Origin of the sequence: Nocardia rhizosphaerihabitans (assembly GCF_014646295.1) — a bacterium.
In the GTDB taxonomy this organism is placed as follows: Bacteria; Actinomycetota; Actinomycetes; order Mycobacteriales; family Mycobacteriaceae; genus Nocardia; species Nocardia rhizosphaerihabitans.
Genome location: NZ_BMNE01000004.1, coordinates 511,681 through 568,707, shown reverse-complemented (window position 1 = coordinate 568,707; position 57,027 = coordinate 511,681). Strand labels below are relative to the sequence as shown.

The 57,027-nt window shown below is 68.3% G+C and carries 56 protein-coding genes and 1 pseudogene (2 of these 57 cut by a window edge); 25 read left to right on the top strand and 32 right to left on the bottom strand.

Going from position 1 to position 57,027, the window contains the following annotated elements; all coding sequences use genetic code 11:
- From IEY60_RS20095 to IEY60_RS20070, 6 genes are all read right to left on the bottom strand, one after another.
- Positions 1-7,528: the beginning of a WXG100-like domain-containing protein gene (locus IEY60_RS20095; protein WP_189030513.1), read on the bottom strand. It extends 13,469 nt beyond the left edge of the window; only the first 7,528 of its 20,997 coding nucleotides appear in the window; its start codon is at positions 7,526-7,528; its stop codon lies beyond the left edge, outside the window.
- 15 nt (positions 7,529-7,543) lie between these two features.
- Positions 7,544-8,026, bottom strand: coding sequence for a YbaB/EbfC family nucleoid-associated protein (locus IEY60_RS20090; protein WP_189030511.1), 483 nt, complete (start codon positions 8,024-8,026; stop codon positions 7,544-7,546).
- 15 nt (positions 8,027-8,041) lie between these two features.
- Complete coding sequence (locus IEY60_RS20085; protein WP_189030509.1) at positions 8,042-8,362, bottom strand: hypothetical protein; 321 nt, start codon at positions 8,360-8,362, stop codon at positions 8,042-8,044.
- Between the two features lie 141 nt (positions 8,363-8,503).
- Positions 8,504-9,043: a hypothetical protein gene (locus IEY60_RS20080; RefSeq protein WP_189030507.1), complete on the bottom strand. Its 540-nt coding sequence runs from the start codon at positions 9,041-9,043 to the stop codon at positions 8,504-8,506.
- The gene (locus tag IEY60_RS20075) at positions 9,040-9,738 is read right to left on the bottom strand and encodes a hypothetical protein (RefSeq protein ID WP_229739978.1); all 699 of its coding nucleotides are present in this window, start codon (positions 9,736-9,738) and stop codon (positions 9,040-9,042) included. Before IEY60_RS20075 ends, IEY60_RS20080 begins: the two co-directional genes overlap by 4 nt.
- A gap of 30 nt (positions 9,739-9,768) precedes the next feature.
- Positions 9,769-10,125: a hypothetical protein gene (locus IEY60_RS20070; RefSeq protein ID WP_189030505.1), complete on the bottom strand. Its 357-nt coding sequence runs from the start codon at positions 10,123-10,125 to the stop codon at positions 9,769-9,771.
- Between the two features lie 127 nt (positions 10,126-10,252).
- On the opposite strand from IEY60_RS20070, the gene IEY60_RS20065 reads away from it, so the two are divergent.
- Genes IEY60_RS20065 through IEY60_RS20055 form a run of 3 tightly spaced genes read left to right on the top strand, consistent with a single transcriptional unit; the run spans position 10,253 to position 15,758 of the window.
- Positions 10,253-10,567: a hypothetical protein gene (locus IEY60_RS20065; protein ID WP_189030503.1), complete on the top strand. Its 315-nt coding sequence runs from the start codon at positions 10,253-10,255 to the stop codon at positions 10,565-10,567.
- Positions 10,568-10,618: 51 nt separating this feature from the next.
- Positions 10,619-11,101: a YbaB/EbfC family nucleoid-associated protein gene (locus IEY60_RS20060; RefSeq protein WP_189030501.1), complete on the top strand. Its 483-nt coding sequence runs from the start codon at positions 10,619-10,621 to the stop codon at positions 11,099-11,101.
- A gap of 31 nt (positions 11,102-11,132) precedes the next feature.
- A complete protein-coding gene (locus IEY60_RS20055; protein ID WP_189030491.1) occupies positions 11,133-15,758 on the top strand; it encodes a WXG100-like domain-containing protein in 4,626 nt (1,541 codons plus the stop codon).
- Here the strand turns inward: IEY60_RS20055 and IEY60_RS20050 are convergent.
- From IEY60_RS20050 to IEY60_RS20040, 3 genes are read right to left on the bottom strand one after another with little or no spacing between them, the layout of a single operon-like run.
- Positions 15,724-16,923 carry a hypothetical protein gene (locus IEY60_RS20050; RefSeq protein WP_189030489.1) on the bottom strand — a complete coding sequence of 400 codons (1,200 nt, stop codon included), beginning with the start codon at positions 16,921-16,923 and terminating at the stop codon, positions 15,724-15,726. The genes IEY60_RS20055 and IEY60_RS20050 overlap by 35 nt on opposite strands.
- A 1-nt stretch (position 16,924) precedes the next feature.
- Positions 16,925-17,716, bottom strand: a complete 792-nt coding sequence (locus IEY60_RS20045) for an ESX secretion-associated protein EspG (RefSeq protein WP_189030487.1) — start codon at positions 17,714-17,716, stop codon at positions 16,925-16,927.
- Positions 17,713-19,611, bottom strand: a complete 1,899-nt coding sequence (locus IEY60_RS20040; protein ID WP_189030485.1) for a hypothetical protein — start codon at positions 19,609-19,611, stop codon at positions 17,713-17,715. The genes IEY60_RS20045 and IEY60_RS20040 overlap by 4 nt, the downstream gene beginning before the upstream one ends.
- A 256-nt stretch (positions 19,612-19,867) precedes the next feature.
- Between IEY60_RS20040 and IEY60_RS20035 the strand changes: the two genes are divergently transcribed.
- Complete coding sequence (locus IEY60_RS20035; RefSeq protein WP_229739977.1) at positions 19,868-21,367, top strand: hypothetical protein; 1,500 nt, start codon at positions 19,868-19,870, stop codon at positions 21,365-21,367.
- A gap of 32 nt (positions 21,368-21,399) precedes the next feature.
- Positions 21,400-21,843 carry a D-aminoacyl-tRNA deacylase gene (dtd, locus tag IEY60_RS20030; protein WP_189030481.1) on the top strand — a complete coding sequence of 148 codons (444 nt, stop codon included), beginning with the start codon at positions 21,400-21,402 and terminating at the stop codon, positions 21,841-21,843.
- Positions 21,844-21,875: 32 nt separating this feature from the next.
- Here the strand turns inward: dtd and map are convergent, their stop codons facing one another.
- The 10 genes from map to IEY60_RS19980 all read right to left on the bottom strand — a co-directional run bounded on the left by map (position 21,876) and on the right by IEY60_RS19980 (position 28,259).
- A complete protein-coding gene (map, locus tag IEY60_RS20025) occupies positions 21,876-22,673 on the bottom strand; it encodes a type I methionyl aminopeptidase (protein ID WP_189030479.1) in 798 nt (265 codons plus the stop codon).
- On the bottom strand, positions 22,673-23,218 hold the full coding sequence (locus tag IEY60_RS20020) for an adenylate kinase (RefSeq protein ID WP_189030477.1): 546 nt from the start codon (positions 23,216-23,218) through the stop codon (positions 22,673-22,675). The genes map and IEY60_RS20020 overlap by 1 nt, the downstream gene beginning before the upstream one ends.
- Positions 23,215-24,537 (bottom strand): preprotein translocase subunit SecY, encoded by a 1,323-nt coding sequence (gene secY / locus IEY60_RS20015; protein ID WP_189030475.1) that lies wholly within the window; start codon positions 24,535-24,537, stop codon positions 23,215-23,217. Before secY ends, IEY60_RS20020 begins: the two co-directional genes overlap by 4 nt.
- A 164-nt stretch (positions 24,538-24,701) precedes the next feature.
- Positions 24,702-25,145, bottom strand: a complete 444-nt coding sequence (gene rplO, locus IEY60_RS20010) for a 50S ribosomal protein L15 (protein ID WP_019045071.1) — start codon at positions 25,143-25,145, stop codon at positions 24,702-24,704.
- A 1-nt stretch (position 25,146) separates the two neighbouring features.
- Positions 25,147-25,326: a 50S ribosomal protein L30 gene (gene rpmD, locus IEY60_RS20005; RefSeq protein ID WP_188829836.1), complete on the bottom strand. Its 180-nt coding sequence runs from the start codon at positions 25,324-25,326 to the stop codon at positions 25,147-25,149.
- A gap of 1 nt (position 25,327) precedes the next feature.
- Positions 25,328-25,975: a 30S ribosomal protein S5 gene (gene rpsE, locus IEY60_RS20000; protein ID WP_189030471.1), complete on the bottom strand. Its 648-nt coding sequence runs from the start codon at positions 25,973-25,975 to the stop codon at positions 25,328-25,330.
- 31 nt (positions 25,976-26,006) lie between these two features.
- Positions 26,007-26,414: a 50S ribosomal protein L18 gene (rplR, locus tag IEY60_RS19995; RefSeq protein ID WP_189030469.1), complete on the bottom strand. Its 408-nt coding sequence runs from the start codon at positions 26,412-26,414 to the stop codon at positions 26,007-26,009.
- 2 nt (positions 26,415-26,416) lie between these two features.
- The gene (gene rplF / locus IEY60_RS19990) at positions 26,417-26,956 is read right to left on the bottom strand and encodes a 50S ribosomal protein L6 (protein WP_019045067.1); all 540 of its coding nucleotides are present in this window, start codon (positions 26,954-26,956) and stop codon (positions 26,417-26,419) included.
- A gap of 15 nt (positions 26,957-26,971) precedes the next feature.
- Positions 26,972-27,370, bottom strand: coding sequence for a 30S ribosomal protein S8 (gene rpsH / locus IEY60_RS19985; protein WP_014981717.1), 399 nt, complete (start codon positions 27,368-27,370; stop codon positions 26,972-26,974).
- 220 nt (positions 27,371-27,590) lie between these two features.
- A complete protein-coding gene (locus IEY60_RS19980; RefSeq protein ID WP_189031300.1) occupies positions 27,591-28,259 on the bottom strand; it encodes a YoaK family protein in 669 nt (222 codons plus the stop codon).
- Positions 28,260-28,656: 397 nt separating this feature from the next.
- Between IEY60_RS19980 and IEY60_RS19975 the strand changes: the two genes are divergently transcribed.
- Complete coding sequence (locus IEY60_RS19975; protein WP_229739976.1) at positions 28,657-30,222, top strand: alpha/beta hydrolase; 1,566 nt, start codon at positions 28,657-28,659, stop codon at positions 30,220-30,222.
- Between the two features lie 18 nt (positions 30,223-30,240).
- Here the strand turns inward: IEY60_RS19975 and IEY60_RS19970 are convergent, their stop codons facing one another.
- Both IEY60_RS19970 and IEY60_RS19965 read right to left on the bottom strand, forming a co-directional pair.
- Entirely contained in the window at positions 30,241-30,453 is a 213-nt protein-coding gene (locus IEY60_RS19970) for a hypothetical protein (RefSeq protein ID WP_189030467.1), read from the bottom strand.
- A 109-nt stretch (positions 30,454-30,562) separates the two neighbouring features.
- A complete protein-coding gene (locus IEY60_RS19965; RefSeq protein WP_189030465.1) occupies positions 30,563-30,871 on the bottom strand; it encodes a hypothetical protein in 309 nt (102 codons plus the stop codon).
- 207 nt (positions 30,872-31,078) lie between these two features.
- Here IEY60_RS19965 and IEY60_RS19960 point away from each other — a divergent pair, with 207 nt between their 5' ends.
- Together IEY60_RS19960 and IEY60_RS19955 are read left to right on the top strand one after the other, a co-directional pair.
- Positions 31,079-32,911: a sensor histidine kinase gene (locus tag IEY60_RS19960; protein WP_189030463.1), complete on the top strand. Its 1,833-nt coding sequence runs from the start codon at positions 31,079-31,081 to the stop codon at positions 32,909-32,911.
- 53 nt (positions 32,912-32,964) lie between these two features.
- Positions 32,965-34,536, top strand: a complete 1,572-nt coding sequence (locus IEY60_RS19955) for a protein kinase domain-containing protein (protein WP_189030461.1) — start codon at positions 32,965-32,967, stop codon at positions 34,534-34,536.
- A 1-nt stretch (position 34,537) separates the two neighbouring features.
- Here IEY60_RS19955 and IEY60_RS19950 read toward each other — a convergent pair whose 3' ends face one another.
- The 5 genes from IEY60_RS19950 to rplN all read right to left on the bottom strand — a co-directional run bounded on the left by IEY60_RS19950 (position 34,538) and on the right by rplN (position 36,387).
- Positions 34,538-34,816 (bottom strand): hypothetical protein, encoded by a 279-nt coding sequence (locus IEY60_RS19950; RefSeq protein ID WP_189030459.1) that lies wholly within the window; start codon positions 34,814-34,816, stop codon positions 34,538-34,540.
- Positions 34,817-34,943: 127 nt separating this feature from the next.
- Positions 34,944-35,129, bottom strand: a complete 186-nt coding sequence (locus tag IEY60_RS19945; RefSeq protein WP_014981705.1) for a type Z 30S ribosomal protein S14 — start codon at positions 35,127-35,129, stop codon at positions 34,944-34,946.
- A 4-nt stretch (positions 35,130-35,133) separates the two neighbouring features.
- Positions 35,134-35,697 carry a 50S ribosomal protein L5 gene (gene rplE / locus IEY60_RS19940; RefSeq protein WP_189030457.1) on the bottom strand — a complete coding sequence of 188 codons (564 nt, stop codon included), beginning with the start codon at positions 35,695-35,697 and terminating at the stop codon, positions 35,134-35,136.
- Position 35,698: 1 nt separating this feature from the next.
- Positions 35,699-36,016: a 50S ribosomal protein L24 gene (gene rplX, locus IEY60_RS19935; protein WP_019045061.1), complete on the bottom strand. Its 318-nt coding sequence runs from the start codon at positions 36,014-36,016 to the stop codon at positions 35,699-35,701.
- 2 nt (positions 36,017-36,018) lie between these two features.
- Positions 36,019-36,387, bottom strand: a complete 369-nt coding sequence (gene rplN, locus IEY60_RS19930; protein ID WP_043647623.1) for a 50S ribosomal protein L14 — start codon at positions 36,385-36,387, stop codon at positions 36,019-36,021.
- Positions 36,388-36,656: 269 nt separating this feature from the next.
- On the opposite strand from rplN, the gene IEY60_RS19925 reads away from it, so the two are divergent.
- The 7 genes from IEY60_RS19925 to IEY60_RS19895 all read left to right on the top strand — a co-directional run bounded on the left by IEY60_RS19925 (position 36,657) and on the right by IEY60_RS19895 (position 45,336).
- A complete protein-coding gene (locus IEY60_RS19925) occupies positions 36,657-37,103 on the top strand; it encodes a hypothetical protein (protein ID WP_189030455.1) in 447 nt (148 codons plus the stop codon).
- A gap of 108 nt (positions 37,104-37,211) precedes the next feature.
- Positions 37,212-39,251 carry a M13 family metallopeptidase gene (locus tag IEY60_RS19920; RefSeq protein WP_444543802.1) on the top strand — a complete coding sequence of 680 codons (2,040 nt, stop codon included), beginning with the start codon at positions 37,212-37,214 and terminating at the stop codon, positions 39,249-39,251.
- 76 nt (positions 39,252-39,327) lie between these two features.
- A complete protein-coding gene (locus tag IEY60_RS19915; RefSeq protein WP_189030453.1) occupies positions 39,328-40,305 on the top strand; it encodes an ABC transporter substrate-binding protein in 978 nt (325 codons plus the stop codon).
- Between the two features lie 41 nt (positions 40,306-40,346).
- Positions 40,347-41,696 carry a SagB family peptide dehydrogenase gene (locus tag IEY60_RS19910; protein WP_189030451.1) on the top strand — a complete coding sequence of 450 codons (1,350 nt, stop codon included), beginning with the start codon at positions 40,347-40,349 and terminating at the stop codon, positions 41,694-41,696.
- A 194-nt stretch (positions 41,697-41,890) separates the two neighbouring features.
- Positions 41,891-42,391 (top strand): YbaB/EbfC family nucleoid-associated protein, encoded by a 501-nt coding sequence (locus IEY60_RS19905; protein WP_189030441.1) that lies wholly within the window; start codon positions 41,891-41,893, stop codon positions 42,389-42,391.
- Positions 42,388-42,708 (top strand): hypothetical protein, encoded by a 321-nt coding sequence (locus tag IEY60_RS19900; RefSeq protein ID WP_189030439.1) that lies wholly within the window; start codon positions 42,388-42,390, stop codon positions 42,706-42,708. Before IEY60_RS19905 ends, IEY60_RS19900 begins: the two co-directional genes overlap by 4 nt.
- Positions 42,709-45,336, top strand: coding sequence for a WXG100-like domain-containing protein (locus IEY60_RS19895; protein WP_189030436.1), 2,628 nt, complete (start codon positions 42,709-42,711; stop codon positions 45,334-45,336).
- A 137-nt stretch (positions 45,337-45,473) separates the two neighbouring features.
- Here the strand turns inward: IEY60_RS19895 and IEY60_RS35880 are convergent, their stop codons facing one another.
- Positions 45,474-45,764: a hypothetical protein gene (locus IEY60_RS35880; protein WP_229739975.1), complete on the bottom strand. Its 291-nt coding sequence runs from the start codon at positions 45,762-45,764 to the stop codon at positions 45,474-45,476.
- Between IEY60_RS35880 and IEY60_RS36565 the strand changes: the two are divergent.
- The 5 genes and pseudogenes from IEY60_RS36565 to IEY60_RS19880 all read left to right on the top strand — a co-directional run.
- Positions 45,654-46,202, top strand: a pseudogene (locus IEY60_RS36565) (toxin glutamine deamidase domain-containing protein); the annotation flags it as partial. The gene IEY60_RS35880 and the pseudogene IEY60_RS36565 sit on opposite strands and share 111 nt — an antisense overlap.
- Before the next feature lie 97 nt (positions 46,203-46,299).
- Positions 46,300-46,830, top strand: a complete 531-nt coding sequence (locus tag IEY60_RS35875; RefSeq protein WP_229739974.1) for a hypothetical protein — start codon at positions 46,300-46,302, stop codon at positions 46,828-46,830.
- Positions 46,831-47,198: 368 nt separating this feature from the next.
- Positions 47,199-48,560, top strand: coding sequence for an IQM protein middle domain-containing protein (locus IEY60_RS35870; protein ID WP_229739973.1), 1,362 nt, complete (start codon positions 47,199-47,201; stop codon positions 48,558-48,560).
- A gap of 14 nt (positions 48,561-48,574) precedes the next feature.
- Entirely contained in the window at positions 48,575-49,666 is a 1,092-nt protein-coding gene (locus tag IEY60_RS19885; protein WP_189030432.1) for an IQM protein middle domain-containing protein, read from the top strand.
- Between the two features lie 58 nt (positions 49,667-49,724).
- Positions 49,725-50,348 carry a hypothetical protein gene (locus tag IEY60_RS19880; protein ID WP_189030430.1) on the top strand — a complete coding sequence of 208 codons (624 nt, stop codon included), beginning with the start codon at positions 49,725-49,727 and terminating at the stop codon, positions 50,346-50,348.
- Here IEY60_RS19880 and IEY60_RS36560 read toward each other — a convergent pair.
- Positions 50,337-50,552, bottom strand: a complete 216-nt coding sequence (locus IEY60_RS36560) for a nucleotidyltransferase family protein (RefSeq protein WP_189031294.1) — start codon at positions 50,550-50,552, stop codon at positions 50,337-50,339. The two genes, IEY60_RS19880 and IEY60_RS36560, sit on opposite strands and share 12 nt — an antisense overlap.
- 161 nt (positions 50,553-50,713) lie before the next feature.
- Here IEY60_RS36560 and IEY60_RS19870 point away from each other — a divergent pair, with 161 nt between their 5' ends.
- From IEY60_RS19870 to IEY60_RS19850, 5 genes are read left to right on the top strand one after another with little or no spacing between them, the layout of a single operon-like run.
- Positions 50,714-51,271 carry a DUF3558 domain-containing protein gene (locus IEY60_RS19870; protein WP_189030428.1) on the top strand — a complete coding sequence of 186 codons (558 nt, stop codon included), beginning with the start codon at positions 50,714-50,716 and terminating at the stop codon, positions 51,269-51,271.
- Between the two features lie 16 nt (positions 51,272-51,287).
- Positions 51,288-51,662, top strand: coding sequence for a hypothetical protein (locus tag IEY60_RS19865; protein ID WP_189030426.1), 375 nt, complete (start codon positions 51,288-51,290; stop codon positions 51,660-51,662).
- Positions 51,662-53,026 (top strand): hypothetical protein, encoded by a 1,365-nt coding sequence (locus IEY60_RS19860; RefSeq protein ID WP_189030424.1) that lies wholly within the window; start codon positions 51,662-51,664, stop codon positions 53,024-53,026. Before IEY60_RS19865 ends, IEY60_RS19860 begins: the two co-directional genes overlap by 1 nt.
- Positions 53,027-53,058: 32 nt before the next feature.
- Positions 53,059-53,838, top strand: a complete 780-nt coding sequence (locus IEY60_RS19855) for an ESX secretion-associated protein EspG (RefSeq protein WP_229739972.1) — start codon at positions 53,059-53,061, stop codon at positions 53,836-53,838.
- Positions 53,835-53,993, top strand: a complete 159-nt coding sequence (locus IEY60_RS19850) for a hypothetical protein (RefSeq protein ID WP_189030422.1) — start codon at positions 53,835-53,837, stop codon at positions 53,991-53,993. The genes IEY60_RS19855 and IEY60_RS19850 overlap by 4 nt, the downstream gene beginning before the upstream one ends.
- 17 nt (positions 53,994-54,010) lie before the next feature.
- On the opposite strand, the gene IEY60_RS19845 is transcribed toward IEY60_RS19850, so the two are convergent.
- From IEY60_RS19845 to IEY60_RS19830, 4 genes are all read right to left on the bottom strand, one after another.
- Positions 54,011-54,295 carry a DNA-binding protein gene (locus IEY60_RS19845; protein WP_229739971.1) on the bottom strand — a complete coding sequence of 95 codons (285 nt, stop codon included), beginning with the start codon at positions 54,293-54,295 and terminating at the stop codon, positions 54,011-54,013.
- 119 nt (positions 54,296-54,414) lie between these two features.
- On the bottom strand, positions 54,415-54,684 hold the full coding sequence (locus IEY60_RS19840) for a ribbon-helix-helix domain-containing protein (RefSeq protein ID WP_189030410.1): 270 nt from the start codon (positions 54,682-54,684) through the stop codon (positions 54,415-54,417).
- Positions 54,685-54,738: 54 nt separating this feature from the next.
- Positions 54,739-55,065, bottom strand: coding sequence for a VOC family protein (locus IEY60_RS19835; RefSeq protein ID WP_189030408.1), 327 nt, complete (start codon positions 55,063-55,065; stop codon positions 54,739-54,741).
- 128 nt (positions 55,066-55,193) lie between these two features.
- Positions 55,194-57,027 carry the 3' portion of a non-ribosomal peptide synthetase gene (locus IEY60_RS19830; RefSeq protein WP_189030406.1) on the bottom strand. It continues 2,693 nt past the right edge of the window, so only the last 1,834 of its 4,527 coding nucleotides appear in the window; its start codon lies off the right edge, out of view; its stop codon occupies positions 55,194-55,196.

Here is a 57,027-nt window from a genome sequence, read left to right as displayed (position 1 = left end):
AGCCGAGGCGCTCGGCGAGATCGTCGCGCATGGCGCGGCGCGGCTTGATCCGCAGCAATTCGTCGGCCCGCTGACGCGCCAGGCGGTCCAGTTCGGCCCGGTCTTCCGCGCTGGTCGGCCTGCCGTCGATGGCGCCGCTGGCCTCGAGTTCGGCGATCCGGCGGTCGAGCGCGGCGAGCTGTTCGCGCATCTCGATGACCCGGCGGGCCGCCTCGTCCAGTTTGGCCGCGGTCTCGCGGCGGTGCGCCGCGTCCGCTTCCGAACGCCGCTGGTTGACCCGGGTGCCAGGTTCCTCGCCGATCGGCGCGACCCGGGTGGACTGCGAATCGGCCTCGGCGGCCAGGCGGCGCATCGTGTTCGCGAGATTGTCGCGGGACCCGACGGCGAGCTCCACGTCGGTGATCCCCGTCAACCGGGTCACCCGATCGTCGCGCTTGGCGCGCCAGAACTCCATCTCGCGCGCCAGCCGGTTGCGCTCCTCCATCAACCGGTCGTATTCGGCCTTGGCCCAGTCGTCGGCCGCGGCCAGCTCGGGCGTCGGCCCGCGATTGCCCGAATCCGGCTGCCCAGCCGGATTTTCGGGATCCATCATGTAGGCCCGACGGGGATCCGTCGGCGTCGTATCGGACCGGTCCATCATGTACGCGAGGCGCGGATCCGGCGCGGGCTGCCCGTCCGGCCGATCCATCATGTACGCGAGGCGCGGATCCGGCCGGGCTCCGTTCCGCGGCGGCGCCGGCTCGTTTGTCCGCGAGCCGGACGACGAATCCGTCTGCGAGGACGGGGGATCCATCCGGTACGCGAGGCGCGGGTCCGGCGGGGGTGCGTCCGGCCTGCCACCGGCGGAGGTCCACAGCAGGTCGGCGTCGGCCCGGAGCTGGCGGGCGTTCCAGTCGGCCTGCCAGGCGCGGCCGCGCACGGACTCGGGCGACTCGCCCTCCCTGGTCCGCGGATCGGAGTCGCGCATCGAATCGGCCAGGTCGTGCAGGAATTCGGCCCGGTTGGCCGCGACGTCCGCGCGCAGGTCGGCCAGCTGGGCGCGCAGGCGAGCGGCGGCTTGCGCGGGAGTCTCCTCGTCGCCGCGGGCGGTGCGGTCGTCGGGCGGCGGGGTCCGTCCCGCATCGCTGTCGTCGTCCGGGCTGCCCATCCGGTCGAAGCCGTCGCGTGGCGGCCAGGCCTGCGGCTGGTCGGGCGCCGCGTTCCGGTGCGGGGTAGCGGGGTCGACGGATGCCGAGGGCAGCTGACGCAGCACCTCGGCGTGGAAGTCGGCGAAGTCGCCGCCGTTGGAGCGCACGATATCCAGCGCCCGGCGGATCGCGACCGAACGCACGTCGCCGAAGCTCTCCCCCGACTGGTGCTCGCCGAGGCCGACACCCTCGAGTACCTGGTTGGTCATCGCGGGCGCGTCCCAGAGGAAGACATCACCCGCCCGGTCGCGGTAGTCGCGCAGCCAGGACGACACCTGCTGGGCGGCAGCGAGATCACGGGTGTAGATCACGATCGCGTCGGACCGTTGCGCCTCCGGCCCGGTGACCTTCATCGTCTTGACGCCGGGGAAGTCGTCCGGCCGGAGCAGGATGTCCCGCACCAGATTTCGCATCATTTCCGGCGCGGCATCGATCCGCGGGTTCACATACACCCGGTACCCGACCGGGAAATCGGCGCCCGGCCGGTTGAAGTGCAGGAAGTGGAAGTCCGTCCCCAGGTCGCCGACGGTTTCCGGCAGCACCATCCCGGGGCCGTGGATCCCCTGCCGCATCACGAACCGGAGGTCGGGGTTGCCCACCAGGATGTCGGCGAGGGCACGCACGTAGCCATCGGGATCGGACACGCTGTTGGGCTCGTGCGCCAGCGAATACAGGTCGTAGATGTCCCTGCTGGTCCGGATCGCGTCACCGGCGGCCCAGACGCGGTCGAGGAAGCTGTCGAGGCTCTCCCGCGACAGCGGCGGCGGCTCCATACCGGCGTCCCGGTACGCCGCTTCCCGCAGCCCGAGCAGATCGTCGAAGGACAGATCCGGATGCGCCCGCCGCAGATCGTCCAGGGTGCGCGGCGGCGCCGCGTCGGCGGGCCGGGGCCCGTCCTCGTCGACGGCGGGGCCGAACGGCGCGTCCCGTTCGAGATCGGGATCGCGGCCCGCCTCGTAGGCCTCCTCCGGGCTGTAGAACCGGACCGGTTCCGCGGTGTCGCGCGCCGGTTGCGAATCCGTCCGCGACACCTCGGGTTCCAAGCGGAAGCCAAGACGTGGATCGACCCGCTCCCGATCGGCAGTCGCCGCAGGGGCGTCCGGAGTCCGGCCCGCCCGTGGATCGGCAGTCGCCGAATCGTCCGGGCTCGCCATCCAGCCCAGCCGCGGATCCGGCACCGCCGCAGGACTTTCCGGCCTGCCACCCGCTGCCTGCCACAGCTGATCGGCAGCGGACCGCTGCTGACGGGCGTCCCAGTCGGCCTGCCAGGCGCGACCACGAACCGCGTCGACCGAATCGCCGTCGCGGGTGAGCGGTCCGCCGTCGGCCACCGAATCGGCCAGTCCGTGCAGGAAATTCGCCCGGTTCGCGGCAGCGTCGGCCTGCGCGTCGGCCTGTTCGGCGCGGCGGCGGGCGGCCCGTTCGGGCGTCTCGTCGCGGCCGCGATCCGACGGCGTGCTCCGGCGGGGGTCGCCGTCGGCGGCGGGGCCGACCGGCTCGTCCGCGCCCATCCGGTCGAAGCCGCTGCGGTCCGGCCAGGCCCGTGGCGCGTCGGGATCGTGGCGCAGATGCGGGCTGTCCGGGTCGACGCCTGCGCCGGGCAGGACGCGCTGCACCTCGGCCAGGAAGTCCGCGAAGGTACCGCGGTTCGCCATGACCGTATCCAGCGCCTGCTGGATCGCGACCGCCCGGACATGGCCGAAACTCTGCCCCTTCGGGTGCGCGCCGATACCCACACCGTCGAGCACCTGCTGCGTCATCGGTGGCGCGTCGAACAGGAAGACGTCACCGTTGCGGTCGCGGTAGTCGCGCAGCCACTGGGTCACCTGCTCGACATCAGCCATGTCACGCACGTAGACCACGATCGCGTCGGACCGCTCCGCGGTCGGCGAGGTGATCTTCGCGGTGCGCACACCGGGAAACGCGTCGGGCCGATCGATGATGTCGCGCACCAGGTCCCGCATCAGCGCGGGCGCGGCATCGATGCGGGGATTCACGTACACCCGGTAGTCCACGGGAATCCGGCCGAGCTCGCCGGTCCGCTGGAAATGCACGAAATGCCACGGCATCAGCGAGAGCACGTCGGTCTCGCCCGGCTGCATCGGCAGGTTCATCCCGGCCTGGAGCATCGCCCGGCGGACATCGGATCCGTTGTCGACGATATCGGCGATCGCGCGGGTGTAGGCCTGCGCGTCGGTGACCGTATTGGGTTCCGGCGCATTCGAATACAGGTCGTAGACGTCCATCGGGTCGCGGATGGAGTCCCGGTTCGCCCAGACCTGATCGAGCAGGTTGTCCAGGCTCTCGCGCGACAGCGGCGGCGGCTCCATCCCGGCGTCCCGATAGGAAGCGTCGCGCAGGTCGCGCAGCTCGTCGAACGACAGGTCGGGGTGCGCCCGCCGCAGATCGTCGAGGGTGCGCGGCGAGCCCGCGTTCGCCGGTCGCAGCGCGTCCCCGTCGACGGCGGGACCGAACGGCGCGTCCCGCTCGAGATCGGGATTGCGGCCGGCCTCGTAGGCCTCGTCCGGACTGTAGAACCGGACCGGCGGATCGGCGATGTCGCCGCTGTCGTTGCGCGACAACGGCTCCCACGGGCTGTGGTCGCGCACGCTGTCCTCGAGCGCGTCGCGGACGGTCTCGGGCGAGTTCCGGGAGAGCAGCTGGTCCATCGCGTCGGCGATGACCGCACGGCGGGTGGCAGGGTCGGCCGCCGCGAGCCGGTCGCCCAGTTCGCCGTCGAGCCGGGTCACCAGCGCGTCCAGCTGGTCACGCAGATTCCGCAGGTCACCGCCGGGATCGAGCGCGCCGGGTTCGCTCAGGGTGCGGCGGATGTGGTCGACGACGTCGTCGGCCCGGCCGGCCACGTCGAGATCAGGCCGCGGCGGGACGCCGTCGCCCTGGTCGGGTGTCCGGCCCAGCTCGTAGGCCTCGTCCGGGTCGAGCAGCCGGACACCGTCGCGGCTGCCCGCGCCCGCCTCGCCACGGTCGGCGGCGAAGGCGAGGCGGGGATCGGCCGCGGGCGAGCGCGGATCGCTCTGCGGCGCCTGCCGGTCCGGGGCGGCCGGGGCCTGCCGTGGGTCAAGGCCGCGCGGCTGCACGGGATTGCCGTGGGAGTCCATCAGGACCGCCGACACCGTGTGCAGGTCACGGGGCGTCGGCAGGGGGTACGGATGCCGTGCGCCGGTGCGCGGGTCGAGGATCTCGACGCGATGCTGCCCGGTCGCCGGGTCGAGCCCGACCACCATGGCATACGGGGCGCCACCGACGATCAGCCCCTGGCCGGGGCTGACGAACTGGTCGACCACGAACGCGCGCGGGCCGGCGCCGCGGGCGATGTCGCGCGGGTCGGCGTCCGCGGCCATCCGCATCAGCTCGTCGACGATGCCCTGGTGCCGGGGCAGGTTGCCGCCGGGATCGGGGAAGTCGTGCAGCGGACCGCCGAGCGCGGCTTCCAGTTCCGCGCGTGACCTGCCCTGCTCGCCCATTCGCTGGTCGTCGGTCAGGTCGCCGAAATCGGCACGCGGACCGGCCGAATCGGCCGCACCGTCGTCGGCCGCGAGACCCGCGACGGCGTTGCCCGGCTCGAAGCTGCGCCATTCGCCGCCGACCAGTTCCGCCGGCTGGTCGGGCAGATTCCGGGTGCCGACCTCCTTCGTCGGCGCGTGCACGGGCGCCCCGATCAGATCGGCCAGCTCCTGGGCCCAGCTGCCGTCGGCGCCCGCGTGGCACGACATCAGCCGGACCGGAGTCCCCCGCACATAGTTCGGGTTGTCCAGGATCGTCTGGGCGATGACCGCCGGATCGACCCGGCCCTGGTGGCCCGGGCTCGGGTGGCCGGACCGGGTGCCGTGCACGATCACGTCGTGCATGCCCTCGTTGCGCAGGTTGTTGCGGACGTTGTCGGTACTGGCGTCGTTACCGATCGAGGTGGCGGTCGGCGTGTAGACCACGCGCTGGCCGTTCGGCAGCAGGTGATCGTAATCCGCGGTGCGGTCGGTGGTTCCGGCATCGGGATCGGCCCTGCGATCGGGCCGGTCGCTGCTCCGGTCGGCCGGGTCGGCCCCGGTCGGGCCCGGATCGTTGAGCGGGACGCCCGCGCGCCTGCGCGGCGTGCGAGCAGGCGCGTCCGTGCCGGGGGTGATCGGCAGGATCGGCGCCACCCCGGCCTCGGGGGTGCCGGGTTCGGCGGTGCGGGTCTCCCCGGTCTCGGCGACCTGCCGCTGCTGCGGTACCTCGCTGTCGGCATGGTCGGCGCGCACCGTCGGCTGACTGTCCGCGCCGGTCGAGCCACCGTCGGCCAGGCCTGCGCGGCTGTCGGCGGCCTTCGGGGCGGTGGTCTCCCGGTCGGGCGCGCCGGCGCGGGTGGGGTCGGCGGTGGCGTCGCCGTCGGCGTCCGCGCTGGAATCGGCCGTCCGGTCGACGGTGGTATCGGTCGTAGCGTCGGTGACACCGTCGCCGGATTCGGTCCGCAGCGCCGAGTCGGCCTCCGGCCCCGTCCCGGTGCGCAGGTCCCCGGCCACACCGCGCGCCGGCGCGGAAGATGCGGGGGCGCCGCGGGTTTCACCCGCCGCCGGGGCTTGCGCGGCGGGGGCGGGACTACTCGCCGCCGCGGACGCGGCCTGCGTGACGACGGGAGCCGCGGTGGCGGAATCCGCGCGCGTCGCGGTCGAGTCGGCCGCACCGGTGACCGGGGCGGTGGAGTCGGCTGTGCCGCGGACCCCGAGATCGCCACCCTGCAGCGCATCGGCGCCCAACGGAACGCCCGCGCGCTGCGCCTCGGGAGTGTTCACCGAATCACGGTGGCTCACACCATTTTCCGCCGTCGGCTCCGCTCCGGCCCGGCCGTCCGCGTCGACCCGGTCCTGATCGGCGGCGGCCTCGCCGGTCGGCGAATCCTCGCCGGTGCGGCGCGTGTCGGCGGCATCGCCTGCCCGTCCGCCCTCGTCGTCCGCGGTGACCTTCCGCTCGCCGGTGCCCTCGGATTCACCGCGGCCACCGGATTCACCGTCACCGCTGCTCGCGGCGGCGGGACGCATCGTCGACCCGTCGCCGCCACCCGCGCCGGAGCCGGAGGCACCGCTGGTGCGCACCGGTCCGTCGTCGCGGCTGTCGGTGGTGTTCGCGCCGTCCCTGGTGCCGTCGCCCGCGCGGTTCTCGCCGACGCCGGTGTCGTCGTCGGATCTGGTCCGGGTGTCACCGTCGCCCGCGCCGTCGTCGGTGCGGGTCGCGCCGTCGTCCCTGGTCGCGCCGCCGTCACCCTCGCCCGCGCCGTCGGACCTGTCGATCCCGACGATGGCGTCGATCTGATCGCTGAAGCTCGGCGCGCTCATCGTGTCGACACCGGGTGTGGCCGCGGCCCTGCCCGCCTTCCACGTGTGCGCGCCGGTACCGCTGAGGCTGGACAGCAGGCCGTTGGAGGCGCCCGCGGTGAACATCAGCGGGTCGTGGTTCATGAACGCCTTGGTCGCGTTGTCCCACGCCTTGTCGAAACTGCCGGTGTCGTGCCAGTCGATACCCAGCTGGGTGGCGATGGCGGCGACGTTGCCCGCCTCGGCGCCCATCAAGCCGGCGGCGGGGCCGGTGATCGCGGCCTTGAGCCACTTGTTCAGCCGGTCGCCGATGATCTTGTCGCCCAGCAGACCGGCGAACGGGCCCGCCGCCGCACCACCCGCGGCCGAACTCACCATGGTGACCAGCAACTGCCGGTGGTTGATCTCGTCCCGGTGGCCCTGGCTGACCTGCCAGGCCTGGGTGCCGAGTTCCTGCATCGTGCCGAGGATGAAGTCGATGGCCACGTGCCTGGCCAGGAACTTCAGCATGGCCTTGATGAAGGCCTGCCTGGCGACGCGCACCAGCGCGCGCACCAGGGTCTGCCCGAGGATCCGGACGGCGATTCGGGTGATCCCGATGGCGGTGGCCTGCAGCAGGGGCGACGCGGGCGTCGGCGGCACCCAGCACAGCGCGATCTCGGCCGCGAGCAGCGCCAGCGACGAGACGAACATGATCTTCGTGTACTCGATCTCGGTACCGGCGTCGAAGACCGATTTGGCGACCTCGTCGAAGGTTTCGGCCAGCTTCTCCAGCGACTGGTCCTTGTCGCCACCGTCGCCGGTGCGCATGGAGTCGAAGCCCTTGATCATCTCCTCGACACCCTGGCCGACCGGATAGGCGGCCAGCGAGGCCGCTTTGGCCGCGTCGATGTCGTCGAGGATCGCGCGAAGCTCGTCAGCCGCCTGCTTCCAGTCGCCGGACAGGCCCCAGAGCTGATCTTCTTCGCCCTCGGGCCACTCCATGCCCGCGGGGTACTTCAACCAGGCGAGCGCTGCAGGAAGTTCTGCCATGCGAAGTTACTCGAGTCACCAGCTCGAGTCGGTGGCGGAACCCGGCCGGTTCGGCGCCGCCTCGTACTGCGGCTCGGCGGGCGAATCCTCCAGTCGCTCCGGCGCGTTCGGCGGCGCCAGCGACGCCTCCACCGGCTGCGGAACCAGCAGATCCGGCATGTCGTCGACCAGGTCGGTGATCTTGGGCAGCCGGGTGTGGCCGTCCTGGATCGGCGAGATCATCGCCGCGGTCTGCCGCGCGACCTCGGCACAGGCCTGCTGCGCCGCCTCGGTCACCGCCCTGGCGATCTCCGGGTAGGTGAGATCGTCGATGTCGGAACTGAATTTGGTCTCGATCACCTTGAAGTCGGCGTTCACCGACACGGTGACGCGCTTGCGCACCGTCGCGCTGGCGACGATTCTGGCGCGGTCCTGCTGCACCTGCGCGATCGCGCGCATCTGCGCCTGCACGCCCTCGAGAATGTCGGCGAGCTGCGCCTTCGCGTGTTCGTTCGTCATGCTGGAACGGGCCCCTTAGCGCATACCGTCATAGTTGCCCTTTTCCATCTGCTCCAGCAGACGGGCACTCTCGAGCTGTCCGGTGGAGAACGAGTTCATGTTCTCCGCCATCGTCCGTGCGCTGTCGGTGCTGTTCGTCTTGGACGCGCCGTAACCGTTGTTGGCGTCGCCGTTGTAGAAGTTGTTGCCGAAAGTGTCACTGCCCCAGCAGGCACCGCGCGCGGTCGCCGCGGTTTCCAGCCGGTCGATGACCCCGTTGATCTGGTCGCGCACCGAACCCGTCTTGGCGGCGGCCCGCCGGAAGAGCAGCGGCTCGTACTGGAACTTCTCCGCCATCGCGTTCCCCATCCTCCAGCGTCGGTGCACCCGACCACACCACAACTCGTTTGCCTGCGCAACAGAATGACAGTGGTCGGCGAATACTTCGTTACGACAACATGAATGGTGAGTACCCACCGCACCGCGGGCGACACCCGCTCACCACCGCGCGAGGCGCTCCGCGTAGTGCGCGCGGACGGCCGCGAGCCGGTCGCGGTCGAAACTGCCTGGTTCGGCGGCGAACAGCGCCCGCCCTTCGGTCGTGACGAAGGCCGCCGCCGGTACCGACGGCGCGTCGACCGGGATGAACTTCAGCACTTCCGTCACGGCGGCGAGGGCGGTCGCCAGCGCGTGTCGTGCCGTCGCGGTTCGTTCCGGGTCGTCGGGTCCGGCCTGGTCGGCGCAGATCCGCGAATAGCGCAGCCACTCACCGGGATCGAGCAGTTGCGAGGGCTCGTCGGCGCCGAAGCGGACCTGCTCGGCCGGCGGCGGCAGGATCCGCTCGGGCAGCCGGAACACGTATTCGCGCCGCGTCCCGCACGCCGCGCACTCCCCCACATACCGGCTCGCAGGTCCGTCGGCCGTGATCACCGAACTGCGGAACTCGCACCGTGCCACCCCGCACGTCGCGCACGGCCGCAGCCGGAGGAACAGGCGCGCTTCGGCATTCGTGCGCGCCAGCGGTAGGGCCGTCGTCATGACTCGTCCTCTCCGTCGGGCCGCCCGGCGAGCTCGGGGTAGAACGCCCGCTCGGCCGGGCGCAGCCGCGCGATCTGCAACTGACCGGCGCCGCGGCAGATCGGGCAGACCCGCTGCTCGCGACACTCCGGGCACGGCTGCCGGACACCGGCGTCGTCGAGGACCCAGCCGCGGCCGCCGCAGGCCGGGCACCAGCCGAGCCCGTCGCACTCGTAGCAGAGCACGTGCCCCGGCTCGACGGTCGCCCGCGTGCGCACGGGTTCGGGCAGTTCCGCGGCCTGCGGTGCCCGCAGAGCCAGCGCCGGCGTGACACCCGCGTACACGACGTCGCCGGTCTCGGGCCAGACCCGCACATCGATGCGGAACCCGTCGCGGTTGCCGGTCACCACGATCCGCGCGGCGACGGTGCCCGCGCGTCGCTCCTCCGCGATGTCGAAACCGCCTGCGGCGAAGGCCTCGACGGTGCGGCGCACCGCCTCGTCCGCGGGTATCTCGGCGGGCAGGGCGGTCTGGGCGCGCAGGCTGAACCGGTAGCGCAGCGGATCGGTCCATTCGGCGACCTCGGGCGCGGCGGGCAGCGCGGAATCGGGGATCACCGCCGCCGGTGTGACCAGCGCGGCGATGCCGCGCACCTGCGTGAGCAGCGACTCGCCGAGTCTGCGCAATTCCGCCTCGGCCCCGGACATCTCAGCCATTCGTCCTCCGCCCACGCACCCTAGCCCACCTCACGCGATGGTCGACTCCGCACCGATCGCCGCGCCGTCGGCGTCGGCCTCGGCGTAGTCGATGGAGCAGTCCAGCCCGGCGGCCCTGGCGGCCGCGACGAGCACCGCCAGCCGCTCCGCCGCCCTGGCCGGTTCCGCCTCGACGATGCCTTCCAGCAGATAGAAGGAGTCACCGGCGCCAGGCGTGCCCGCCTCGTGGCAGTACAGCTCGATGGTGTCGTCCCGGTAGGTGGTCTCGTAGCCGGTCCGCCGCAGGGTCATCGCCAGTTCCGGTTGCGCGAGCCAGTCCCGAACCAGCCCGAGCATCGTCTCGTGGCTGGCCGTCTCGATGTCGCCGTGGAAGCTCGTGCGGGCCATGCAGCGAGCATGCCATGTCGTCGGCGTCCACCGCAGCCACCCACCGTTCAGATCTCGTTAGCGTTGGCATGGTTCAGAATTCATGTAATGATCGAATCCGATTCACCCAGACGAGCCGAGGTGCGACATGACTCAACCGGTCGAGGTCTACATCAGCAAGCTGCGCGGCACCGGTGGCGATCTCGACGGCCTGGCTGGCCGCATCGACCAGATCCTCAGCACCGTGTCGGCCGCCTCCTCGGCGCACTGGGGCCGCTGGGGAGCCGACGAATTCGGGGAGAAATTCGCGGGCGGCGAGCAGGGCTACTCGGCGTCGGACACCAACCTGCAGGCCGTCGTTGCCGCGAAAGTGTCACTGCTGCAGTCCTATTCCTCCGCACTCGGCCAGGCCGCCGACCGGTTCCAGACGGCCGAACGCGCCAACGAGGACAGCCTGCGCTGACCTGACCGCACCGAACACGGCAGCACAGCGAACGGGTAGGCAGGAGCAACGATGGCGAACGAGGCGGCGCGCGCCCGGTTGGAAGAGCTGGCCGACACCGTGCGCGAAGGCATGGACGCCATCGCCAGGGCCCAGCAGGAGCAGGCACAGCTGACCGCGACCGCCACCGCGGCGGCGGGCCGGGTGAGCGTGGTGGTGAACGCGGAGAATGTCGTCATCCAGGTTCGCTTCTCCGACAACATCGACGATCTGAGCTATCCGGAGATCGCCCGCGCCGTCACCGCGGCGACCCAGGACGCCGCGGCCGCGATGCACCGCAAGACCAAGGACCTGCTCGACACCCTGCGCTCCGACACCGCCCGCATCCCGCGCCTGTCGGAGTACCTGCCCGGTATGCCCGATGTCCACGACATGATTCCCGAACCACCGCGCGCCCCGGTGACCCCGCCGAGCGCACGCAGGCGCGAGGACGAACCCGCCGACGGCACAGTGCGATTCACCGCGCTGTCGGAAGCCGCCGAGTCCGCCTGGTGATCGACTGCCAGCGCGCCCGCGGGGGTGATCCGTGTCCGGCCTAGCCTCGGTCTTCGATCTCGTCCCCGACTGGATCCTGCAGGCGCTCAATTTCGGCCAGGCCTATCCCAAGGGCGACGAGGACGATCTGTTCGCCCTCGGTGACGCGTGGAAGCAGGCCGCGGCGGACCTGCGCCTGCTCGAACCGGATCTGCGCGCCGTCACCGACGCCACCGCGAAGTTCTACAGCGGCGACGGCGCGGTCGCGGTGAAACAGGAGTTCGACAAGCTGTTCTCGGGCCCGCACTCGGTGGACGAGCTGGCCAAGGCGCTCGAGGAGCTGGGCAACTACACCCGCAACGGCGGCACCCAGCTCGAATACACCAAGATCATGGAGGGCAGCTTCGCCCTCATCACCGCGTACGCGATCTACGCGTTGATCGCGGCCTGGCCGTGGGGTTCGGCCGGGGTGCCACTGGCCTTGGCCGCGGGCCGGTCCGCCGTCGGTTTGGCGGCCAACCGCGGCCTCCAGCAGCTGGCGCTGGAGGCGGGCCGGGTCGGTCTGCGCAACCTGCTCAAGCCCTATCTGAAGCAGATCGCCATCGCCGGATTGAAGGCGGGCGGCATGGGCCTCGGCCTGGACGGCGGTATCCAGGCCTACCAGCTCGGGATGGGGCATCGCGACTCCTTCGACCTCGGCCAGAACCTGCGCACCGGATTCGAGTGGGGCGCGGGCGGTCTGCTCGGTGCGCCGGTCGGCATGGGGATGCACAAGCTGCTCGGCCGCACCAGCCTGAGCCCGGCCATGCGCGGCCTGATCAGCGGCGTGACCGGCGGCAGCGCAGGCGGCCTCGGCATGTACGGCGGCGGCCTCGTCTGGCAGGTCGGCGATCAGCTCGCACACGGGTACTTCGACGCGGACAAGATCGACACCACCTTCGATCCCAAGCTGGTGATCGTCGGCGCGGCCCTCGGCGGCGCGCACGGTGTGCGGCACGGTGCCGGGCTCGGGAACGCGCCGACGATGGATTCGCCCAGGATGTCGCCCGCGGGTGCGTCGTCGGCGAAGGCCCCGGTCGTCACCGAGGCGTCGGTGCGCGACGGCAAGGCGCTCTACCACGATCTGGCCAAGCAGACCCATCCCGACCGCTTCGAAGCCGGACCCGAGCAGAACCGCGCCCGCGACGTGTTCCAGCGCGCCAACGACGTCAAGATCGATTCGAAGGGCCAGTACAGCGACCAGCACGTGGCCCGGCTCGAACAGCTCCGCACGGAATGGAACAACGCCGGCGTAGCGCCACGTGACGGCAGCGCGGTGAGACCGTCCGAGGCGACGATGCGCGCCGAGGCACCGGGCCGCACCGATTCCGGCGCGCGCGCCGAGTCCACCACCCGCGCACCCGAATCCGGTGTCCGCGCGACGGATTCGGGCGCGCGAGTCGCCGATCGGCCGGGCCAGACGGCGCCGGAATCACGGGCGGGCGACCGCGCCCCCGCCAAGGACGGCGCCGCGCGAAGCGAGCCCGCGAAGAACGACAGCCGCGCGGGCGTCGCCGAGAAGAGCGGTGCCGAATCGAATCTCACGGCGACGTCCAAGGATCGTCCAGCCGCGGCCGCCGAGCAGCATCGGGCCGAGTCCGGTTCCGTCCAGGTCACCGCCGAAGCGCCGGCAGGTGCGGCCGAGCACAATTCACCGAAACAGGTTGCGCCGGAACATAACCGGGCCGGTCAAGCGGAGACCGGCCGCACCGTGCCGCCCGCTGCCGAACCCGGACGCGCGGGTGCCGCCGAGCCCGGTCGCGGCGAACCAACCACCGCCGAACCGGGACGCGCCGAACTCGCCGTCCCCGAGCAAGGGCGCAACGAACCGACGACCGTCGACCCGGTCCAGAGCATCACCGACAACGTGCGCGCCTGGATCGGCGAGCGCCCAGGGCGATTCGAGCTCACCTACACCGACGCCGAACTGGCCACGATCATCGGCGAGGGGCGCAAACTCGGCCTCGATCAGCGGACAATCGAGGACCTGGTCCAGGTCGGCTCCCGCACCGCCAAGCCGATCACCGCACCCGAACTCACCCAGCAGATACACAACTGGGTCGAGGTCGTCGCCGAGCGCGGCTACCCCTACAAGTTCGCCGACGCCGCGGAGTTCCGGCAGTTCAGCAGCGATCTGGTCGGCGGCCTGCGGGAGGCGGGCCTGCCGGTGGGCGACATCGTGGTGCAGGGCTCCTCGCTGCGCACCCCGCGGGCCAACGACGTCGACCTGGCCGTCTTCACCGACCAGGGCACCTTCGACCGCATGCTGGTCGACCGCTTCGACGGCAAGGTGGCGCTCAAGCCGGTCGGCGACGCACCGCGCACCCTGGTGCCGTTGCGTGAGCTGTCGCATCCGCAGCTGGTGTCGCTCGCCGAGCACATCATGACCAACCGCCCGCTGTACAACAGCGAGGCCAAGACCTTCGCCAACGCCACCCTCAACGGGATCATCAGTTCCAAGTCCGACATCAGCATGCCGCTGAAGTCGGTGAGCAAATCCATCCAGGAGCACTATCCGGGCCAGAACATCGAGTCGATCTCGATCCTGGTGCGCGACGGCCTCTTCGACACCAGGCCCGCGCTGCCGGTCACCGAACCGGGCACCCGCCCCGGCCCCGTGGTGGAGCCGCACCGTGGCACCGCCGCGAGTGTGGGCGAGTTCCACGCCGACGCGCGCCCACCGAATCAACCGGACCTGAGCACGCGCGAGGTCGTCCACGTGGTCGAGGACAACCTGGCCCTGGTCACCCCAGAGGACGTGGCCTGGAACCGCGACACCAAGCGCTTCTTCCTGCCCGACGGCCGCGACATCCGTATCCAGGTGGAACCGACGACCGGCGGCGCCGTCGCCGAGTTCCTGGCCCGCCCGGACGGCACCGGTTACGACGTGCACGTCGCACCACGTGCCCGGGACCAGGATGTGGTCCGCGGGATCGCGCACGAGCTCGCCGAGATCCGGCTCGCGCGGGAGCCCGAGATCCTTATCGATCCCGTGCAGGAGCGTCCGGACCGGATGACCGATCACCTCGGCGGTCGCTTCGCCGAGGTGCGGGTCCTGCTGAACAAGATCGACGCGGCCACCATCGACCCGGCCCGCGGCGACCAGCTGCCCGGCCTGCGCCGCGATCTGGCCGACCTGGCGCACCGCATCGACCTACGCCAGGGCAGTCCCGCGGAATCCCTGCTGGCCGGCCATGATCCGCTGCTCGCGCATCGCTATGCGCTCGAACGAGCCGGGCTCACCGAGCAGCGCCCGATCTTCACCGAATCTCTCACCGCGACCGAATTCGAGCGCGGCGGTGCCGCCCATCTGGCGACGCTGAGCGAGCTCGCGGTGGGCGAGCACGTGCGTGACCTGGTCGCCAACGAACGGCGCGGACTCGACGCGCGCATGCGCGAGGAGCTGACGCGGCGCATCTTCGACCCGATCTTCGAGAACCCGAACTTCCGCGAAGCCCGTCAGCACGTGCCGACCAAACACCTGATGGCCGCGCTCGATCCGCTCAATGTGGCCGTCAACGATCCGAATCCGGCACCGGCCCAGCGGGTCCGCGATCTGCACGAGGCCATCGACCGGTTCCATACCGCGATGCCGGAACCGTTCCGCGACGCGCTCGGCCCCGACGCGTTCCAGCGCATGTACGACGCGGCGGACGCGCTGGCCGCCGCCCCGAACCGGTTCGCGGGCGTGCTCGAACCACGCACCGGACGTCTCGAGGTCGACGGCGCCCCGAGTTCGATGAGCGAGCTGCTGCACAGCGTCGACCGGGCGAACCGGACCGCCACCTCGAACGGCATCAATATCGAGTACACCGTGATGATTCACGACCCCGTCCACGGCGTCTCGGCGGTCGAGATCATCCCCCGGCCCCGGCCGCTGCACCGGCTTCCGCTGGAGCAGAACTACTTCGGCACGGACAACCACACGGTGGCGCTCGTGCCCCGGCCAGAGACCGGAGTACCCAACGGGCACACCGTCGACGTCGGCGTCGGGCGCAGCGCGTTCGGTGTCGAGATGACGCCGCCCGCCGACCGCACCGGCGGCGGCCTGGTCGTGAAGACCGAACTGGCCGAGTCGTTCGCGATTCCGAGCCAGCGCAGGCGCAGCCTCGGCATTCTCGACCCCGGCCCGCTGACCGAGGCGGGCACCGTCCTCGTGTTCGGCGACATGCTCGGCGGCGGGCACATCCTGGGCGACGGCGGCACCGGCGGTGTCGGCCGGATCTTCGTCAACAATGTCAGCGCCAAGCTCCCGCCCGAGGCCTACCTGGCGATCGCGGGGAATCTGGAGCACACCCTCGCCCCCGGCGGCCGGATCGAACTCCAGTGGGACATGAAGTCCGAGGCGTCCGATCCCAGCAAGGGCACCCCGGGCGACCGCGGCCACATCGACGGCGACCAGCTGTGGGCCGCCCTGCTCGACCACTACGACAACCGGCCACCGTTCCGCATCGAGGAGTACACGGAATTCCCCGGCGCGGGCAACAACGACTACGACTACACCATCGACGCGGGCGCCAGCAATGTGCTGAACAAGGACAAGATGGACACCTTCTCCGCGCCAAGGCCCGACCACCGCATGGTCATCGTCTACGACCCCACGCTCAGCGGGCAGCTCGCTCCGCCGCGTCGGCGGTGACCCCGGCCAGTGTCAGCTGGTACAGCGCCGTATCCACATCGAACGTGTCGTCCACGCCGAACACCTCGACGACCTCGGCGCGGGTGGCGATACCGCGCTCGGCGGCCTCGACCAGCGCCCGGGCGGCGCTGCGCTGCCGCTCGCTCGCCTCGTCCCCGAGCAGCCCGGCCACCACGCGGGTCGCGGTATCCGCGGTCCAGATTCCGGGCACGGCTTCGGCGAGGTGGTCGGCCGCGGGTGACTCGCCCCGATACCAGGTGCCGTTGTCCCACCAGTAGCAGAACGACAGCAGGCCCTGGCCTGCCCTGGTGTTGAGGACGGGGTCCGCGACCCAGTCGGGCGCGCCCGCGTAGAGCGCGGGCAGCTCGGCGCCCTCGTTGTATCCGGCCTCCAGCGCCGCCGCGTTCCACACACCACCGGAGAGGACCGCGCGCCCGCCCGGCACCTCGAACACCGTCGAGCCGCTGTGCGAACCGCCTTCGAACCAGCCGAGCGCGGGCAGCATCCGCGGTCCACGCGCCGAGCCTGCGGCGGCGAACGCGGCCGCGATCACCGCCCAGCGAGCGCGCAGCAGCGGATACGGCGGAAAGTCGAACTCCGACATCGTCGCTCGCACACCGGCGGCCGCGTCGGCGCGGGCCAGCCGCGCCGCGTCGCCGGGCGCACGCCGCTGCCGGTCCCCGTGGTGCAGATAGGCGGCCAGCCACACCGGCAACCGGTCGCGCGGATGCGCGGCCAGATCGGCCAGGTAGACCTGCGGCGCGAAGAGCTGATCCGCCGGGAACGGTTCGTCGCCGTAGTCGTGGTCGACGTCGAGTCTGCCCGCGCTGCTCATCGACACCACCAGCCGCCACCACGGCCCGTCACCGTAGCCCGCCGACAACTTCCGGTGCTCGCGCACCGCGGCGAGAATGTCCTCGGTGGGCGCCACCCTGACCGTGCCGCGCTCGTGCTCGAACAGCAGATGAGTCACCTCGGCCGCGACGGTCAGCGCGAACACCGCGGTCAGCTCGCGCCAGCCGGCCGGCCCGAGCGCAGCGGACTCGCGGGCGATCCGATAGGCCAGCTCGGTGATCGCGTCCGCCGGGTCGGGTGCCGAGGCGGGCTCCGTCACCCGCGGACCGAGGGCGAACGGCACATCCGGATCGTCGTCGGAACCGGTCACGTCAGACACCTGCCTCCCAATGGGATTCGACGCGGGCCATCATCCGGTCGATGGACTTGCCGATCGCCGAGACCAGCGCGGACCCGGCCATCGGGGTCGCGACGGGTTCGTCCGACGGCAGGGCTATCGCGTACCGGCCGTCGTCGGGCAGGTCGCGCCAGACCAGGATGTCGCGGTGCATCCCCCGGGAGCCGAACATGGACTGATTCTGCAGGATGTTGACGGTGCCGGTGCGCTCGGCCGGAGTCTCGAAGAACTCCGCGCTCCGGTCGGCCACCGTGGTGTCGGCGTCCTCGAAGAACATCGATGCCCGCGGTGCGGAGTCGTTCGAGCGCGCGCCGGTCGACAGCGGCAGGATGCCCTGTCTGCCCGCCGGAGCCTTCGGCATCAGGTCGACGACCGCCTCGGCCAGCCCGTGCGGGCCGCACTCGCGCACGACGTATCCGCCGCTGTGCGTCGGTGTCTCGCCGGGCAGCTGGTGGACGATGTAGCCCCGCGCCCCCGCCCTCGCGGCGCGGGCCTTGAGCCAGTACTGCGCATCGTCACGGTGACGGTCGTTCCAACCACGCAGCCGCACATAGGCTTCCGGGCGTTCGAGGACCTCGAAGACGGTGCGGATCTCGGGATCGACGGTGTGCTGCAGCCGCTGCCAGGTCTCGTACTTCTCCTGCTCCCAGTCGTCGTGCAGCCGGGTGGTGGTCTGGAAGGTGAGCGGGCGCGGCAGATGGTTGCCGATGAACCGATTCCACAGCACGGTGAACTCGACATCGGTGAATTCCCAGGTGCGGCTCATGCCTCGGCCTCCGCCCGCGGGTAGCCCGGCGCGGTCGCCACGGCGGCTTCGACCGCCTCGACGGGAGCGGCCGCCGCGTCAGGCGCGACCGCGTCCTGCACCGCGGCGACGAGTCCGGTCACCGGGGTGGCGATCTCGTCCAGGCTCGGCAGCAGGTTGGAGAAATCGGGCAGGCCTGCCCGCGGGAAGATCTGGCCGGTCGCCGTCTCGGTGGTCTCCCCGACCGCGGCCGCGTCCGCGGTGACAGGCGTCAGGGTCTCGGTCTCGATACCGAGCAGCTCCGCCAGCGGCGACAGCGCCGGGTTCGCTGCGATCAGCTCGCCGACCTCCGGCGACTCCGACAGCACCTGCGCCAGGTCGGGGAACTGCTGGAACAGCGTGCCGAGCTGCGAGAGGTCGGGCAGGCCGGAGGTGGCGTTCGCGGACACCTGCTGCAGCGCGGTCGCCAGCGACGGCAGCGCCTGGGTCAGCGAACTGACGGCCGTGGTCACCGCCGACATCACCGAGGACAGGACACTCGACAGGTCACCCGAGCCCGAGCCGCTCGACCCGGCGACCGAGCCGGTGGATCCGGTCTGGCCCGTCGACCCGATCTGACCGTTCGTGCCCTGCGAGGTGTTGGTCCCGTTCTGCTTCTGCTGTTGCTGCAGGTCGGCCTGGGCCTGCTGGGCGGCCTGCAGCGCCGCCTGCTGGGCGGCCTGACTGGCGGCCGCCTGCTGGGCGCCTGCTCCGGAATTGCCGCTGCCCGCGCCACTCCCAGAGCCACCGCTGCCACTCCCAGAGCCGCTGCCGCCGCCGGCGTTGTTGCCGCCGCCATTGTTGTTTCCGGCATTGTTGTTGCCGGCGTTATTGTTTCCGTTGTTGTTGTTATTTCCGTTGTTATTGTTGTTGTTATTGTTCGGCGTGGTCACCGGCCCCTCGGGCGCCTTGGGTTCGGCCGTCGCCGGGAACGCCTTTTCGGTCGCCTTCACCCCGTTGACATAGTGGCGCTCATAGCGATCCCGGTTTTCCTGGAGATCGTCGTCGCACCTGTCTTCCTTGTCGATCGGCATGCACACCTTGGTCGCGTACAGCCAGTTCGCCGTGTACTCGAGGTTCCGCTGCATCATCGTGAAGGATTCACTCAGCGTCATGACCGACTGGCCGAAAATCGAGATCGCCTTGAGCGCGGCTTCACCGCCCTCGCTCTGCCACCGATCGCCGGTGATCTCGGCGAGCTTCTGCTCGAGGTTGTAGGCGGCGCCGTGCACCGCCTGGGCCATCCCCTCCCAGACCGGCGCGTCGTCGGCGACCTCGACCCAGGAGATCCGCTGACCCAGGTCGTACATGTCACGCCAGGACATGTTCGACGCGGCCCGCACCGGAATCCCCACGCCGACCGCCTCGGGCCCCGCTTTGCCGACCTTGCTGGCGGGCGGCTGCGCGGTCCCGATGTCGTAGTCGTGGTTGCCTTCGTCGTAGTTGGCCGGTTTGTAGTCGCCCGCCTTCGAGACCTCGCCCTTCAGGTCCTTCGCCCCCGGCTCGGGCTTCACGTCCTTGAGCTGGCCTTTGAGTGTGGCGATCCGGTCACCGGAGGCCTTGTCGGTTTCGGTGTAGGACTCCCCGGCCGCCTTGAACATGATGACCAGGTCCTCGAGCGAGTCGATATAGCGCCCGATCAGCTCCTTGGCCTGGGTGGCCTCGGCGATGAACTTGGTGCGCAGCGGCGGTCCGGCATCGACCTGGTGGCCGCCGAGCTTGCCCTCGTCGTAGTTGTTCAGGTCGGTGAACAGGTTCTGGCAACCCTTGAATACCTCGATGGCCTGGCTGCAGGCCTTGGCCGCCTCGAGCGCGGCGCCTGTCTCGACCTTGATCTTCGCCTTGCCCGCCAGCCCCGCCCAGGGAGAATCGCCCACGCTACCCGCTCCTCGAAACACCCCACCGACGTCCCTCGCCAGTCGGCTCGATCGCCTCGCATTCTAGTAAGCGAAGCGAAATATGCACAGCCACAGGGAAACAGCGGCCCGATCCTGGCTGAACATCCGGGTTCCGCGGACGATCCGGCAGCGACCGCCGATCTGTGCCAAACTCGAACGACACACTGAACGGCCGCCCAGCGGCTGTGCTCGAACGATGGATGAGGCCAGGATTGACGTCGCGATGGAACTGCTCATGACCGACCTGAGCGGCCTCGAACGGCGCGTCGCCGCCGACCGCGCGAGCACCAGGAGTCAGCGGCCGGAGGACTACCTGAAGCTGGCCGGTTCACTCACCGAACTGGCCCAGGCGCTGCTCACCACGCGGGACAACCCGTCCGAGCGCGATCGCACGGCCGAAGCGTTGGAGCCCGCACAGGAAGCCGTGGCGATCCGGCTGCATTGGCTGGTCGGTGGTTTCGTCTCCTACGAGTACGCGGGCGCGTTGCAGGACGCGCTACGGCTGTTCGAGCAGGCGACCAAGCTGGTCGGGCACCGGCAGCTCGCGACCAACACCATTCGCAGTGCCTGTTCGGCGTATCGGCAAGTGGCGCAGGACTATCCGGATGTCTCGGCGATGTGCGCCGACGGGTTGTCCAAGTGCGGCGTGTGGTTGATGCGGCTCGATCACGAGGCTGCGGTGGCCGCGACCGAGTCGGCGGTGCGGATCCGGGCGGCCATGTACGCGCGGTCCTCGGAGCAGCCGGGCAAGTACCTGGCCAGCCTGAGCACGTTGCTGCGGACGATGATGGTCGGGCGCTCGCGCAAGCAGGCGATCGCGAGCTATCGCGCGCTGTATTCGGAGCTCACCTCGCCGGCGAGCACGGCGAAGCTGCGCGAGACCAGGATCGAGGACCTCGATCTCACCCTCAAGACCACCCAGGCGCTGAACAAGCTCGGCGCGCCCACCCTCGAACGCGCGGGCAGGTTGACCCAGCAGCAGATCCTGTACCAGTCGGGCGGCGATCTGGCGACCATCGACGAGATCAACTGGCGCCTGGCGCTGGTTGGCCTCAAGCCGCTGGCGGCGGGCGCGATGCCGGAGCCGCCGTCGCGGCCGGTGGAGATCTCGGCGACCTACGGCGCGATCGCCGTGCGCTGCACCGCGCCGGACGCGCTGATGCAGGTGCGCACCGCGATCATCGCGGCGTTCGCCCGCGACGGCGCCGAGCAGGTGGACGCGGGACGGTTCGCCGGGGTGCACGAAAAGCATTGGGGTGTCAAGGAACCCGTCGTCAATCCGGCGACCGAGCTGGGCGCCGACGTGGTCCTCGTCGAGAAGTCCTCCGGCAGCTGGATTTCGGTGAAGAGCCTGAACTGGGAGATCGGCGGGCTCGGCACTCACCCACTCGCCGTTCGCCTCTCGGAGAAGTGGCCGGTGCTCACCGTCGCCACCATCGAGAACATCTCCTACGAACTGTGCCTCTACGACAACGGCGTCGCCACCCAGTACGCCGCGCTCGGCAGGCCGAGCGGCCAGGCGCCGCTCGACGCGCCGCTGGCCCCGCTGGATTTCGCGACACTGGCCGACTACGGCGCCGACTACGCCTCCGAAACCCAGGTTCGCGCGGCCTTCGGCAACGCGGAGATGTTCGCCAAGGTGACCGAACTGCCCGGCAGCGGTATCCGCCAGGCCGCGGAGAACCGCCCGCTCACCGAGTACGGGCCCGACATCCTGTTCTTCGGCAAGTCCTGACCCGGACCCGGCGCCTGGCATGATCGGGTGCTGTGCGAGTACTGCTGCAGCGGGTGACCAGTGCCCAGGTCTCTGTCGAGGACAAGGTTGTCGGCCGGATCGATCCGGCCGAGGCGGGCGTGCCACACGGCCTGCTCGCCCTGGTCGGCGCCACCCACACCGATACCGAGGCGACGGCGAAAGCACTGGCCGACAAGGCCTGGCGACTGCGCATCCTCGACGGCGAACGCTCCGCCGCCGATCTCGGCGCACCGATTCTGGTCGTCAGCCAGTTCACGCTGTATGCGAATACCGCCAAGGGCAGGCGCCCGTCCTGGAACGCGGCCGCGCCCGGTGACCTCGCCGAACCACTCGTCGACACCTTCGCCGATACGCTGCGCGAACTCGGCGCGACCGTGGCGACCGGGCACTTCGGCGCCCACATGCAGATCGAGCTGACGAACGACGGCCCGGTCACCATCCTGCTGGAAGGCTGACCGGGCCGTCGTCGAAAACTGCTGCGCGCGAACTACTCCGGACGCAGGGTGAGGATGCGCGGGCCGTCCTCGGTGACGGCGACGCTGTGCTCCCAGTGCGCGGCGCGGGAGCCGTCGGTGGTGACGACCGTCCAGTCGTCGTCGAGCGTCTTGGTCTCGGTGGTGCCGAGGGTGAGCATCGGCTCGATCGCCAGCACCGAGCCGACGACCAGGCGGGGACCCTTGCCGGGGGCGCCTTCGTTCGGCAGGAACGGGTCCATGTGCATCTCGCGGCCGATGGCGTGGCCACCGTAACCGTCGACGATGCCGTACTGGCGACCGTGCTCCTTCTCGGCAGCGCGAGTGCCGAGCTCGATGGCGTGCGAGACGTCGGTGAGGCGGTTGTCGGGCAGCATCGCGGCGATGCCCATCTCCATCGACAGCCTGGTCGCCTCGCTCAGCAGCCGGTCGGCCTCGATGATGGGGCCGATGCCGAAGGTCCAGGCCGAGTCGCCGTGCCAGCCGTCGAGGATGGCGCCGCAGTCGATGGACACGAGATCACCCTCGGCGAGGATTTCCGTCGCCGAGGGGATGCCGTGGACCACACGGTCGTTGACCGAAGAACAGATCGAGCCGGGGAAGCCGTGATAACCCTTGAACGACGGGACGGCGCCCGCGTCACGGATCGTCTGCTCGGCGACCTCGTCCAGTTCCAGCGTCGACACGCCGGGCTTGGCCGCGGCGCGGACGGCGACGAGCGTCCGTCCGACGATCGCGCCGGCTGCCGCCATGGCATCCAGCTCGCCCGCCGAACGGAACGGCACGACCTTCTTCTTACGGCTGAAGACCATCAGCGGCCAAGCGCCTGCAGTGCCCGCGCGTTGACGTCGTCGACCTCGCCGACGCCTTCGACCGTCACGACCAGACCGTCGTAGTACTCGAGCAGCGGCTCGGTCTCCTCGCGGTAGACGCGCAGCCGGTTGTCGATCACCTCTTCGGTGTCGTCGGCGCGACCGCGGGCGAGCATCCGCTCCTTGAGCAGCGACTCGGGCACCACGAAGCACAGCACGGCGTCGAGCTCGGTGCCGTGGTTCTCGAGGATCTTCTTCAGCGCGTCGCCCTGATCGACCGTGCGCGGGTAGCCGTCGAGCACGAAGCCGTTCGCGGCGTCCGGCTCGGCGACGCGCGCCTCGACCATGCGGTTGGTGACATCGCTGGGGACGAGGTCGCCCGCGTCCATGTACTTCTGCGCTTCGCGACCGAGGGCGGTCTGCTGGCTGATGTTCGCGCGGAAGAGGTCTCCGGTGGAGATGTGCGGAACGCCCAGCTTTTCCGACAGCAGGACGGCCTGAGTACCTTTGCCGGCACCCGGCGGACCGAGCAGAACAACTCTCACTTGAGGAACCCTTCGTAATTTCGATTCATCAGCTGGCTCTCGATCTGCTTGACCGTGTCGAGACCAACACTGACCATGATGAGCACCGCGGTACCGCCGAACGGCAGGTTGGCCACCGCACCCGAATTGCCCATGTCGAGGAACACGTTCGGGAGCACGGCCACCAGACCGAGGTAGATCGAGCCAGGCAGGGTGATGCGGCTCAGAACGTAGTTGAGATAGTCGGCGGTCGGCCTGCCGGGACGGTAGCCCGGGATGAAGCCGCCGAACTTCTTCATTTCGTCCGCGCGTTCCTCCGGATTGAAGGTGATCGCGACGTAGAAGTAGGTGAAGAACACGATCAGGCCGAAGTAGATGGCGATGTAGACCGGGTTGGACGGATTCACCAGGTACTTCTGGATGATCTCCTGCCACCAGCTCGGCTCCGTTGCCGTGCTCGACCCGGTCAGCTGCGCGATCAGGTTGGGCAGGTACAGCAGTGAGGACGCGAAGATCACCGGGATGACACCGGCCTGGTTGACCTTCAACGGCAGGTAGGTCGACGAACCGCCGTACATCTTGCGGCCGACGACGCGCTTGGCGTACTGCACCGGAATCCGGCGCTGGCCCTGCTCGACGAAGATCACCGCCACGATGATCGCCAGCACGGCGGCACAGACGAGACCGAAGACCAGGCCACCTCGGGTGTCGAGGATGTTCTTGCCGTCGATCGGGATGCGCGCGGCGATACCGGCGAAGATGAGCAGCGACATGCCGTTGCCGACACCGCGCTCGGTGATCTGCTCACCGAACCACATGACCAGCGCCGCACCGGCGGTCATCACCAGGACGATGATGATCATGCCGAAGATGCTGGTGTCGGCGAGGATGTCCTGCTGGCAGCCCTGGAGCAGCTGACCGCGCGCCGCGAGCGCGACGAGACCCGTTGCCTGCAGGATCGCCAGGGCGATCGACAGATACCGGGTGTACTGCGTCATCTTGGTCTGGCCTGCTTGGCCTTCCTTGCGCAGCTCCTCGAAGCGCGGGATGACGACGGTCAGCAGCTGGATGATGATGCTCGCGGTGATGTACGGCATGATGCCGATCGCGAACACCGAAAGCTGCAGCAGCGCACCACCGGAGAAGAGATTGATCAGCTGGTAGATACCGGCGGACTCACCACCGGAGACCAGCTTCACGCAGTCCTGGACTGCGCGGTAGTCGACGCCGGGGGACGGCAGCGCGGCACCCAACCGGTACAGCGCGATCAACCCCAGCGTGAAGAGAATCTTCCGCCGTAAGTCCGGAGTCCGGAAGGCCGATACGAAGGCGGAAAGCACAGATCCTCCTGGCGAACGACATGGTCATGCCATGCGACTGAACCAACACCGCATCGTGTGGATACGTCAGCCGATGACGAGCTTGGCAGACAACACTTGAACTCTAACAGTGACACCGGACGAGCTCTCGACTCGTCCGGTGTCCACTGCTAACTACAGTACCGTCAGGCCAGTTCGGTGACGGTGCCACCGGCGGCGGCGATCTTCTCCTTGGCGGAGCCGGTCACCTTGTCGGCGGTCACCTGGACCGCGACACCGATTTCACCATCGCCGAGGACCTTGACCAGCTCGTTCTTGCGAACGGCGCCGGCAGCGACGAGCTCGGCCTTACCGACCGTGCCGCCCTCGGGGAACAGCTCCGCAATGCGGCCCACGTTCACAACCTGGTACTCCACGCGGAAGCGGTTGGTGAAGCCCTTGAGCTTCGGCAGGCGCATGTGCAGCGGCATCTGGCCACCCTCGAACGCCGGGGAGACGTTCTTGCGGGCCTTGGTGCCCTTGGTACCACGACCGGCGGTCTTACCCTTGGAACCCTCACCGCGACCCACACGGGTCTTCTCGGTCTTGGAACCCGGCGCAGGACGCAGGTGGTGCAACTTGATGGTCATGTCAGACCTCCTCAACTGTTACGAGGTGGCGCACGACGTTGATCAGACCGCGGTTCTGAGCGTTGTCCTCACGGACAACCGTCTGGCGGATCTTGCGGAGGCCGAGCGTACGCAGGGACTCCTTCTGATTCGCCTTGGCGCCGATGGTGCTCTTGATCTGGGTCACCTTGAGATCAGCCATGTCAGGCTCCCTGTCCTGCACGCGCACGCAGCATGCCCGCCGGAGCGACATCCTCGATCGGCAGACCGCGACGCGCGGCAACCTCTTCGGGACGCTGGAGCATCTTGAGCGCGGCAACCGTCGCGTGAACGACGTTGATCGCATTGTCGCTACCGAGCGACTTGGCCAGAATGTCGTGAATGCCAGCGCATTCGAGCACGGCACGCGCCGCGCCACCGGCGATCACACCGGTACCGGGCGAAGCCGGACGCAGCATGACGACACCGGCCGCCGCCTCACCCTGAACCGGGTGGGTGATGGTCGAGCCGATCATCGGGACGCGGAAGAAGCCCTTGCGAGCCTCCTCGACACCCTTCTGGATGGCCGCGGGAACTTCCTTGGCCTTGCCGTAGCCGACGCCGACCAGACCGTTGCCGTCACCGACGATCACGAGGGCGGTGAAGCTGAAGCGACGACCACCCTTCACGACCTTGGAGACGCGGTTGATCGCGACTACGCGCTCGAGCTGGTTCTTCTCGGCAGCCTGGTCCCGACGGTCACCGCCGCGACGGTCGCCGCCACCGCGACGATCGCCACGGCCGCCCTCGGGGGCATTGCTGTTCTGTCCGGCGGGTCCGCTGCCGCCGTCACGCCGCTGACGTCCCGGCATCAGACGTTCCTTCCATTCGAAATAACAGTCATCAGAACTTCAACCCGCCTTCACGAGCGGCATCGGCCAGCGCCGCGATACGGCCGTGGTAGTCGTGACCACCACGGTCGAACACGACCGCCTCGATACCGGCAGCCTTGGCACGCTCGGCGATCAGCTGACCGACCTTGGCGCCCTTGGCGGACTTGTCGCCCTCCAGCGCACGCACATCGGCCTCGATCGAGGACGCGGCGGCGATGGTCTTGCCGACCGAATCGTCGACGAGCTGGGCGTGCAGGTGCCGCGAGGAGCGGTTGACCACCAGGCGCGGACGCTCGGTGGTGCCGACGACCTTCTTGCGCAGACGGAAGTGACGGCGGGTCTTCGACAGACGACGCTTCGTGGAAACGTCCTTGCCCAGCGGAATCCGCTTGGCCTTCTGGTTTTCGGTTTGCGCCATGATCACTTACCCGTCTTTCCGACCTTGCGGCGAACGACCTCGCCGGCGTAGCGGATGCCCTTGCCCTTGTACGGGTCGGGCTTACGCAGTCCGTGGATGACAGCGGAGATCTGGCCGACCTTCTGCTTGTCGATACCGGACACGGAGAACTTGGTGGGCGATTCCACCGCGAAGGTGATGCCCTCCGGGGCCTCGATCGGCACCGGGTGGCTGTAACCCAGGGCGAACTCGAGGTTCGAACCCTTGGCGGCCACACGGTAGCCGACACCGAAGATTTCCATCTTCTTCTCGTAGCCCTTGGTGACACCCTCGATCATGTTGGCGATCAGGGTGCGGGAAAGGCCGTGCAGCGAGCGGTTGGCGCGCTCGTCGTTGGGACGGGCGACCTCGAGCTCGTTACCTTCACCCTTGGTGACGGTGATCGGCTCGGCCACGGTGTGCGACAGGGTGCCCTTGGGCCCCTTCACCGTGACGACCTGGCCGTCGATGGTGACGTCGACGCCGGCCGGAATCTCGATGGGCTTCTTACCAATACGCGACATTAGTCCTGACCTCCCTTACCAGACGTAGGCGAGGACTTCGCCGCCCACGCCCTGCTTGGCCGCCTGACGGTCGGTGAGCAGACCGGTCGACGTGGAAATGATCGCCACGCCGAGGCCGCCGAGGACCTTGGGCAGGTTGGTGGACTTCGCGTACACACGCAGACCCGGCTTCGAGACGCGACGCAGGCCCTGGAGGCTGCGCTCACGGCTGGGGCCGTACTTCAGATCGACGACGAGGGACTTGCCCACGGTCGCGTCTTCGGTGCGGTAATCGGCGATGTAGCCCTCACGCTTCAAGATCTCGGCGATGTTCGCCTTGAGCTTGGAGTGGGGCGCCTTCACCTGATCGTGGTACGCCGAGTTGGCGTTGCGCAGACGTGTCAAGAAGTCTGCGATCGGATCAGTCATGGTCATGGTTAGACCTCGACACCTTTCTCGCTGCGGTTCCCATGCAGCATCTCCCCGCTTTCACGAGGCGACCGTGGGCCTACAACAATTCGGCTGGTCCGGACGGCACTTACCGACCGGATGAGTTCTCGTTACGAGCTCTCGGCGCCTGGACCGTCCGCCTACGCGAGGCGCCAGCGGACACAGTGGTGCCCAGGCAACCGCTCTAGTGTAGGCAATGCCGTGGTCAGGACAAAATCTGGGGCTCGTCCGCGGCCTTGGCAGTGAGCAGGATCGCCACGGCCGAGACGACGGTTGCCACGATCAGCATCATCTCGCCGCCGACCAGCATGCTCAGCACGCCGCCGAAGAAGGCGCCCGCGGCGAAGGATCCGTACTGCAGCGCGTAGCCGAGCCAATCCCGGGAACTGCCGCCGCTGACGTGGCTTTCGATGCCCTGACTCAGCTTCACCACCGTCCCGGTCGCGTAGCTCAGCGGAACGCTGGTCTCGCCGTTCTTGACGAAGGCGGTGTTGAGCGCGCCGACCGCGAACGCGACGAAGGCGATGGGGATGAACCCCACCTCCTGCCCGCCCGTGCGGTCGAGGACCCAGTCGACGACGGCCGCCACGGCCAGGGCCGCCGTGGTCACCACGGCCGCGCCGTAGCGGCTGTCGCGCCACACCCGCCGGCGCAGCAGCGAGGCGACGAACACGCCGAGACCGAACGAGAAGAGCAAGGTGATGGCGCCGGTCGCCAGGACCACGTCATTGTCGAACCAGCCGAGTACGGCGCGCTCGGTATTTCCGGTCATGAATGTCACGAAATATCCGGCGGAATGCGTGTAAGCGGCAGCGCCGATAAATCCGGCCAATACCGAAAGAAAGGCGACCATCGGCATCGCGCCGGTCGGCATCCCCCGGTAAGCGGGGCGGTGGGCCAGGTCACGCCCGGTTTTCTCTGTGGTTATCGTCACAATCCCACTTCCTCCGGTTGTCCCGGAATTAGGGATCATCGTCGACACCCGGTTGCGCCACATTTCCGCGCAACAATCCCGACAGTAGCGACGAAGTGGCGTGCCGACCACCTCGGCGCGGAAATTATCGGAAGAAGCACAGGGTCCGCCGAAATACTTAACCATGCGTTAACCGAACAATTCGAAATAAATTCAGGGCCGGAGGGTAAGGAGCAGGGTCGCGGCGGCGGGCGAGCTGGGCCGATGGGGCGAATTCCGTTCGGCGCCAACTAGTTTCCTGAAGTAAGCATGTGATAGCTTCGCGAGGTTCGTCCGATCTGCGCAGGAGGCTCGGCAGTTGTATTCGCGCTCTTGGCGCCGTGGAACTCGCCGCAGCTGGACCCGCGTTCTCGCTGTTCTGCTCGGCCTCGGCGCTCTCACCGTCCCGGCCCCCGCCGGCGCGGCCGATCCGTACGTCGATCAGCTCGCCGAAGCCGCGAGCACCCCGGCAATGCAGTGGTCGGACTGCGAAGACGGCTTCTCCTGCACGTGGGCGCAGGTGCCGCTGGACTACCACCGCCCGCAGGGCGAACAGATCGAGCTGGCGGTGATCAAGCTGCCCGCGACCGACCCCGGTCGCCGGATCGGCACCCTGTTCGTGAACTTCGGCGGGCCTGGACCGTCGGGCGTCGACCGGCTGCGCGAGCGGGCGCGGTGGCCGTGGTTGTTCTCCGAGGAACTACGGGCCCGGTTCGATCTGGTGTCGTGGGATCCGCGTTCGGTCTCGCGTAGCGCGCCGACCAGCTGTTTTGCCTCGGCCGATGAGCAGGAGGCCTACTTCGCGACCTTCCCCGGCACCCCGGCAGGTCCCGGCGACGAACCGGAGTTCTTCGCCCGGTCCGCCGATATCGCCGCCCGCTGCGGGGAGTCCGCGGGCCCGATCCTGGCGCACGCTTCGACCGCGAATACCGCCCGTGACCTGGAATTGCTGCGACGCGCGGTGGGCGATGCCGCGCTGACCTATCACGGCATCTCCTACGGCACCCAGGTCGGCGCGGTCTACGCCAACATGTTCCCCGGCCGGGTACGGGCGATGGCGCTGGACGGGTCGCTGGACTTCGAGGGCAATGTGAGCGGGCACGGCGCCGACCTGCCGCTCGATACCAGGCAGGGCGTGGCCGATGCCATCGCCGAGACCTTCGACGCCTTCCTGCGCGACTGCTCGGCCGCGGGCCCGGACTGCGCGTTCTCGGCGGGCGACCCGAAACTCAAGTGGATCGCGCTCGCCGAACGCGCGCGACCGGCCCCCATCGTGGTCGACGGCACGCCGTGGACCTACGGGCAGATCGTGGCCGCCGCGGGCAGCCTCGCGCGCCCGGACACCTACGCCGACCTGGCGATGCTGCTCCAGCAGCTCTTCGACGCCGGAACCTCGCTGCTCCCGGCCCTGACGCACGACGCGATCTTCGCGAAAGAGCACCCCGGCAACCGGATCGAGGCGTTCTATTCGATCCAGTGCACCGACAGCGCCGTCCCGACCGACCCCGCCGTCTACAGCCGGGTCGGCGCCGTCGAAGACCTGCGCGTCCCCTATTTCGGTCGCACCGCCGTCTTCAACGCCACCCCCTGCGCCTTCTGGCCCGCCCTCGACGCCGACCGCTACACCGGCCCGTGGAATCGCGAGACGGCCGCCCCGATCCTGGTCCTGAACAGCAGGTACGACCCGGCGACGCCCCTGCGCGGCGCCGTCGCCGGTGCCGCCCAGCTGGCCAACGCCCGCGTGGTCGTCGTGGAAGGCGCGGGCCACAGCAGCATGTACGTGCCCAGCACCTGCGCCGAGCACGTCAAGCGTGACTACCTGTTCACCGGCCAGCTCCCCCCGGCCGACCTCCGCTGCGGGATCGACCGGTCCCCCTTCCGCTGACCTGCGGGGACATACCGGTCAGCGGGTCACGCACACCATGCTGAGCAGCGGGCCGTAGGGATTCTCCGCGCTGCCCGCGAGGACGAGCAGTCCACCGACCGGGCTGCAGAGGACATCCAGGCTCGACGAGCCACTGCCAGCGACCGGCGTTTCGGCGTGGGCGGTGGTCGCGGTGACGGCGGGGGCGACAAGGAACAGGGCGAGGGCGGAGGTTACGGCGAGCTTCTTCATCGCTCTACCGTGCCCGTCCGCCCTCGCGGTGCGCACGCCCCGACTTGCCGGGGCATCGAATCCGAGGGCACGACTCCACTCGAGTCCGTGCCCTCGGATATCGGGCCCGTCAGCCCGCGTTGCCGAGTACCACCGGATGCGCGGGATCGGTGCAGACGGCGATCACCGGGCTGGCCATCAGGAAGCCCCCTGTCGCGGTACCGGCCGCGGTCGCGGGGCCCGCCGCGAACCCGAGGCCGAACACGGAGCAGCTATACGGCAGTGCGGGCGCGCCAGGGTCCTTGATGACGACGCCGGTTGTCAATGGATCCAAGTTGGGATCGATCTGCGGGGCAGCGACAGCGATGCCTGATCCGAGGGCGAGCAGGGACGCCAGCGCTCCTAGTGCGATGGCCATCCGGCCGGTGTGGTTTCTCATCGGAATCTCCTTGGTGCGACCGCCGACAGCGGCGGTGGTGGTGTCGGCCACCGGTCGGCGGCACACCCCAAAATTACGGCCTGAACAGCGGCTATCTCTTCCGTGAAGGCACCGAATCCACTCAGTGCCAACACGGATTCCCTGGGCTGTTGTGCGCCGGATTCCGGCGGAGGATCCTGGATGAATCGGGTAGTCGGAGGCTCTTCGATGACACCTCGCACGGTCGCGCTCATCGGCGGCGTCACGGCCTGTGCCGCCGCGCTGAGCGTCGCCGTCGTGCTGTCGGTGGACTGGTCGGAGGCTGCTCTCTACGACCCCGCCAGGATCCTGCTGTTCGGTCCGCGCGAAGCCTTCGCCGCGGCGCAGACTTCGCCCAAGTTCAGCCGGGTGGAGCTCGCGCTGTTCCTGCTGACCGGGGCATCGTTCGTGGCGTCGGGACTGTTCACCTGGACGAAACGGCCGCGCGACCTGGCCGGACCACTCTTCGTCGTGGCGGGCATCGTGTGGCTGGCCTGCTGTGTCCGCCGGTCGAGCGACCCGATGCTGTTCACCGCGGGCGCGGTGCTGACGAATATCTATCTGCCGGTGATGCTTCCGATTCTGCTCGGCTTCCCGACAGGCCGGCTGCACCAGTCGTGGGAACGCTGGTATGTCCGGGCCTGCTGGGTGCTGGCCGTGTTCGGGGTGTCGGCCGAGTGGCTGTTCTTCGATCCGCGGGAGGTGCCAGCGCCGCACCGGTCGACCTCGGTCAACCTGCTGCTGATCCGCCACGATGCGGTGCTCGCCGACCGGATCCAGCTGACCGTCGGCGCGGCCGCCGTCCTCCTCGCCATCACGATCATCGCCGTGGTGATCAAGCGCTGGCGATCCGGCACGGCGGCCTATCGAGCGGGATTCACCCCGATCATGGTGCTCGCGACGGTCGCGGGGGTGAGTACCTTGTGGATCCTGGCGACCGCCGCCCGATTCCCCGGATCGGTGCACGCCTGGACTCTGAATCTGCGCTACATCCCGCTCGTACTGCTACCTACGGCCATCGTCTTCGGACAGGTGCGGTATCGCATGGCGCGGGCCGCGGTCGGTGACGCCATGGTCGAGATCGGCGCGGCCCCGATCAGTTCCGGCTTCGTCGAGGCACTGCGCCGCGCACTGCACGACCCCACCCTGGCGCTGTGGACCTACAACGCCGAACGCGGCGGCTACGTCGACGACGAGGGGAACATCCGGGGACTGCCGCATGGCGGCGGTCATCGGGTGGCGACGATCCTCGAACGCGACGGCGCAGCGACGGCCGCACTCGTCTACGACAAGCAGCTGCAGAACGAACCCGAACTGCTGGCCGCCGTACGTGGCGCGACCGAGCTAGCCCTCGATCACGAACGCCTGCGCAACGATCTGCAAGCCCAGCTCGCCGAGGTGCGCCGCTCCCGTGAGCGCATCGTGGCGGCGGGCGACGCCGAGCGCCGCCGCGTCGAACGCGATCTGCACGACGGCGCCCAGCAACGTCTCGTCGCCGCGGCGCTGCTGTTGCGCCGGGCCCAACGCGCCGCCGACACCGAAACCCAGGGTGACCTGGTGACGCGCGGCGCCGCCGAGCTCGACACCGCGCTCACCGAGCTGCGCGAACTGGCCAGGGGCGTATTTCCGCCGATCCTCGCCGAGCGCGGTCTCACGGCCGCGCTGACCTCGCTCGCCGAACGCTCCCCCCTCCCCGTGCGCATCCACGGCACGCTGGTGCCGCGGCCACCGGCCGGGGTGGAACTGGCCGCGTACTTCATCGCCGCCGAGGCAGTCACCAACGCGGCCAAGCATTCCGGCGCCACGCATGTCGACATCGAGGTGCGCCTGGTCGACGACACGGTGCGGATGACGATCGCCGACGACGGGCGCGGCGGCGCGCAGATCCGTCCCGGCGGCGGACTCAGCGGATTGTCCGATCGCGCCGCGGCACTCGGTGGCCGGCTGAACGTCGACAGCACGCCCGGCGCGGGCACGGTCCTCACCGTCACCCTCCCGGTCCATTCGGGCGACGCGCCATGAGCCGCCCGGGTGTTCAATGGAGATGCGCGGAACACGCGGCGAGGCGGTGACGCATGGGCGGATGTGACCTCGAACCCGGCACGGTGTTCGCGGGCTACACGATCGAGCGGACGCTCGGCGCGGGCGGCATGGGATCGGTCTACGCCGCTCGCCATCCGACCCTGCCACGCACCGTCGCGCTCAAGGTGCTGCATCCTTCGCTCACCGCCGACGACTATGTCCGCACCCGATTCGAGTTCGAAGCCGATCACGCCGCCCGGCTGGACCACCCCGCCATCGTGGCCGTGTACGACCGCGGCCGCGAGGGCGATCGGCTCTGGATCGCGATGCAGCTGGTGCCGGGGACCGATGCCGCCCGGCTGCTACACGACGGGCCGGTGGCGCCGGACCGGGCCGTGCACATCATCGAAGCGGTCGCGGCGGGACTCGACTACGCGCACCGGGCCGGGGTGTTCCATCGCGACGTCAACCCGGCGAACATCCTGCTGGCCACGCCGACCGAGCCGGGCGAGCCGGAACGGGTGCTGCTCACAGACTTCGGCATCGCCAAAGCGCTCGACGACACCGTGCACCTCACCACCGCCGGGATGATGGTCGCCACCCTCCGCTACGCGGCCCCCGAACAGCTCGAAGGACGGACCATCGACCATCGGGCCGACGAATACTCGTTGGGCTGCACCCTGTTCCACCTGCTCACCGGCAGTCCGCCCTATCCGGGACCGAGTCAGGCGGCCATCATGAACGGCCACCTCAACGGCCCGATTCCACAGCCGAGCGCGCTGCTGCCCACCCTGCCGAAAGCCTTCGACGCGGTCATCGCCCGGGCGATGGCCAAGCGCCCGGAGGATCGCTATCCGGACTGCGGCACCTTCGCGGCCGCGGCGCGTGCGGTGCTCACCGCGGCGGCCGAGGACACCGCCGAACACCCGACGATCCGCTACCAGCCCGCCGATGCGGGCACCGCACCACGGTTGCGCGTGGTGCTCGCCGACGACTCGGCGCTACTGCGCCAGGGCATCGCCCGCCTGCTCGAGGACGAGGGAATGGAGGTGGCCGGGCAGGCGAGCGACGCGGTGGCGCTGTTGCGCCTGGTCCGCGCGCACCGGCCTGATGTCGCGGTCGTCGACATCCGGATGCCGCCGACCTGCACCACCGAAGGCATCGACGCAGCGGTCGCCATCCGTCGCGACTATCCCGGCACCGCTGTTCTGCTGCTCTCCCAGTACATCGAGACCGAGAACGTCCTCGACCTGCTCTCCGGCGGCGCACGCAGCCTCGGCTACCTGCTCAAAGACCGGGTGTCCGATATCGACGAGTTCGTCACGGCCCTGCAGCGAGTCGCCGCGGGCGGCTCGGCGATCGATCCAGACCTGGTCGCGCGCCTGGTCTCCCGGCCACACCACGGCGCCCTGCCGCTCGACGAACTCTCCCCGCGCGAACGAGAAGTGCTGCGGCTCATGGCCGAAGGACGCTCCAACCGCGCGATCGGCGCGGCACTGTTCCTCGGCGAACGCACGATCGAAACCCACGTCCGCAGCATCTTCGCCAAGCTCGGCCTACAACCCGAACCCGACGACCACCGCCGCGTCCTGGCAGTCCTCACTCACCTGCGAGTAGACAACTGACTCAGCTGAACAGGCAGAGCAGGTCATACAGCGGCGGCTTCTCGACACTGCCCGTGGCAAACAGCAACTGCGCCACCGGCGAACAGATCAACGCCGTCTCCGACGACCCCGTCCCACCCTGCGACGACCCCGTACCGCCCTGCGACGACCCGGATTCGGCAACAGGAGCGGGCGCGACAGGAGCGGCGGAGGCGACGGCGGGCACCGAAACCAACGCACACGACAGAACAGCAACAGCAACAATCTTCTTCATGCGCCAAGAGAACACGACGAAGCCCATCGACAAGAGTGAAATCCAAATATTTCACCCATGTTCCGGAAACGCGCGAAGGCACGGACTCCCTGGTGGAAGTCCGTGCCTTCGTTCGTTATTCGCCTAGGCGGCTGCGCTCACGAGGAGCGCGGGCTCACCAGGAGCTCTTGTGCACGCCCGGGAGCTCGCCACGGTGGGCCATCTCGCGCAGGCACACGCGGCACAGGCCGAACTTGCGGTACACCGCGTGGGGGCGGCCGCAACGCTGGCAGCGGGTGTAGGCGCGGACCGCGAACTTCGGCTTGGCGTTGGCCTTGTTGACCAGTGCTTTCTTGGCCATGTGCTCAGTTCTCCTTGAACGGGAAGCCGAGGTGCTTGAGCAGCGCACGGCCTTCTTCGTTGTTGGTCGCAGTGGTCACCACGGTGATGTCCATACCGCGCGGGCGGTCGATGGAATCCACGTCGATCTCGTGGAACATCGACTGCTCGCTCAGGCCGAACGTGTAGTTGCCGTTGCCGTCGAACTGCTTCGGCGACAGACCGCGGAAGTCGCGGATACGCGGCAGCGCGATGGAGACCAGGCGGTCAAGGAACTCCCACATGCGGTCGCCACGGAGGGTGACCTTGGCGCCGATCGGCATGCCCTCACGGAGCTTGAACTGCGCGATCGACTTGGTGGCCTTGCGGATCTCCGGCTTCTGGCCGGTGATCAGCTCGAGGTCCTTGACGGCACCGTTGATCAGCTTCGCGTCGCGGGCGGCGTCACCGACACCCATGTTGACGACGACCTTGACGACGCCCGGGATCTGCATCACGTTGGCGTAGTCGAACTCGCTGGCCAGCGCGTCCTTGATCTCGGCGCGGTAGCGCGCCTTCAGCCGGGGCTGAGTCTGCTCAGAGGTGGTCATGTCAGATGTCCTTCCCGTTCTTACGGGAGATCCGAACCCGCTTGCCGGTCTCTTCGTCGGTGCGGTAGCCGACGCGAGTCGGGTTACCGTCGGAGTCGACGACCATCACGTTGGAAACCTGGATGGGGGCTTCCTGGGTCACGATGCCACCCGAGGAGGCGCCACGCTGGTTCGCGGAATCCGCGACGTGCTTCTTGATGCGGTTCACGCCTTCGACGAGAACCTTGCCGGTCGCCGGGTAGGCCTGGATGACCTTGCCCTTGGCGCCCTTGTCCTTGCCCGAGATGACGAGGACGGTGTCACCCTTGTGCACCTTCATGGTCAGAGCACCTCCGGGGCCAGCGAAACGATCTTCATGAAGCGCTTGTCGCGCAGCTCACGGCCGACCGGGCCGAAGATGCGGGTGCCGCGAGGATCGTTGTCCGGCTTGATCAGCACGGCAGCGTTCTCGTCGAACTTGATGTAGGAACCGTCCGGACGGCGGCGCTCCTTGACGGTGCGCACGACGACAGCCTTGACGACGTCGCCCTTCTTGACGTTCGCGCCGGGGATGGCGTCCTTCACGGTGGCGACGATGATGTCACCGATACCGGCATAGCGACGCGACGAGCCACCGAGCACGCGGATGCAAAGGATTTCCTTCGCCCCGGTGTTGTCGGCGACGCGCAGTCGCGACTCCTGCTGAATCACTTCAGCACCTCCTGGACCTGGATGTATACGTACGCCGGATTGCCGACCCGACGCACATGGTCAGTCACCCACCGGACGCGCGCCTGCCAGCGGAAATACCTACCACTGGGGGTTCACTGCCGGATTGCGGGCGCAGAGCTCCCGCAGGCAACCGGTCTAGTGTAGGCGAATCCCCAGGTCGACCCAAATCGGGGTCGTTCCCACAAATCTGAAGCAGATATGTTTCAAAGCCATGTGGGCGCGGTCACGCCGTTGCTACGGTCCCGCGCATGAAGCTCTCCCTGCCGACCACCCGCCGCCTCGCGACCACCGCGAGCGCCTTCGCCGCCGTGCTGACGATCGCCGCGCCGCACGCCACCGCGGGCCCGATCATCGACATGCTCACCGACACACTCACCGTCGGCTGCACCTCCAAGATCGACGTCGTCGGCCTCGACGACTATGTCGGCGCCCAGGTGGACTTCGTCGCCAACGGCAAGTTCTTCGCCAGCGACACCGTCGACCTGGAGGTCACCGTCGGCGGCGCCACCGTGGCCAAGGCTACCGCCTACTACCACGTCGAAACCGAGGTCGAGGTGCAGCTCTCGCTGCTCCTGCACGCCACCGGCGCCCCGCTGATCACCAAGCGGGTGCCGACGGTCATGAAGATCGTGAACGCGGGCAGCGGACTGGCCTGCGACCTGGCGACCGGTAGCTCCGGAATCTCCTCCGACTGACCAGCCGCGATCCGCCGGTACCCCACCGAGTGGCCGTCGCGCCGGTAGCCTGTGCGAGCTGGTTCGCAACGAACAGGGTGCGGCTGCCGCATCGGGGAAGGAAAACCTGTGACATCGTCCGGTCGTCGTCCGTCGGTCGTGGATCGCCGCGCATTCCTGATCGCCATGGGCCTGGTGCCCGTGGCGGCCGCGCTGGCCTCGTGCACGTCCGACAACCCCGAAGTGCAGCTCACCGGTGTGGACATGGGTGGCGGCGATCCGGCGATCCGTCCGCAGGACGACCTGTACCGCCACGTCAACGGCGCCTGGCTGCGCGACTACCAGCTGCCGCCGGACAAGGCCTCGGTCGGCGCGATCACCGACGCCAACGACCGCACGCTCGAGCAGCTGCGCGCGATCATCGAGGGCATCAAGGATCCGAAGCAGGGTTCCGAGGCTCAGCAGATCAAGGATCTCTACGACGCCAGGATGGACCTCGACGAGATCGAACGCCTCGGCATCACTCCGCTGGCCGGCCTGTTCACCGCGATCGACAACGCCACGGGCAAGCCCGAACTGGCGAAGGTCATGGCCGAGGCGCCGATCGCCGGGCTGATCGGGATGGGCATCGGCATCGACCGCAAGAACTCCAAGGCCTATATCCCCAGCGTCAGCCAGGCCGGGCTCACCCTCGGCGAGCAGTACTACCGCAAGCCCGAGTTCGCGGCGCAGCTCGCCGGCTACCAGACCTACCTCGAGCAGTTGTCCAAGGGAATCGACCTGCCCGACCCCGCCGGGGTGGCGCAGCGGACCCTCGACCTGGAGAAGCGGATCGCCGCCGCGCACTGGGACAGCGTGCGCCTGCGCAACACCGACGCCACCTACAACCTGATGAGCTGGCAGGAACTGACCGCGCTGGGCCCGCAGTTCGACTGGGATCCGTGGCTGGCCGGTATGACCGACCGGCCCAAGTCGCTGTTCGACAAGATGGTGGTCGGTCAGCCGTCGTTCATCACCGCGGCCGCGCAGCTGTGGAGCGAGGTCGACATCGCCCAGTGGCGCGACTACCTCAAGCTGCACATCGCCAACACCTACGCGCGCTTCCTGCCCAAGGCGATCGCCGACGCGCGCTTCGACTTCGTCGGCCGGGTGCTCAGCGGCCTGGAGGAGAAGCCGGAGATGTGGCGCTCCGCGGTGGGCGTCGTCGACGACAATCTCGGCGAACCGCTGGGAAAGCTGTACGTGGACAAGCACTTCCCGCCCGCGGCGAAGGAACGCGCGCTCGAGATGGTCGACGACCTGCGCGCCGCCTACCGCGAGAACTTCGCCAATTCGACCTGGATGTCGCAGCCGACCCGCGAGGCCTCGATCGCCAAGCTGGACAAGATCGTCGCCCAGATCGGCTACCCCGACAAGTGGGTCGACTACTCCTCGGTGCAGGTCACCCGCGGCCGCCTGATCGAATCCCTGCTCGCCATCAACACCTTCGAGTCCAAGCGCGCGTTCGCCCGCCTCGGCACCGAGGTGGACAAGACCGAGTGGGGCATGTCGCCGCAGACGGTGAACGCCTACTACAGCGCGACCACCAACCAGATCGTCTTCCCCGCCGCCTACCTGCAGCCGCCGTTCTTCGACAAGGACGCCCAGGACGCGGTCAACTACGGCGCGGTCGGCTCGACCATCGGCCACGAGATCGGGCACGGCTTCGACGACCAGGGCTCCAAGTACGACGGTGACGGCAACCGCCGCGACTGGTGGACCCCCGAGGACCGCGCCGCCTTCGACGCCAAGACCCAGCAGATCATCGCGCAGTACGACGTGCTGGTCCCCGAGGGCGCGCCCGAGGGTCAGCATGTGAACGGCGCGCTCACCGTCGGCGAGAACCTGGCCGACCTGCGCGGCCTGCAGATCGCGCTGGCGGCGTATCAGAAGGTCGCGCAGCGCACCGGCGCGCAGCCCGACTTCCGCAGCATGTTCTTCTCCTGGGCGCGGCAGTGGCGCGACAAGCAGACCGAGGAGGCGACCCTGCAGGGACTGCAGGACACGCACTCCCCCAACGAGTTCCGCTGCAACCAGGTCGTCCGCAATATCGCCGAGTTCTACACGACCTTCGGGGTCGTCGAGAGCGACAAGCTGTTCATGCCGCAGGATCAGCGGGTCACTCTGTAGGGATGATTCCCCCTCCGAAACCGATGTAGGTTAGCCTAGGCTGACTTACGCTCGACTGGTGCAGGAGGATGCAACGATGACGTCTGTTCGGACTTCGCGCGGCTGGCGGCGCGTGGCGGTGGCCGCGCTCGCCGGTGCGCTCGCCTTCGGCGTCGCCGCCTGCGGTTCCACCGACGATGCCGCGAGCTCGGGCGAGCCGGTGTCGATCACCCACGCGCGCGGCGAGACCACCGTGACCGGGACGCCGACGAAGGTCGTCACCCTGGGCAACCAGTGGCTCGACACCTCGCTGGCGCTGGGCGTCGTCCCCGTCGGCTACATCGACAACGTGTCCGCGGTGTCCAAGAGCACCCCGCCGTGGGAGCCCGAGAGCCTGAAGTCGGCCAAGGCGCTCAACACCACCGGCAATATCGCCGAGCAGGTCGCCGCGCTGGAACCGGATCTGATCCTGGCCGACCCGTTCATCGCCGACCAGAAGACCTACGACGAACTGTCCAAGATCGCGCCGACGCTGCCCGCGCTGACCAAGGACGCCGTCACCCCGTGGCAGGACCAGGTCACCGCGCTGGGCAAGGTGCTGCACAAGGAATCCGACGCGACCGCGGTGATCAAGAAGGTCGACGACAAGATCGCGGCGATCACCACCGCCAACCCCGGTCTGAAGGGCAAGACCTTCGCCAGCACCTGGCTGGCCAGCCCCGCGCAGCTGATGGTGCTGACCGACCCCAACGACGGTTCGGCCAAGGTCTTCACCCAGCTCGGCATGGGCATTCCGGCCAACCTCGCCGCCCAGCCCGCCAACCAGGGCCGCCTTGCGCTGTCGCCGGAGCGCGTCGACGAGCTGTCCGCGGACCTGCTGCTGGCCGGCTACTCCCCCGGCCTGGACGAGAAGTACCGCCAGCTGCCCGGCTACAGCGAACTGCCGTCGGTGCGCAAGGGTTCGGTCGTGTTCCTGACCACCCAGGAGATCAGCGCCATCAACCAGCCCACCGCCCTGTCGGTGCCCTACATGCTGGACAAGCTCGGGCCCGCCTTCGCCGCAGCGGCGAAATAGCCCCCGCATCACCGACGTTCGACCCCGGCAAGGAACTCGCTGTGCTCGCCTCCACGTACCCCGCCCAGACCCGATTCGCCCTGCGCGCGGGCGTCACCTGCCTCACCACCCCCGCGGGGGCGGTGCTGCTGAACCCGCCGCGCAATGTGAAGCTGACGGGCCTCGGCGCCGGTGCGCTGCAAGCGCTCAAGACGCTCAACCAGGGCCCGGCGACGGCGGCCGAGATGTCGACCGCCGCCGCCGGTGACGACATCACCGCGCTGATGCGCAAGCTCACCGACGGCGGCTGGCTGGCGGTGACGGTGCGTGACGGCGGCCGCGATCTCTACAGCATCCGCCCCTTCGCCGAGCCCGCCCCGCGTCCCGGGGCGGCACTGCCGACCTGGTCGGCGACGCTGTCGAAGTTCGCTGTGCTGCACCGCGATGCCCAGGGTTTCGTGCTCGAGCATCCGCGGGCGTGGTGCGATCTGCGCATCCACGACCCGCGCCTGCTCGCCCTGCTCGACGGCCCGATGGCCGCCGATTCGCCGGTGCCTGCCGCGGTCAAATCGCAGTTCATGGCGGATCTGCAGTGGTGTGGGTTCCTGGTCGACGGTGACGAGGAGGAGCACGAGTTCGCCACCCGCTCCTGGAACGCCCCCGACCTGTGGTTCCACCGCCGCAGCACCCTCGGCGCCCGCACGGTGACCTGGGACGACTTCGGCCCGACCCGCTGGGCCGACGGCCGCTTCCCCGAATTGCCTGCCCGCCGTACGCCGTTCGCGGCCGACCCGATCGCCCTGGCCCGCCCCGACCTCGCCGCTCTCCGCGACGCCGACCCCACCCTCACCGCCGCCCTCGAGGACCGCGTGTCGACCCGCGCGTTCGACGACGCGGCGCCGATCACCGCCGCCCAGCTGGGCGAACTGCTGTTCCGCAGCGCCCGCACCCGCGAGGACGGCTCCCGCCCCTACCCCTCCGGCGGCGGCGCCTACGAACTCGAGGTCTACCCGGTCATCAGCAATGTCGCAGGCCTGGACAACGGCATGTACCACTACGACTCCACCGACCACGCCCTGCGCCTGGTCGCCGCAGCCGACGCCCCCGCCGTCCAGAAGCTGCTCAAATCCACCTCAGCCACCCTGGCCGGCGGCGCGGAACCCCAAGTCCTGCTGCTGGTCTCGGCCCGCGCGGGCCGCGTCATGTGGAGCTACGAACAGGTCGCCTACGCCAACATCCTCAAGCACGTCGGCGTCTTCATGCAGACCGTCTACCTGACCGCCACCGCCATGCACCTCGGCGTAGTCGCCCAAGGCTTCAGCGACACCACCGCCTTCGCCACCGCCACCGGCATCGACGAACTAGAGGAATGCAACGTCGGCAGCATCATCGTGGGCTCCCCCGCCCGCTGAGCCGACGGCTCGAAATCTAGGGCGCGAAGATCTACGCCCACGATGCGGAGGAGTTGCCGGGCGGTGGCTGTGACGGGAGCCGTTTCAGCGTAGGAGGTTTCGCGCCGGCGATGATCTGCATCACACCGTGCAACCGGCGCCGGGGTCGGCTCGTCCATTAATTTGGACGTGCTTCCTATCGGATCGGGGGACTCATGAACGACTGGTCGGCGCCGACGCGGGGTGCCAACGACGCGTTGCGGGCGCAGATCGATTCGTTGCTGGACTCGTTCACTGCCGAGAAGTCGGCATTGCTGGACGCGCAGGCGCGGGCGACCGAGCCGGTGAGCGTGTGGTCGGCGGACAATCTGGTGCGGGTTTCGGGCACGGTCGCCGGGGTCTCGGAGGTGCATATCGCGCCGGAGGCATTCAAGCGCGCCACCCCGGAGTCGCTGGGCCGATCGGTCACCGAGGCCATCGCGAGGATGGCGGCCGAGGCCGCGACGGTGCAGGAACAGGCACTGGCACCGCTGACCTCGGGAATGCCCGACCTCCCCGACCTGATTCCGGGCGCTCCCAGCATGAAAGATCTGATCGCCCAACTCACCCCGCCCCCTCCCCCTGAGCCGGAACCGGTCGCCGAACCGCGCAGGCTCGTCGAGGACACCGACGACGAAGAGGGCGAGTACTTCCGCAACCGCGGATACCTGCGATGAGCTCACTCAACGTCGACCCCGCGGCGCTGCGCGGGACCAAACCGTCGTTCGACTCCGTCGCGGCCACGATCACCACCGGCGCCCAGGCGCTGGCCGCGGTGATCGCGGCGGAAGGCGAATGCTGGGGCAACGACGAGATCGGCGAGGCCTTCGCCAAGAACTACACGCCCGGGGTGGAACCGGGTCAGAAGGCCGTCACCGGCTTGGCCACGGTCATGACCCAGACCGGCGCGAACATGGTCACCATCGCCGACGCCCTGCAGAACCAGGACACCGCGGGCGCAGGGGGAATCAACACGGCGGCGAGCGCTCTGTAAATGGGCATCGAGATCCCCGACGAGCTGCAGTGGGTCGCGAAATACATTCTCGGCGCCGGTGATTGGCCCGAAGGCGACGAGACGGCGATGCGCCGGGTCGCCGACGCGTGGACCGCGATGGCGCAGACCCTCGACACCGTCGACGACAACGCCGCGGTCGCGCTCAACGCCGCGCTCACCGCTTTGTCGGAAGGCGAAACCCACACCACCATCGCGGCTTTCCGCGACAAACTGCTGTCCGGCGACGAGGCGACACTCACCGCGGTCCGCAAATGGTGCGAGAAGCAGGCCGAACTCCTCGACGACGGCGCCAACGACATCGAGCACACCAAGCTCGTGATCATCGGGACGATGATCGTCACGGCGGCCGAACTTCTCGCCGCGGGTTTGACCGCGTGGACCGGCATCGGCGCCGTCGCCGGTGTCGCCGCCCGAGTGGCCGCACAGGTGGCGGTGCGGGTCGCGATCAGACAGCTGATCGCCCGCATGCTGACCCGCGGCGCGGCGAAGGCGGCCGCCAGATTGGCCCTGCGCGGCGCCGCGTTCGAAGCACTCGAAGAGGGCGGCACCGACCTGAGCGCCCGCCTGATCCAGGTCTACAACGGTGACCGAGCCCTGAGCAAGTTCGGCCTGACCGACCTCGGCCTCGCTACTTTCGGCGGTGCCGTCGGCGGTGCGGTCGGCGGCGTCCTCGGGGGCGGCACCAACGTACTCGCCGATGGACTGTCTTCGACGGCAGGCAAACTCGCGGGCAAAGTGGTCGGCGGCTCCGTCACCGAACTTGGCGCGGACCTGTCCGCCCAGGTCGCCGCCGCAGGCGTCGGCGCGGCCTTCCTCGGCCAGGAATTCAACCTCGATATCGGCGTCGACACCTTCACCAGTGCGGGCGCCGGCGGTATCCAGAGCACGCTCGAATCCAGCGCCCACGGTGGAAATGCCACTGCTCCAACAGTTCCCGAACTGGGTACCGTCGCTCCCGGCGACACCACCCCCGCCTCGACCGACGCACCTTCCGGTGACCAGCCCCCGACCGGAACCGACAACGGCACCCCCGACACCCCCAGCGGCGAACCGACCACCCCCGCATCAACGGGCGACCCGAGTTCCCCCACCGACGATGCGACATCGCCGCAGAACACCGCGACCGCGGATCCCGCCACCGCGAGCCCGAATGGCAACGGCGCGAACGGAACTCCCGCGCCAGGCGACTCCGCGCCTACCAGCCCCAACAGCGACAGCGCCCCGGATACCGGGAACACCTCACCGACGCCGAACCCGGACACCAACGGGTCACCGGCTACCCCGAACACCGGCGACGCCACACCATCCAGCCCGGAAAACAGCGCGCCGACCCAAACCCCGGCGCCCTCAGACACCACCTCGGCAGGCCCAAGTACTCCCGTGACACCATCGCCTGTCGACGCCGCGCCGACCAACGGCACTCCGCCCACCGGCGACACCACCCCGACGAACGCCACTCCCCCAACCGGCGACACCACCCCCACAAACGCCACTCCCTCCACCGGCGACACCACGCCGCCGTCCACCCCGACGAACGGCGCGACACCTGATACGCCCACCCCGGGCGAGACCACGCCCAACACCCCACCGAACCCGCCCGCACAGAGCCCGGCGACCGACCCTGATCAGGCGAATACCCCTCCCGCGCAACAGGCTCCGACCTCGACCACACCGAACGGCGTCACCCAACCAGAGTCGGCCCCCACAACAACCCCGGCGACACCACAGACACCGCCCGCCACTCCCACCACACCGGCCACGCCACCCGTCACCACGACACCGGACACCCAACCGGCCACAGCAACCCCCGCCGCGACCACGCCCGGCATCAGCCCCACCACAACTCCGTCGAACCCCGCGACCACCCAATCCGCGCCCGCAGACACCACCCGACCGACTTCCCCCGACACGTCGACCGCTGCTGCCACCACCGCAACGCCGGTATCGCAAACCGGAACTCCCACGCCCGCAACCACTCCAACGACGACGCCACCCACCACCCCGACTTCCACGCCGACACCACCGATCACCCAGGGTCCGACCGCCACCTCCGCGCCGTCGTCACCCAGGCCGACCACGCTCGCGCCGACCTCCAGCACCCCGGCATCTCCCCAGTCCACCCCGCCGACGCCCACGTCCCAGCCGAACACCCCCGCAACCACACCGAACCCGCCCGGCACACCGACATCGACGCCGACCAACCAGCAGGATCTCGGCACCAACCCCACACCGCCGCAATCCTCGAACCCCACCCCTCCAGCTGCCGGACCCGCCACGACAACACCCAACTCCACGACGCCGCAACAACTCCGGCGGAGCAGACAACCACCCCCGCTACCACCCCAACGCGAGCGACCACGCCAACTCCGGTACCCACTCCCACAACGGATCAGAACCCGGACCCAGGCCACAGCCCCAACGCTCGCCCACTCCGCGACTCACTACGCAACCTGCCCTCACAAGACGGCCGAACCACCACCGTCGACACCAACCGCACCCCCTCCCAGACGCGCCCGCCCGCCTACCGAATCCGACGCTTCCACATCGGCGGCCAATGGGTCTCGGTCGCTACCATCCGCGCCTACATCCCCAACGCGCACCTCATGACCCCGGCCGAGTTGCACCAGGAGATCGAATACGCGCAAGCCGCGATCGACGCCACCTTCAACCACAATCAGGAACTACCCGGCGGCGACCGGCTCCTCGTCGACGTCGAGTTCACAACGAACCCCAACGCCGCCGACCTACGCCTGAACACCCAACAGCACCGATTCGACCTCGCCAACGACCTGCGTGAGCACATGGGTCTGCCACCCGGCAAACCAGACCAGCCGCTGAGCGAAGACGACCTCCGCGCCATCAGCAACGACATCGCCCGAGCCAACACACCGGCCCGCTTCACCAACCCCTCCGACAGCCGGGTCATGGCCCCGCATCGACTCGAGCCGGTCGAACAGGCGCGGTTCCAGCACGATGTCGAGGATCAGCTCCGCAACGGCAATTCTTTTGTGGTGGGTGCCGATCCACGCACGCATCCCTACGGGCAGTCCATCAACGATGGCGGTCCCACAGTCCCCGGCCGAAGCAATAACTGTCTCGATTGCTCACTGTCTGCATTGTCGTCGTTTTACGGCGTTCCCCAGGTTTCCGCCCCGCGGTGGCGGGACGCTCTACCTGATGGCAGCCGGGACAATCAGTCGGGCGAAGTCGGCGGGCCCGCACGCGCGGCGGCTTGGCTCGGCGAAACACCCCAGCACTTTGCGGGGCTGCCGATCAATACGCAGTTCCAAGCTCTGCACGATCACGTAGCGGCATTGGGCCCAGGTTCCTCAGCTCTTGTCATCAACACCTGGCAAGTCCACGTGAACGGAGTTCCCCAGTTCAATCCGGACGGCTCGCCGGAAATCGACGGCGCGCACGCAACGGTCATCGTCTATCCGCCAGGTGCAAGCGGGCCGGTATGGTGGGATCCGCAGTCCGGCCACACATCTGACGCGCCGCCGACCCATATGGTCGCAGAATCCTGCGCAATGCACTTCTACTCAGTCGACGCCAACGGAGGAATCAACAATGGCGGAGCAAGTTCCCACACAGGAACAGGCCCAACATCTGCTGGCCAAGGTCTTCGGTCCGAATCGGAAATTCCGGATGATCGAGACCAGACACGGCTGGGTGGGACGGGGAATCCTGACGGAGGAAGAACAGTCCCAGGGGATGGGTCTAGGCCTGGGGAACTACGTCCTGAACAAACACACCGGAGTGATCACAGCGCACCGGAGCTTGCCTCCGCAACTGATCGGGGAGGAATTCGACCAGGCGATCGAGACAGGGGGCCAGGTACAGGGATCCCAGGTGTGGCCACCACAGCACCGCATTCACCTGCAGAAGGCCTTCGAGGACGAAGCGACAGTGCACTACCAGGTCACAGTGATCCAGCTGGACCAGCCGGACGACCCGGGGACCACCCAGCTGGTCACGATCAACAAGGAAACCCTGTACTTCCAGCCGAGCGGCGGACCACTGTCGGACGCGACAGCATGGGCGGAAATGCTCAGCCGGACAACAGGATCATGGCCGACCGAGGGAGCAATCGAGCGGTAGCCGACCACTCCACCTCGACCTCCGCGCCATCCACCACAGCTCGCGTAGCCGCGCAGCCGGACGAAACTCCCAGCACCACAACAACTCCCACACAGGCGGCAGCACCCCAGCCCGTACCGACCACCGGGTTGCCGAATACCCCCGGAGCCACGCCGCACTCGCCTGATAACAGCGCAACCCCGCCCCCGCCTGCATCCGGCGCACCGACACCCCAGCAGATACAGAACGCGAACCGATCGCGTATCGCCCGCGACAACCTCCGCACCCGCATGCCGGACGGAGGCGTGCAGCCGGTTACTGAGCCCAGCGGTCGCCGACGTTTCACCTGGGGCCGGTACACCACCGCGCTCGGCGCACCCGTCTCCGTCATGCGGATCGGTATCCACCTCACCGGCGCGGCGAATCTCGACCCCGCCGCTGTCGCCGCCTTGCTGCAACGCGCCCAGTTCGCCGCCGACCTGCATTTCAACGGTGGTTTCCAGCTCGCCAACGGCGACTGGATGATGGTCGATCTCGTCCCGGTGACCAACCCCGCCGACGCGGACATGCACATGCAGGTCGACAGCTCGGGATTGCCCGGCACGACGCATCCGAACGTCGACTTGTCCGCACTGACCGCCCAGATACGCGACCAGCTCGGTATGGACCCGAACAGCGATCACGTGTCCCCTGCTGATCTCCAGCAGCTCAGCGCTGCTATAGATCGCGCCACCTTCACCCCTCCACCGCCACCTTGGCTCAGCAATCCGGCTCCCGGCACCACAGAGCCCGAGCTGTCTCGGCACACCGGCCCGGCTTCGTTGCCGAACCCTCGACACGGCGATGGTCACGCAGTACCCGACAACGGTCGACAGCTCCTGCCACCGCCACGCCCTGACTTCCGTGCCCCCGAATCCAACCCGCCCCCGCGGCACACCATCCCGACATCGACGCCGACGCGTCAGACCCCGGGACCGGTTGACAGCACCACACCCCATTCGGCTCCGCAAACACCGCACGACCCGCATTCGTGGGGTGCCCCGAATCCCAACCACCCATCGCGCACCGGTGGCCGACGACCGCTATGGCGAAGAATCCTCGGTCTCCCCCCGCGCGAACCCGTGGCGAACACCCCGGCCCCGCCGCCGACACCGAGCACCCCGCCGCCACCCACAACTCACCACGCTGCCGAGTTTCGGCCACCGATTGCGCCGCCCGCTGCCCAGCAGGTGGACGACGAATTCGGTGCCTGCGCCTATCGCTCAGGGCCTCCGTTCCAAACGCAGAGCATGAGCCATCAGTATGATGGCGAACACATCCCCGGCAATCAGGTCTGGGTAACGCCGCCTTCTCACGTCGCATACCTCGATGAGAACGGGCGCCGAGCGCTGCGCCTCGAAGTCCGAAATGGTCTCCTGTACACGGCAAACGGGGAACTGTTCGACACGAGCGCAGGCCAGACGGTGTGGAGCGGCGGTGGGCAAGCAATATTCGTGATGGACCAGCACGGAAACCTCTACGCCTCACTCGAACATTCGGCCGGCCGTTTCCACCATTCGAGCTTCCTCGCTGGAGCTCCAGTCGCCGCCGCCGGAGAACTTATCGTCTCCCGTGGAGTGGTGCAGCTGCTCACCGACTCCAGTGGTCATTACCGGCCAGAACGAGGCCACACATTGCAGGCAGTCGAACATCTACGTAGGCTTGGGATCCCGCTCAGCGCGGCCCAGGTCGAGTTCGAAGCGCCGCGATGAGGAAGGATTAGGGGATGGATTACTGGACCGGGATCGTTCAACGGATCTTCTACCATATCCAGTTCGAACCAGAGTTGAGCCCGAAGCTGGCGGCCCGGATTGCTACCGCGCTGTTGGTCGAACCGATCGAGTATCTGACAGCGGCAGATGAATATCAATCGCTCGCCGACGGTTTGCGTCGCCGGGCACCGTTGCCAACCCCCGTTCAGATGCGCCAGCCGGAGGACGAGCTACGACACTTCCTGGCGCAAGTCGTCGAGAACATGGATTCGATGCGTCCATGGCCGACCATTCCCTACACCCCCTTGCCCGCCGACTACCTGAGCGAATTCGGGAATGCCCGACCGATAGCCAGACTCGCGCTCACTGTCAACCAGGTGGAGGGACGCCTTGCTCGCGGATTCAATCGCGACAGCGAGGATGGACCATTCCTGCTCCTGAGAATGAGTTCGGGAACGATCGTCGGATTCTTCTCGCCATATTGGAACGGAAGCGACGACGTCATTGTCTATGCCGCCGACCCAGCTCATGACCCGGGCGAAGTTATCCGAGAATTGACCGATACCGGAAGAGTGGAACCGGGACGGATTTTTCAACTCGACGAACCAGGTATTCAGCCGAGCGCGACCCGTTATGAGACGACGCCAATACTTCCCGCATTTCAAGGAGAAAACCTTCCCGAGAACTCTGTATGGGATGGGAAACAGGTCCAATATCTGAACGATACAGCGCGGCAAGATTTCCGCCTGCACAGCTACGACGGCCTCCTGCACGACCACAAGGGCGAGTTGTTCGACACTACGACCGCACAGACGCTCTGGACTCCGCAGGGTGGGCGAGCAATCTTCATCATGGATCACAATGGATATTTCTACTCTGCGCCGTTCCATATTCTGGGCGAGTTTCACCATTCAAGCCTGTCGGCAGGAGCACCGGTTGCGGGCGCCGGGGAAATTCAGGCAGCAGCTGGACAAGTTCTCCTCGTGAGCGATCAAAGTAGCCACTACCGGCCGACACGAAGATATACACACCAAGTTGTGGACAGCCTCCGACGGCAAGGAATAGACCTCGGCGACAATCAGGTCGAGTACCACTCTGCCGAATGAGACCCCGATACTGTAGGAATCCGGGGCAACCATTTTCAGCCGAATGAAGGCGAGTGACGTGAGCTACTGGCGGTCTGTCGTGAACGCGATCTTGTACTCGGTGCAATTCGAGAAGGAGCTCGACAACCATGTCGTCGGCAGGATTGCGTCCTCGCTCCTGACAGAGCCGCTCGCCACGCTGACCCCGGAGGAGGAGTATCAGGCACTCTCCGACGGCCTCGCGATGGGGGCGCCCCTTCCAACACTCGTGCAGATGCCCCAGGATCCCGCAGCACTGCGAGAATTCTTGGGTCGAGTAGTTGCACGCATGGATGATATGCGTCCATGGCCGACGTTGCCCTATCTTCGATTGCCCAAAGACAGCGTCTCATATTTCAAGAACGCCGCGCCGATCGCACGTATCTCGGCACGCGTCGACGATATCCAGGCCCGGATATCCCGTGGATTCTACTGGGGAACCGAATACGGAATCTTCATCCCCTTGAAGATGGGGTCTGGGAGAATTATCGGCATGTTCACTCCGTTCTGGGACGACAGCGACGATACCGTTCTCGTCGATGCGACACACGACCCCGAACCGGATGCTGTCATCGATGAATTGCTGTACGTCACGCGAATCGATCCCAGAACGGTCACCCGCCTTAACGCGAAAGCGTTCCTTCGTCCCGAATCAGCCGATTGAGACACTCTCGAGCACCGGATCGAAATGGGTGCCGAACACCTTCTCCAGCTCCTCCTCCAGGCTGAAGAAGGTCGGGCCACGCACGGCGTGCGGACCTCTCACATATAGGAGGTCGACATCGCCATACTGCTGTTCCTCGCCGCGAGCAACCGAGCCGAAGCGGGCCAGCTCGGCTACGCCGTATTCGGCGCAGAGCTGGGCGATCGGCCATCGTGCGAGCTCAGCGAGACCTGTAGCGGGTGGTTCTGGGAGTTGGACGTGCTCAGTTGATTGCCGGCGACCGATGGGGTGGAACCGATCCGGGGTGGGGTGCGTCTAAGTTTGGTAGTGGCGGGTGGCTGCCGTGTCGACCAGGTAGGAGTGCTGTGCGAAGCGTTGTGGTGATGCGGGCTGTGGCCTGTGGTGTGGTTTCGGTGGCGGCGCTGGTCGGGTGTGGGGAGTCGACCGAGGGGGTGGGGAGTCCTACGGCGTCCAAGGCGGCCGGTGAGATCTTCAATCCTTGTCGGGGGGCGTTGTCGGATGAGGCGTTGCGGAGCGCGGGGCTCGATCCGGCAACGAAGAGTGTCCTTACCGACCCCCCGACCGGCGAGTCCTCCTGGCGGGTATGCAGCTGGAAACCGCTCGACAACCGATACGGTTCCGGTCGTCGGATGGTCGGAGTGTTCTCGACAGACCACACCCTGAGCGACGCGCGCAAGAAAGAAGGCGCGACCGTGCTCCGCGAGACGGCGGTCAACGGCCGCCCCGGCCTGGTTTCGCAGGAAAACAGCGATCCGGATTCCTGCTACGTGTCGTTCGAGGCCGAGCAGGGCATGTTCGAGATCCGCACATCATGGCTTAGTACAGAGGGGCCGCGCATCGGCGACGCATGCGAGATGTCGGAGAAGTACGGCGCGGCGCTCGAACCGCATCTGCCGAAGTGACCTTGGGGGAACAAAAATGACTCAGGACCACGCCAGTTACTGGCGGAACATGAAGGCGCAGGCGATAAGCGGCGAGTTCAAGATCGAGGATGACCTCGGGCAAGCAATCGCAGATGTCGTCACCCAGTACATCGAAGCGCTGGAAGTCCAGAAGAGCAATGCGAGCGGTCTTGCCCGCCTGAACGGATGGGGTGAGTTGCCATCAGCCATCGCCATCCAACAGAAGCTCGAAGGCAAAGCCACCGCCGATGAGTCAGCGGCCAAACGACTCGAGGCGCACATCGCCATCGCCCGCGACCAACGCGACACCTTCCTCGCCGCCATCGGCAAACTGCAAGCCGTCGACCAGCAGACCGCGGGCGACCTCGGTGCGACGGGAGCTGGTATCTGATGGGGTTCTGGGATGGGGTCGGTAACTTCGGTGAGTTCGTGGGCCACGTGGGCACTCTCGGCATTTTCAAGGTCATGGACAACCACGACCGGGCCGACGAATTCAGCCGGCTCGATCAAGACGGCCGGGAGAAGTGGGAGGGCGACCGGACCATCATCAGTGATGAGTGGTCGCGGTTGAGCGCCAATTCCGGTCTGACGATGGACAAAGCGGCGGTGACCAACCCGGAGCCGTTCAGCACTTGGACGCACCAGCAGATCTGGCAAGCGCTCAACGGCCCGGACGGTCTGTCCGGTGTGAACGCCACGGACGTGAATGCCGGTGCGGACGGCTGGCGGCGGCTCACGACAGGAACCGAAACCGCGGTCAACACCTACCGGACGAGTTTCGAGCGGGTGCTGTCCGAGAAATGGTCGGGCGCATCAGGGAACGCGGCGATCGATGCGATCAAGAGCTACACCGCCGACGCCACCAAGCTGCCCACAGCGTTCCAGATGGTCGCCAATGGCATCGACCACATGGAAGGCCTTCTCGGACAGGCGAAGATCGCGATTCCGAAACCGGACGATATTTCCGGTTTCGATGAGTTCGTCAGCCATATCCCCGGCAATGGCGTGGTCAAAGCGGCGAAGCACCGTGCCACCGAGGCGGAGGAGGACGCCCGGCTCTTCATGATCGGCACGTACCAGCCCGGTTCGATCACCGTCGACAGTCAAACTCCGGTTCTGCCACAGCCGGTGAACAACCTCGGCGACACCACTGACGACGGCACCGGTGGCGGCAACAACAACGACGGCGGCAACGGGAACAACAACAACGGCGTCAACGGCAACGGGGGCACGCCCGGAACGACGAATCCCGCTGCTACCCAGGAGGATCCGAGCGAAACGACGCCGCAGACCACCGACTCCGGCGACGATCAGGACAACAGCTCCGACGACGACTCGACCGAACCCAGCAGCACGGACCCGACGGCGACCAACCCGGCCGCCACGACGCCTACCGGGACCGGCCAGCCGACGGGTGACAAGCCCGCCGGGACCGGTGGTGGCTCCCCTGGTTCCGGCTCGCCCGGCGGCGGGATCGCCGGAGGTCCGACCGCGCCCGGTGCAGGTCGCAGCGTGGCGGGTTCACCGGTCGGCGCGAACCCGGCCGGGTCCGGCGCCCGCGCGGCGGCGGGCGGTGCCGCGGGTGCGCGTGGCATGAGCGGGATGCCCGGGATGATGGGCGGCGGACGTGGCGCCAACGGCAAGGACGACGAGAACGAGCACACCACTCCCGATTACCTCGTCCAGGACCGGGAGAGCGAGCTCATCGGGCAGCTGCCGCCGACGCTTCCACCGGGCGGGGTGATCGGCGCGTGAACTGGAACCAAGCACTATCGGACGGCGAAACGATGCCGCACAGGCAAGTGCCCGTCGGCCGCTGGGTGCTCGACCCGCACGCGTTCGCCATCGGGCTCGAAGCCCATGGCCGGGACCGGCTGCCCTACCCGCTGACCTTCCAGCCCGAGTTCGCGGAAACCATCGAGATCCACAACGAGCGGCGCCAAGCCGCCGGACACCGGCTGCAGCAGGTCTACGACGAGGGTCTGCACAAGGTGTTCGGTGCGCTGCTCGAACCTCAGGTTCGCGTCGAGATCGAGGGCCTGCATGGGCCCGGTCAAACCGAGGTCGTGCGTGTGTTCGCCGGGATCATCGAAGACCGTGCGGCATTGGCGGTCCAGGCTCCTGGCCCCACCCGCGAACAAGGCGGCGACCTCACCTTGAGCATCGTGCCGCTGGCCGACCTCGCCGCTGAGATCGTCACGAAACTCCCGCACGCCCATGGCGGAACAACGCCGCGCTTCCAGGGGCGCCGCAGCGATCTCGATGCCGCCACCTACGCCAGGCATCCCACCCGGCTGTCCCCGGCCGAACAGACGCAGCGGTTCTTCCGCCGTCCCCGCATCGGGACAGGCGAGATCACCGTCTATCCCGGCTACCAGGTGGATTCGCGGCCGACCTCCGACGGCAAAGCCTTCCTCTGGCTGGACTACCCGGACGACGGCCGTTATCTGATCCAGCACCACGACGCCGACAACTTCACGGTGATCCCCGGCCCGCCGACCGAACTCCAGCATCGCCTTGCCAGGCACATCGCCCTGTTCACCGACTATGGGCTCGCACACCGATGACCGATGATCAGCTCGAGCGAAGTCGCCTGCGCGAACTCATCGCGGACGCCGAGGCCGAACACGGTCCGGTCGATCGCCTCGCTGTCGAAGCCAAGCGCGCGCTGTTGCGGGATGATTCGTCGACGGGTTTCCCCGCCGGAGACGGCGCTGCGTGACCGGTTGGCCTGTACGCCTATACGTCGATGATCGTCACGCGATCGCCGCAGAGTCGCTCCCAGTCGTCACGATCGGACGTGAGCACCACGGCCCGGCCGGGACTGCGGAGCGCCATCGCCGCGACCAGAGAATCGATCGCGTACTTGTGTCCATGCAATCCGCCCGAATCTCGCAGGAGCCGGACCGCGTCAAGCGAATCGGCCTGGGTCACTTCCTCGACTCGCAGGCGGGACAGCACCCAGTTCAGCCTGTTGATATCCGTTTTGCCGCTGACCGCCTCGACGATCGTCAGCGCCGACACCCGGACGGGCACACCGTGACGCCGGGAAGCGTCTATTCGGGCGGTGAGTGCTCTGTCGTGGCGCAGCAGCAGCGAGAGCGCCTCGGAATCCAGAACGACCGAGCGCCCACCCGGCTGTGTCACGCAGCGCCCTGCGCGCCGTGCGAGGCGCCGTGCCCGAACATCTCCTCAGCGGCGGCCTCGACCTCCGCGTCGGTGAGCGGCTCGCGGCTGGACTCGAAATCGGCGACGATTTCCGCGAGCCCGTCCATCTCGAGCTGATGCCGCACCGCTTCGGCGACATACGCCGACAGCCCACGCTTGCCCGCCCGGTCACGGACCGCGGATAGCAGGTCCGATGGCAGGGAAACGGAGACATTGGTGGTCGCGCCGGGGCGAGCGGGTGCCATACTCACTATTGTACGACACGGACTATTACATTGGCAGGCCTGCCAAAGCCGGCACTACTTTCCGCGTAAACCGAAAGGGTTGCCGTCGGAGTCGGCGAGGACGCAGATGCGGACGTCGGGGGCCACGGTGCGGGGGGCTGATTGTTCGGTGGCGCCGGCTGCGAGGAGGGCGTTGCGGGTGGCGTCGAGGTCGTCTACGTCGGTCATCGCGACCGGGCCGCCTTCGCCCTGGGGGTTCAGGCTGACCTCGAAGCCGTTGACGTTGAAACCGACGTAGTAGGGCTGGTCGGTGTGGGGTTCGCCGTAGAGGGCGGTGTAAACCTTCTTGGCGGATTCCAGGTCCGAGACCGGGATGACGATGGCGCCGATGGTGGGACTCATCTGGGCTTCCTTCCGAAAGACAGCGGGACTGCGTCGGGCGGAGATCGTTGATGTTCCGGAAACCAGGGTAACCATCGGGAACGACGAACGCAGGCAGCCTGGGCCACCTGCGTTCGTCGGGGGTCTGTTCAGTTGTCGAGGGCGTCGGCGAGGGTGTCGATGGCCTCGGCCCAGAGTTCGGCGAAGCGTGCCGCTTGTCCTTCGGTGAACAGGGCGGTGCTCCAGCGGAAGTTGGTGGTCAGGGCGGGGCCTGCGGGGGTGGTGCCGATGCCCGCGATGACGTCGACCGCGTAGCGGAGGGGGAGGTCGGGTTCGGGGTCGAGTGGGAGGGCGTCGTCGTGGGCGCCGACCAGCAGGGACCAGGGGTCGCCTTCGGTGCCTGCGAGGTCGATGCGGCCCAGGTAGTTGAACTCGACCTGCGGTTCGGCGGCGGTGCGCAGTTCGGGGACGCGGTCGACGTAGCGGAGCAGGCCGTAGTCGAGGCCCTGGTTGGGGATCTCGCGCAGGTGGGCCGAGACGCTGCCGAGGAGCGAGCGGGCCGCGGTCGGATCCGCTTGGGCGCGAGCGACATCCACCGCGCGCTCGCCGACGCCGAGGCGGACGGGGAACACGCTGGTGAACCAGCCGAGGGTGTTGGCAGTGTCGGTGCCGAGTTCGGCATCGGCGCGGCCGTGGCCTTCCAGGGCGATCAATGCGCCTGCGGCGGGGTCGTTTCCGTTGTCGGCGTGGATCGAGGCCATGGTCATGGTGAGGGCGGTGAGCAGGAACTCGCGGACGCCCTCGTCCTTGCCGACGCGGTTGAGGAGGCGTTCGGTCACCGCGACGGGGGTGGCGACCGTGCTGACGCGCAGGGTGGACCAGGTGTCGGTGGCCGGGGCGGGTACTCGGGCGCCGAGTGCGGCGTCGGGTGCACTGACCTGGGCGGCCCAATAGTCGCGCTGGGCAAGCACTTCCGGTTCGCTGGCACGCTGCCACATGGCTTCCGACCACTGCCGGTAGGAGGTGAATTCGGGCAGCATCTTCGGGGTGACGCCGGACTGAACCTGCTGCCAGGCGGCGGCCAGGCCGTCGATCATGATGTGCCAGGAGACCACGTCTACGGCGAGGTGGTGGATCGACAGCAGCAACACATCGCTGCCACCGAACCACACCGCGCGGACCATCTCACCCGCACGGGGATCGATGGCGTCGTTCGCGATGCGCGCGAATTCGGTGATGGCCGAATCGAGTTCGGCGCCGGCGAGCCCGCGCGGCGCCTCGATCACGACATCGGCGGCGTTCACCACACCAGGCGCCCGGGTGACCATGCGCGGCCCGTCTGGGGTGTCGGTGAGGACGGCGCGCAAGGTGTCGTGCGCGTCGAGCAGGGCCTGGAGCGTGGATTCCAGTCCGGCACGGTCGATTCCGGCGGGCAGGCGCAGCAGCGCGCTCTGGGTGAAGCGGCGGTAGTTGCCGTACTCGTACATCCAGGAGACCACCGGCAGCGGCGGCACCACACCGTAGGCGTCGGCGCCGGACTGGGCGGCGACAGCGGGACCGTCGTCGGCCGCGGCGGCGAGTTCGCGAATGGTGGGGCAGGCCAGCACCATTCGCGGGTTGAGCGCGATGCCGCGGCGGCGGGCCTTGTTGACCAGGGAGATCGCGACGATGCTGTCGACGCCGAGTTCGTAGAAGTCGGCGTCGACGCCGGGGGCGCGGCCGTCGAACAGTTCGGCGAAGACCTCGCTCAGCGCGATCTCGGTGGGGGTCTCGGCGGCGGCGTTGCCGTCGGCGGCCGAGAGGGTTTCCGTGGCGAGCTCGTGCAGGGCGTGGCCGTCGAGCTTGCCGTTGACGTTCACCGGGAGCTGGTCGAGAACCACAATCCGCGCGGGAATCATGTACGCGGGCAGGCGCTGTGCCAGATCGGCGCGCACCCGGCTGACCACCACCGCGCGGCCCGCCTTGCCGACGACGAAGCCGACC

Bases quoted from the DNA above. Each gene is read 5' to 3' on its own strand.
- IEY60_RS20090 (WP_189030511.1), bottom strand. From the start codon at position 8,026: ATGACGAACGAACACGCGAAGGCGCAGCTCGCCGACATTCTCGAGGGC.
- IEY60_RS20085 (WP_189030509.1), bottom strand. From the start codon at position 8,362: ATGGCGGAGAAGTTCCAGTACGAGCCGCTGCTCTTCCGGCGGGCCGCC.
- IEY60_RS20080 (WP_189030507.1), bottom strand. From the start codon at position 9,043: ATGACGACGGCCCTACCGCTGGCGCGCACGAATGCCGAAGCGCGCCTG.
- IEY60_RS20075 (WP_229739978.1), bottom strand. From the start codon at position 9,738: ATGGCTGAGATGTCCGGGGCCGAGGCGGAATTGCGCAGACTCGGCGAG.
- IEY60_RS20070 (WP_189030505.1), bottom strand. From the start codon at position 10,125: ATGGCCCGCACGAGCTTCCACGGCGACATCGAGACGGCCAGCCACGAG.
- IEY60_RS20065 (WP_189030503.1), top strand. From the start codon at position 10,253: ATGACTCAACCGGTCGAGGTCTACATCAGCAAGCTGCGCGGCACCGGT.
- IEY60_RS20060 (WP_189030501.1), top strand. From the start codon at position 10,619: ATGGCGAACGAGGCGGCGCGCGCCCGGTTGGAAGAGCTGGCCGACACC.
- IEY60_RS20045 (WP_189030487.1), bottom strand. From the start codon at position 17,716: ATGAGCCGCACCTGGGAATTCACCGATGTCGAGTTCACCGTGCTGTGG.
- IEY60_RS20035 (WP_229739977.1), top strand. From the start codon at position 19,868: ATGACCGACCTGAGCGGCCTCGAACGGCGCGTCGCCGCCGACCGCGCG.
- map (WP_189030479.1), bottom strand. From the start codon at position 22,673: ATGGTCTTCAGCCGTAAGAAGAAGGTCGTGCCGTTCCGTTCGGCGGGC.
- rplO (WP_019045071.1), bottom strand. From the start codon at position 25,145: ATGACCATCAAGTTGCACCACCTGCGTCCTGCGCCGGGTTCCAAGACC.
- rpmD (WP_188829836.1), bottom strand. From the start codon at position 25,326: ATGGCTGATCTCAAGGTGACCCAGATCAAGAGCACCATCGGCGCCAAG.
- rpsE (WP_189030471.1), bottom strand. From the start codon at position 25,975: ATGCCGGGACGTCAGCGGCGTGACGGCGGCAGCGGACCCGCCGGACAG.
- rplR (WP_189030469.1), bottom strand. From the start codon at position 26,414: ATGGCGCAAACCGAAAACCAGAAGGCCAAGCGGATTCCGCTGGGCAAG.
- rplF (WP_019045067.1), bottom strand. From the start codon at position 26,956: ATGTCGCGTATTGGTAAGAAGCCCATCGAGATTCCGGCCGGCGTCGAC.
- rpsH (WP_014981717.1), bottom strand. From the start codon at position 27,370: ATGACCATGACTGATCCGATCGCAGACTTCTTGACACGTCTGCGCAAC.
- IEY60_RS19980 (WP_189031300.1), bottom strand. From the start codon at position 28,259: ATGCCGACCGGCGCGATGCCGATGGTCGCCTTTCTTTCGGTATTGGCC.
- IEY60_RS19970 (WP_189030467.1), bottom strand. From the start codon at position 30,453: ATGAAGAAGCTCGCCGTAACCTCCGCCCTCGCCCTGTTCCTTGTCGCC.
- IEY60_RS19965 (WP_189030465.1), bottom strand. From the start codon at position 30,871: ATGAGAAACCACACCGGCCGGATGGCCATCGCACTAGGAGCGCTGGCG.
- IEY60_RS19960 (WP_189030463.1), top strand. From the start codon at position 31,079: ATGACACCTCGCACGGTCGCGCTCATCGGCGGCGTCACGGCCTGTGCC.
- IEY60_RS19955 (WP_189030461.1), top strand. From the start codon at position 32,965: ATGGGCGGATGTGACCTCGAACCCGGCACGGTGTTCGCGGGCTACACG.
- IEY60_RS19950 (WP_189030459.1), bottom strand. From the start codon at position 34,816: ATGGGCTTCGTCGTGTTCTCTTGGCGCATGAAGAAGATTGTTGCTGTT.
- IEY60_RS19945 (WP_014981705.1), bottom strand. From the start codon at position 35,129: ATGGCCAAGAAAGCACTGGTCAACAAGGCCAACGCCAAGCCGAAGTTC.
- rplE (WP_189030457.1), bottom strand. From the start codon at position 35,697: ATGACCACCTCTGAGCAGACTCAGCCCCGGCTGAAGGCGCGCTACCGC.
- rplX (WP_019045061.1), bottom strand. From the start codon at position 36,016: ATGAAGGTGCACAAGGGTGACACCGTCCTCGTCATCTCGGGCAAGGAC.
- IEY60_RS19925 (WP_189030455.1), top strand. From the start codon at position 36,657: ATGAAGCTCTCCCTGCCGACCACCCGCCGCCTCGCGACCACCGCGAGC.
- IEY60_RS19915 (WP_189030453.1), top strand. From the start codon at position 39,328: ATGACGTCTGTTCGGACTTCGCGCGGCTGGCGGCGCGTGGCGGTGGCC.
- IEY60_RS19905 (WP_189030441.1), top strand. From the start codon at position 41,891: ATGAACGACTGGTCGGCGCCGACGCGGGGTGCCAACGACGCGTTGCGG.
- IEY60_RS19900 (WP_189030439.1), top strand. From the start codon at position 42,388: ATGAGCTCACTCAACGTCGACCCCGCGGCGCTGCGCGGGACCAAACCG.
- IEY60_RS19895 (WP_189030436.1), top strand. From the start codon at position 42,709: ATGGGCATCGAGATCCCCGACGAGCTGCAGTGGGTCGCGAAATACATT.
- IEY60_RS35880 (WP_229739975.1), bottom strand. From the start codon at position 45,764: ATGCGTGCGTGGATCGGCACCCACCACAAAAGAATTGCCGTTGCGGAG.
- IEY60_RS35875 (WP_229739974.1), top strand. From the start codon at position 46,300: ATGGCGGAGCAAGTTCCCACACAGGAACAGGCCCAACATCTGCTGGCC.
- IEY60_RS35870 (WP_229739973.1), top strand. From the start codon at position 47,199: ATGCGGATCGGTATCCACCTCACCGGCGCGGCGAATCTCGACCCCGCC.
- IEY60_RS19885 (WP_189030432.1), top strand. From the start codon at position 48,575: ATGGATTACTGGACCGGGATCGTTCAACGGATCTTCTACCATATCCAG.
- IEY60_RS19865 (WP_189030426.1), top strand. From the start codon at position 51,288: ATGACTCAGGACCACGCCAGTTACTGGCGGAACATGAAGGCGCAGGCG.
- IEY60_RS19860 (WP_189030424.1), top strand. From the start codon at position 51,662: ATGGGGTTCTGGGATGGGGTCGGTAACTTCGGTGAGTTCGTGGGCCAC.
- IEY60_RS19855 (WP_229739972.1), top strand. From the start codon at position 53,059: ATGCCGCACAGGCAAGTGCCCGTCGGCCGCTGGGTGCTCGACCCGCAC.
- IEY60_RS19850 (WP_189030422.1), top strand. From the start codon at position 53,835: ATGACCGATGATCAGCTCGAGCGAAGTCGCCTGCGCGAACTCATCGCG.
- IEY60_RS19840 (WP_189030410.1), bottom strand. From the start codon at position 54,684: ATGGCACCCGCTCGCCCCGGCGCGACCACCAATGTCTCCGTTTCCCTG.
- IEY60_RS19835 (WP_189030408.1), bottom strand. From the start codon at position 55,065: ATGAGTCCCACCATCGGCGCCATCGTCATCCCGGTCTCGGACCTGGAA.